Annotated in this window: 46 protein-coding genes (1 of these 46 running past the window's edge); 16 read left to right on the forward strand and 30 right to left on the reverse strand. The window is 44.5% G+C overall.

The features are described 5' to 3' along the window. Positions 1-102 precede the first annotated feature (102 nt). On the reverse strand, positions 103-669 hold the full coding sequence (gmhB, locus tag Q1A40_RS16290; protein ID WP_300001998.1) for a D-glycero-beta-D-manno-heptose 1,7-bisphosphate 7-phosphatase: 567 nt from the start codon (positions 667-669) through the stop codon (positions 103-105). A 189-nt stretch (positions 670-858) separates the two neighbouring features. On the opposite strand from gmhB, the gene metN reads away from it, so the two are divergent. From metN to proS, 6 genes are all read left to right on the forward strand, one after another. Next, on the forward strand, positions 859-1,890 hold the full coding sequence (metN, locus tag Q1A40_RS16295) for a methionine ABC transporter ATP-binding protein MetN (RefSeq protein WP_300002001.1): 1,032 nt from the start codon (positions 859-861) through the stop codon (positions 1,888-1,890). Beyond that, entirely contained in the window at positions 1,883-2,536 is a 654-nt protein-coding gene (locus tag Q1A40_RS16300; protein WP_300002004.1) for a methionine ABC transporter permease MetI, read from the forward strand. The genes metN and Q1A40_RS16300 overlap by 8 nt, the downstream gene beginning before the upstream one ends. A gap of 64 nt (positions 2,537-2,600) precedes the next feature. Beyond that, complete coding sequence (locus Q1A40_RS16305) at positions 2,601-3,416, forward strand: MetQ/NlpA family lipoprotein (RefSeq protein ID WP_300002007.1); 816 nt, start codon at positions 2,601-2,603, stop codon at positions 3,414-3,416. A 113-nt stretch (positions 3,417-3,529) separates the two neighbouring features. Further along, on the forward strand, positions 3,530-3,937 hold the full coding sequence (gene rcsF / locus Q1A40_RS16310) for an Rcs stress response system protein RcsF (protein ID WP_300002010.1): 408 nt from the start codon (positions 3,530-3,532) through the stop codon (positions 3,935-3,937). Beyond that, positions 3,934-4,641: a tRNA (N6-threonylcarbamoyladenosine(37)-N6)-methyltransferase TrmO gene (tsaA, locus tag Q1A40_RS16315; protein WP_300002013.1), complete on the forward strand. Its 708-nt coding sequence runs from the start codon at positions 3,934-3,936 to the stop codon at positions 4,639-4,641. Before rcsF ends, tsaA begins: the two co-directional genes overlap by 4 nt. 291 nt (positions 4,642-4,932) lie before the next feature. Next, on the forward strand, positions 4,933-6,651 hold the full coding sequence (proS, locus tag Q1A40_RS16320) for a proline--tRNA ligase (protein ID WP_300002016.1): 1,719 nt from the start codon (positions 4,933-4,935) through the stop codon (positions 6,649-6,651). A 120-nt stretch (positions 6,652-6,771) separates the two neighbouring features. On the opposite strand, the gene nlpE is transcribed toward proS, so the two are convergent. From nlpE to Q1A40_RS16335, 3 genes are read right to left on the reverse strand one after another with little or no spacing between them, the layout of a single operon-like run. Next, positions 6,772-7,461 carry an envelope stress response activation lipoprotein NlpE gene (nlpE, locus tag Q1A40_RS16325; RefSeq protein WP_300002019.1) on the reverse strand — a complete coding sequence of 230 codons (690 nt, stop codon included), beginning with the start codon at positions 7,459-7,461 and terminating at the stop codon, positions 6,772-6,774. Between the two features lie 34 nt (positions 7,462-7,495). After that, positions 7,496-7,918, reverse strand: coding sequence for an alternative ribosome rescue aminoacyl-tRNA hydrolase ArfB (gene arfB / locus Q1A40_RS16330; RefSeq protein WP_300002021.1), 423 nt, complete (start codon positions 7,916-7,918; stop codon positions 7,496-7,498). Continuing rightward, the gene (locus Q1A40_RS16335; RefSeq protein ID WP_300002220.1) at positions 7,915-8,460 is read right to left on the reverse strand and encodes a YaeQ family protein; all 546 of its coding nucleotides are present in this window, start codon (positions 8,458-8,460) and stop codon (positions 7,915-7,917) included. Before Q1A40_RS16335 ends, arfB begins: the two co-directional genes overlap by 4 nt. A 192-nt stretch (positions 8,461-8,652) precedes the next feature. Here Q1A40_RS16335 and Q1A40_RS16340 point away from each other — a divergent pair, with 192 nt between their 5' ends. Next, complete coding sequence (locus tag Q1A40_RS16340; RefSeq protein WP_300002022.1) at positions 8,653-8,853, forward strand: YaeP family protein; 201 nt, start codon at positions 8,653-8,655, stop codon at positions 8,851-8,853. Continuing rightward, complete coding sequence (gene rof / locus Q1A40_RS16345) at positions 8,840-9,100, forward strand: Rho-binding antiterminator (RefSeq protein ID WP_300002025.1); 261 nt, start codon at positions 8,840-8,842, stop codon at positions 9,098-9,100. The genes Q1A40_RS16340 and rof overlap by 14 nt, the downstream gene beginning before the upstream one ends. Before the next feature lie 87 nt (positions 9,101-9,187). Here rof and tilS read toward each other — a convergent pair whose 3' ends face one another. The 19 genes from tilS to rpsB form a co-directional block, all read right to left on the reverse strand. Continuing rightward, positions 9,188-10,489 carry a tRNA lysidine(34) synthetase TilS gene (gene tilS, locus Q1A40_RS16350; RefSeq protein WP_300002028.1) on the reverse strand — a complete coding sequence of 434 codons (1,302 nt, stop codon included), beginning with the start codon at positions 10,487-10,489 and terminating at the stop codon, positions 9,188-9,190. A gap of 36 nt (positions 10,490-10,525) precedes the next feature. After that, entirely contained in the window at positions 10,526-10,915 is a 390-nt protein-coding gene (locus Q1A40_RS16355; protein WP_300002030.1) for a VOC family protein, read from the reverse strand. A 91-nt stretch (positions 10,916-11,006) separates the two neighbouring features. Beyond that, entirely contained in the window at positions 11,007-11,966 is a 960-nt protein-coding gene (accA, locus tag Q1A40_RS16360; protein WP_300002033.1) for an acetyl-CoA carboxylase carboxyl transferase subunit alpha, read from the reverse strand. Positions 11,967-11,978: 12 nt separating this feature from the next. Further along, entirely contained in the window at positions 11,979-15,461 is a 3,483-nt protein-coding gene (gene dnaE, locus Q1A40_RS16365; RefSeq protein WP_300002036.1) for a DNA polymerase III subunit alpha, read from the reverse strand. A gap of 35 nt (positions 15,462-15,496) precedes the next feature. Continuing rightward, positions 15,497-16,093: a ribonuclease HII gene (gene rnhB, locus Q1A40_RS16370; RefSeq protein WP_300002039.1), complete on the reverse strand. Its 597-nt coding sequence runs from the start codon at positions 16,091-16,093 to the stop codon at positions 15,497-15,499. After that, complete coding sequence (gene lpxB / locus Q1A40_RS16375) at positions 16,090-17,238, reverse strand: lipid-A-disaccharide synthase (protein WP_300002042.1); 1,149 nt, start codon at positions 17,236-17,238, stop codon at positions 16,090-16,092. Before lpxB ends, rnhB begins: the two co-directional genes overlap by 4 nt. Next, positions 17,239-18,027 carry an acyl-ACP--UDP-N-acetylglucosamine O-acyltransferase gene (gene lpxA / locus Q1A40_RS16380; protein WP_300002045.1) on the reverse strand — a complete coding sequence of 263 codons (789 nt, stop codon included), beginning with the start codon at positions 18,025-18,027 and terminating at the stop codon, positions 17,239-17,241. It abuts the gene before it with no gap. Between the two features lie 3 nt (positions 18,028-18,030). After that, positions 18,031-18,486, reverse strand: a complete 456-nt coding sequence (gene fabZ, locus Q1A40_RS16385) for a 3-hydroxyacyl-ACP dehydratase FabZ (protein ID WP_300002048.1) — start codon at positions 18,484-18,486, stop codon at positions 18,031-18,033. Between the two features lie 148 nt (positions 18,487-18,634). Then, positions 18,635-19,660 (reverse strand): UDP-3-O-(3-hydroxymyristoyl)glucosamine N-acyltransferase, encoded by a 1,026-nt coding sequence (gene lpxD / locus Q1A40_RS16390; RefSeq protein ID WP_300002051.1) that lies wholly within the window; start codon positions 19,658-19,660, stop codon positions 18,635-18,637. 3 nt (positions 19,661-19,663) lie between these two features. Further along, a complete protein-coding gene (gene skp, locus Q1A40_RS16395) occupies positions 19,664-20,164 on the reverse strand; it encodes a molecular chaperone Skp (RefSeq protein WP_300002054.1) in 501 nt (166 codons plus the stop codon). A 123-nt stretch (positions 20,165-20,287) separates the two neighbouring features. Continuing rightward, positions 20,288-22,690, reverse strand: a complete 2,403-nt coding sequence (bamA, locus tag Q1A40_RS16400; RefSeq protein WP_300002057.1) for an outer membrane protein assembly factor BamA — start codon at positions 22,688-22,690, stop codon at positions 20,288-20,290. A 30-nt stretch (positions 22,691-22,720) separates the two neighbouring features. After that, complete coding sequence (rseP, locus tag Q1A40_RS16405; protein WP_300002060.1) at positions 22,721-24,073, reverse strand: sigma E protease regulator RseP; 1,353 nt, start codon at positions 24,071-24,073, stop codon at positions 22,721-22,723. Between the two features lie 11 nt (positions 24,074-24,084). Beyond that, complete coding sequence (gene cdsA / locus Q1A40_RS16410) at positions 24,085-24,942, reverse strand: phosphatidate cytidylyltransferase (protein ID WP_300002062.1); 858 nt, start codon at positions 24,940-24,942, stop codon at positions 24,085-24,087. Between the two features lie 18 nt (positions 24,943-24,960). Beyond that, positions 24,961-25,713, reverse strand: coding sequence for a (2E,6E)-farnesyl-diphosphate-specific ditrans,polycis-undecaprenyl-diphosphate synthase (gene ispU / locus Q1A40_RS16415; RefSeq protein WP_300002066.1), 753 nt, complete (start codon positions 25,711-25,713; stop codon positions 24,961-24,963). 185 nt (positions 25,714-25,898) lie between these two features. After that, positions 25,899-27,098: a 1-deoxy-D-xylulose-5-phosphate reductoisomerase gene (gene ispC, locus Q1A40_RS16420; RefSeq protein ID WP_300002069.1), complete on the reverse strand. Its 1,200-nt coding sequence runs from the start codon at positions 27,096-27,098 to the stop codon at positions 25,899-25,901. A 153-nt stretch (positions 27,099-27,251) separates the two neighbouring features. After that, positions 27,252-27,809, reverse strand: a complete 558-nt coding sequence (gene frr, locus Q1A40_RS16425) for a ribosome recycling factor (protein ID WP_300002072.1) — start codon at positions 27,807-27,809, stop codon at positions 27,252-27,254. 133 nt (positions 27,810-27,942) lie between these two features. Further along, a complete protein-coding gene (pyrH, locus tag Q1A40_RS16430; protein WP_300002075.1) occupies positions 27,943-28,668 on the reverse strand; it encodes a UMP kinase in 726 nt (241 codons plus the stop codon). 130 nt (positions 28,669-28,798) lie between these two features. After that, positions 28,799-29,650, reverse strand: a complete 852-nt coding sequence (gene tsf, locus Q1A40_RS16435; RefSeq protein WP_300002078.1) for a translation elongation factor Ts — start codon at positions 29,648-29,650, stop codon at positions 28,799-28,801. Positions 29,651-29,783: 133 nt separating this feature from the next. Next, the gene (gene rpsB, locus Q1A40_RS16440) at positions 29,784-30,509 is read right to left on the reverse strand and encodes a 30S ribosomal protein S2 (protein ID WP_300002080.1); all 726 of its coding nucleotides are present in this window, start codon (positions 30,507-30,509) and stop codon (positions 29,784-29,786) included. Between the two features lie 347 nt (positions 30,510-30,856). On the opposite strand from rpsB, the gene map reads away from it, so the two are divergent. The 6 genes from map (at position 30,857) to Q1A40_RS16470 (ending at position 38,498) form a co-directional block, all read left to right on the forward strand. Beyond that, entirely contained in the window at positions 30,857-31,651 is a 795-nt protein-coding gene (gene map, locus Q1A40_RS16445) for a type I methionyl aminopeptidase (RefSeq protein WP_300002082.1), read from the forward strand. A 183-nt stretch (positions 31,652-31,834) separates the two neighbouring features. Beyond that, on the forward strand, positions 31,835-34,507 hold the full coding sequence (glnD, locus tag Q1A40_RS16450) for a bifunctional uridylyltransferase/uridylyl-removing protein GlnD (protein ID WP_300002084.1): 2,673 nt from the start codon (positions 31,835-31,837) through the stop codon (positions 34,505-34,507). 90 nt (positions 34,508-34,597) lie between these two features. Next, complete coding sequence (gene dapD / locus Q1A40_RS16455; RefSeq protein ID WP_300002087.1) at positions 34,598-35,422, forward strand: 2,3,4,5-tetrahydropyridine-2,6-dicarboxylate N-succinyltransferase; 825 nt, start codon at positions 34,598-34,600, stop codon at positions 35,420-35,422. A gap of 189 nt (positions 35,423-35,611) precedes the next feature. Beyond that, positions 35,612-36,001 (forward strand): DUF3461 family protein, encoded by a 390-nt coding sequence (locus Q1A40_RS16460; RefSeq protein ID WP_300002089.1) that lies wholly within the window; start codon positions 35,612-35,614, stop codon positions 35,999-36,001. 281 nt (positions 36,002-36,282) lie between these two features. Continuing rightward, positions 36,283-37,470, forward strand: coding sequence for a DUF898 family protein (locus Q1A40_RS16465; protein WP_300002091.1), 1,188 nt, complete (start codon positions 36,283-36,285; stop codon positions 37,468-37,470). A gap of 2 nt (positions 37,471-37,472) precedes the next feature. Then, complete coding sequence (locus Q1A40_RS16470) at positions 37,473-38,498, forward strand: M48 family metallopeptidase (protein ID WP_300002223.1); 1,026 nt, start codon at positions 37,473-37,475, stop codon at positions 38,496-38,498. A 222-nt stretch (positions 38,499-38,720) separates the two neighbouring features. On the opposite strand, the gene degP is transcribed toward Q1A40_RS16470, so the two are convergent. Further along, positions 38,721-40,157 (reverse strand): serine endoprotease DegP, encoded by a 1,437-nt coding sequence (gene degP, locus Q1A40_RS16475; protein WP_300002094.1) that lies wholly within the window; start codon positions 40,155-40,157, stop codon positions 38,721-38,723. A gap of 140 nt (positions 40,158-40,297) precedes the next feature. Next, positions 40,298-41,812, reverse strand: a complete 1,515-nt coding sequence (gene dgt / locus Q1A40_RS16480) for a dGTPase (RefSeq protein ID WP_300002096.1) — start codon at positions 41,810-41,812, stop codon at positions 40,298-40,300. A 234-nt stretch (positions 41,813-42,046) separates the two neighbouring features. On the opposite strand from dgt, the gene mtnN reads away from it, so the two are divergent. Beyond that, positions 42,047-42,748, forward strand: coding sequence for a 5'-methylthioadenosine/S-adenosylhomocysteine nucleosidase (gene mtnN / locus Q1A40_RS16485; RefSeq protein ID WP_300002098.1), 702 nt, complete (start codon positions 42,047-42,049; stop codon positions 42,746-42,748). Continuing rightward, positions 42,738-43,541 carry a vitamin B12 ABC transporter substrate-binding protein BtuF gene (gene btuF, locus Q1A40_RS16490; RefSeq protein ID WP_300002100.1) on the forward strand — a complete coding sequence of 268 codons (804 nt, stop codon included), beginning with the start codon at positions 42,738-42,740 and terminating at the stop codon, positions 43,539-43,541. Before mtnN ends, btuF begins: the two co-directional genes overlap by 11 nt. Positions 43,542-43,875: 334 nt before the next feature. Here the strand turns inward: btuF and Q1A40_RS16495 are convergent, their stop codons facing one another. The 5 genes in view from Q1A40_RS16495 to Q1A40_RS16515 are tightly spaced (at most 28 nt apart) and all read right to left on the reverse strand, a layout consistent with a single transcriptional unit that may run on beyond the window. Further along, complete coding sequence (locus Q1A40_RS16495) at positions 43,876-52,005, reverse strand: hemagglutinin repeat-containing protein (RefSeq protein ID WP_300002101.1); 8,130 nt, start codon at positions 52,003-52,005, stop codon at positions 43,876-43,878. A gap of 28 nt (positions 52,006-52,033) precedes the next feature. Continuing rightward, on the reverse strand, positions 52,034-53,776 hold the full coding sequence (locus tag Q1A40_RS16500; RefSeq protein WP_300002103.1) for a ShlB/FhaC/HecB family hemolysin secretion/activation protein: 1,743 nt from the start codon (positions 53,774-53,776) through the stop codon (positions 52,034-52,036). A gap of 1 nt (position 53,777) precedes the next feature. Further along, positions 53,778-54,707: a fimbrial protein gene (locus tag Q1A40_RS16505; RefSeq protein WP_300002106.1), complete on the reverse strand. Its 930-nt coding sequence runs from the start codon at positions 54,705-54,707 to the stop codon at positions 53,778-53,780. Between the two features lie 15 nt (positions 54,708-54,722). Further along, complete coding sequence (locus Q1A40_RS16510; protein WP_300002109.1) at positions 54,723-57,173, reverse strand: fimbria/pilus outer membrane usher protein; 2,451 nt, start codon at positions 57,171-57,173, stop codon at positions 54,723-54,725. Continuing rightward, positions 57,170-57,671, reverse strand: the 3' portion of a protein-coding gene (locus Q1A40_RS16515) for a molecular chaperone (protein ID WP_300002112.1). The gene runs 206 nt beyond the window's last position; only the last 502 of its 708 coding nucleotides appear in the window; the start codon falls outside the window, past its right edge; it ends in the stop codon at positions 57,170-57,172. The genes Q1A40_RS16510 and Q1A40_RS16515 overlap by 4 nt, the downstream gene beginning before the upstream one ends.

Here is a 57,671-nt window from a genome sequence, read left to right on the forward strand (position 1 = left end):
CGTTGTTCCGTCTCAGTGGATGCGCATTATAGGGATTTCCTCGCGGCTGACAACCCCTAATTTCAAATAATTTGCTGTCCGTTTGTTTTTTATTCACTGCGTTTATTTTTGCAGCTGTTTGATACGTTTTGGCAGGTCTGCAAGACTATTAAGTACCCAATCTGCCGCTGCTTCAGCTTCTTCTGTAACAGGTTTACCCGTACGAACTAAAACCTTGGTCCCGACAAGTGCAGCCTGTGCTGCCTGCATATCCTCAATTTTATCACCTACCATATAAGAAGAGGCCATATCTATATGAAGGAAATCGCGCGCTGAGAGTAGCATCCCAGGTTGTGGCTTACGGCAATCACAAATCTGGCGAAACTCCTCAACAGAACCTTCCGGATGATGCGGACAATAATAGATACCATCGAGATCGACACCACGATCGGCTAATGACCAGTCCATCCATTCGGTCAGGTTTTCAAAGTCAGCCTCGGTGAACATACCACGCGCAATCCCGGACTGATTGGTAACCAGCACCAGAGCAAAGCCCATTGCTTTAAGTTCCCGCATCGCATCAATGACACCTTTGATGAACTCAAAACGGTCAACTTCATAAACATAGCCAGTATCAATATTAATAGTGCCGTCGCGGTCAAGAAAGATAGCAGGGACAGACTGTGTCACTTGGAAACTCCTAAAACGATTTAATTCTCCTTAGTATCGCATGATTCATCCATAATGAGAGAGTAGACATTCATTCGTCGATTGATTTAGACGTCTGGATGCCTTAACATCCATATTGATGTCGGTTGCCTCCTATTGTTGGCAGCAGAAAATGCCACGGCTAACACTTATACGATAATAAATAACTCAATGATTAAACTTTCCAATATCAGCAAAGTATTCCTGCAGGGGAATCGTCAAATACAGGCATTGAATGATGTCAGTTTGCACGTCCCTGCCGGACAAATTTATGGCGTCATTGGCGCCTCAGGTGCCGGGAAAAGCACCCTGATACGCTGTGTGAATTTGCTTGAGCGCCCAACTCAGGGCTCCGTTCTGATTGACGGGCAAGAGCTAACGCATCTTTCTGAGGGTAAGTTAACGCAAGTCCGTCGCCAGATAGGAATGATTTTTCAGCATTTTAATTTGCTGTCGTCCCGTACTGTTTTTGGTAACGTCGCGCTCCCCTTAGAACTGGACAATCTGTCTAAAGAAGAAATTAACCATCGTGTTACTGAGTTACTCGAGTTGGTTGGCTTAAGCGAAAAGCATGATGTTTATCCAGCTAATTTATCAGGTGGCCAAAAACAACGTGTCGCTATCGCCCGTGCATTAGCCAGTAATCCAAAAGTGTTACTGTGTGATGAAGCAACCAGCGCACTCGATCCGGCAACTACCCGTTCTATTCTTGAGTTGTTGAAAGATATTAATCGCCGTCTTGGTTTGACCATTCTGCTGATTACCCATGAGATGGATGTAGTAAAGCGTATTTGTGACCGTGTCGCAGTTATCAGCAATGGCGAACTTATTGAGCAAGATACGGTGAGCGAAGTGTTCTCCCATCCGAAAACACCTTTAGCCCAGCAGTTTATCCAGTCAACATTGCATCTGGATATTCCGCAAGATTATGTCGAACGTATCGAAGCGGACAATAAAGATAAAACGATTCCTTTATTGCGTCTGGAATTTACCGGTCAGTCAGTTGATGCTCCCCTACTATCACAAACTGCACGTAACTTTAACGTCAACAGCAACATTATTAGCGCGCAAATGGATTACGCCGGTGGTGTGAAGTTTGGAATTATGTTGTGTGAAATGCAAGGGACGAGCAGTGATACAGAAGCAGCCATTGCTTGGTTACAAGAACAACATGTGAAAGTAGAGGTACTCGGTTATGTCTGAAGCGATGGTATGGTTACTCTTCCGCGGAGTATATGAAACGCTTGCCATGACTTTTGTCTCAGGTTTCTTCGGCTTTGTTCTGGGGCTTCCAGTCGGCGTATTGCTTTATATCAGTCGTCCCGGACAAATCAGTGCCAATGCAAAGCTTTATCGTAGTCTTTCCGCACTGGTCAATATTTTCCGTTCGATTCCTTTTATTATCCTACTGGTCTGGATGATTCCTTTTACTCGTGCAGTTGTTGGCACCTCTATCGGTCTACAAGCAGCAATCGTCCCCTTAACCGTTGGCGCAGCGCCTTTTATTGCCCGTATGGTTGAAAATGCATTGCTTGAAATCCCTTCCGGATTGATTGAAGCCTCAAGGGCGATGGGCGCAACGCCGTTACAGATAATCCGCAAGGTTCTGCTGCCTGAGTCATTACCCGGCTTGGTCAATGCGGCAACCATTACGCTTATCACCTTGGTGGGTTATTCTGCCATGGGTGGAGCCGTTGGCGCTGGCGGTTTAGGCCAAATTGGCTATCAGTACGGCTATATTGGTTATAACGCTACTGTGATGAATACAGTATTAGTTTTACTTGTTATTTTGGTGTACTTAATTCAACTCTCTGGCGACCGTATCGTCAGGATTGTCACTCATAAATAAGCCCCGAATCATTCCAACGTGAAGGCTGATGGGCATAAATCAATCAATAAGGAAGGGGAAACAGATGGCATTTAAACTTAAGACTCTCGCTGCACTGAGCGTTCTGGTCGGTTCTCTGGCGTTAGTCGGATGTGGGCAGGATGAGAAAGATCCAAACCATATTAAAGTGGGTGTTATTGTCGGTACTGAACAGCAAGTTGCTGAAGTTGCCAAACAAGTGGCTAAAGACAAATATGGCCTGGATGTAGAACTGGTCACATTTAATGACTACGTACTGCCAAACGAAGCGCTGAGCAAAGGCGATATTGATGTTAACGCTTTCCAGCACAAACCTTACCTTGACCAGCAGATCAAAGATCGTGGCTATCAACTGGCTTCTGTAGGTAACACCTTCGTTTACCCAATTGCAGGTTATTCTAAGAAAATTAAATCACTGGACGACCTGGAACCGGGCTCTCAGGTTGCATTACCCAATGACCCGACGAACCTTGGCCGTTCACTGCTGCTGTTGCAGAAAGTAGGGTTAATTAAGCTGAAAGATGGCGTTGGTTTACTGCCAACCGTCCTGGATGTAGTAGAGAACCCGAAAAAACTGAAGCTGGTTGAACTTGAAGCGCCGCAGCTACCACGTTCTCTGGACGATGCTCAGATCGCGCTGGCTATCATCAACACCACTTATGCCAGCCAGATTGGTCTGACACCAGCCAAAGATGGTATTTTTGTTGAAGATAAAGAGTCTCCATATGTGAACCTGATTGTCGCACGTGAAGATAATAAAGACGCAGAAAATGTCAAAAAATTCGTCCAGGCTTACCAGTCTGACGAAGTCAATGACGCAGCTAATAAAGCTTTCAACGGCGGAGCAGTTAAAGGCTGGTAATTTTCAGTATTTATTTTACATAAAAATGACAAGACGGGCCTATGCCCGTCTTGTCATTTGGGCAAGAGCTTGCTTCAATGTTGCCAAATATTATTAATTATTGAGGAAGTATTATGCGTGCTTTACCGATCTGTTTATTAGCCGTTATGCTTAGCGGCTGTTCCGTTTTAAGCAGATCCCCTGTCGAACCTGTTCAAAGCACGTCAACGCCTCCTCAAGCGAAGCCGGAAAAAGCCAAAAGCGTCCGAACTTCCGCGCCGGTAAAACTCTATACCAATGCAGAAGATTTATTGGGTAAAACCTTCCGTGACTTAGGTGAAGTCAGCGGCGTTTCTTGTCAGGCAAGTAATCAAGACTCACCAGCCAGTATTCCAACGGCCCGTAAGCGATTACAAATTAATGCCTCAAAAATGAAAGCAAATGCGGCACTGGTACACAGCTGTGAAATTACCAGCGGTGCTCCTGGCTGTTATCGCCAGGCTGTCTGCTTAGGATCGGCGTTACAAGTCTCATCTCAATGACAGATTTTCAGTTTGCACAGATAGGGACTATCCGTTCCCCTTATAAAGAGAAATTTGCCGTTCCACGTCAGCCAGGTTTAGTGGCTGACGGTGGCGGAGAGTTACACTTGGTGCCTCCTTATAATCAACAGGACGCCGTAAGGGGACTGGAAGGATTTAGTCATATCTGGCTACTGTTTGTCTTTCACCAGACGATGGAGGGCGGCTGGCGTCCGATGGTTCGTCCACCACGCCTGGGGGGAAATGCCCGTATCGGTGTCTTTGCCACCCGTTCGACTTTCCGACCCAATCCTGTTGGCATGTCTTTAGTTGAATTAAAAGGCATTCGCTGCCAGAAAGAGTCTGTTATTCTGGATCTCGGTAGTCTGGATTTAGTCGACGGTACACCTGTTATCGATATTAAACCTTACTTACCTTTTGCCGAAGCCCTGCCAGAAGCACGTGCAGGCTATGCACAACATGCTCCTGATGCCGATATGTCGGTATATTTTACCCCAGATATTCAGCGTCAGCTTGATCAGCTGGAAATTCGTTACCCGCATTTAAGTCGCTTTATTCAACAAGTGCTGGCTCAAGACCCTCGTCCCGCTTACCGAAAGGGCGAAGAAACGGGTAAAATCTATGCCGTCTCTTTGCTGGACTTTAATGTTCGCTGGCGCGTTACCAGACAAGGATTTGAGGTGTTCGCTATAGAGGCAAGTTAATTTATCCCCTCTCTCTTTTGACATCTCAGCCACACTGGTAAACTATATCCAAAATAATTCGAGTTGCGGCAAGCGAGAGAATCCTGATGAACTTACTCAAGAAAGTCATTCAGGTGAATGAGCGTAGCCAGCGCAGATGCAGCTTGAAGTATGACGGGTATATATTGAAATAATTCAGGTTGCTTATAGGAAAAGCGTTACACTCAGGCAATTTGAAATATGACGGGTATAAACCATTTTTTAAGCAGACCTCAGGTCTGCTATTCGACGTTAAACTGGAACCGTAATAACATGCGTACTAGCCAATATCTGCTCTCCACCCTGAAGGAGACGCCTGCCGATGCTGAGGTGATCAGTCACCAGCTGATGCTGCGCGCCGGGATGATCCGTAAGCTGGCCTCTGGGTTATATACCTGGATGCCCACTGGATTACGCGTCCTGAAAAAAGTCGAAAACATCGTGCGTGAAGAAATGAATAACGCTGGTGCAATCGAAGTGTCTATGCCTGTCGTTCAACCAGCCGACTTATGGCAGGAAAGTGGACGCTGGGAGCAATATGGCCCGGAATTATTACGTTTTGTTGATCGTGGCGAACGTCCGTTTGTTCTCGGCCCGACACATGAAGAGGTTATCACTGACCTTATTCGTAATGAACTCAGCTCTTATAAACAGCTGCCTCTGAATTTATTCCAGATTCAAACTAAATTCCGTGACGAAGTTCGTCCACGTTTTGGTGTTATGCGTTCCCGTGAATTCCTGATGAAAGATGCTTATTCTTTCCATACTTCACAGGAATCTTTGCAAGAAACCTATGACAAGATGTACGACGCGTACAGTAAAATCTTTTCCCGCATGGGTCTGGATTTCCGTGCTGTGCAAGCAGATACCGGTTCAATCGGCGGCAGTGCTTCTCATGAGTTCCAGGTTCTGGCAAACAGCGGTGAAGATGATGTTATCTTCTCTGACAGTTCAGATTATGCAGCTAATATTGAGTTTGCAGAAGCCGTCGCGCCGGCTACCGCCCGGGCCGCACCAACAGTTGAAATGAGCCAGATTGACACACCCAATGCGAAAACCATTGCCGATTTGGTGGAACAATTCTCACTGCCAATTGAAAAAACCGTCAAGACCTTGCTGGTTAAAGCGAGCGAAGAGAGTGCTGCATCACTGGTCGCTTTACTGGTACGTGGCGATCATGAGTTGAACGAAGTCAAGGCTGATAAACTTCCACAAGTTGCCAGCCCGCTGACATTCGCAACCGAAGAAGAAATTCGCGCCGTTGTCAAAGCAGGGCCAGGTTCGCTCGGACCCGTTAATCTGAATATTCCTGTCATTGTCGACCGTAGCGTAGCAGTAATGAGTGACTTCTCTGCTGGCGCTAATATCGATGGTAAGCACTTTATCGGGATTAACTGGGATCGTGATGTCGCCCTCCCTGAGGTTGCCGATCTTCGTAATGTCGTCGCCGGCGATCCAAGCCCGGATGGCAAAGGTACCTTAATGATCAGAAGGGGGATCGAAGTCGGCCATATCTTCCAGCTGGGAACTAAATATTCCGAAGCGCTGAAAGCAGCTGTTCAGGGTGAAGATGGTCGTAACCAGACTCTGACTATGGGCTGTTATGGTATCGGTGTGACACGCGTAGTTGCCGCAGCTATCGAGCAGAACTTTGACGACCGCGGTATTTTATGGCCAGATGCGATGGCACCATTCCATGTTGCCATCCTGCCGATGAATATGCACAAATCTTTCCGTGTACAACAGCTGGCAGAAGAGCTCTATACTACATTACGTTCTCAAGGCATTGAAGTGCTGCTGGACGACCGTAAAGAGCGCCCAGGCGTGATGTTTGCAGATATGGAACTGATTGGTATTCCACACACTATCGTTATCGGCGATCGTAATCTTGATAACGAAGAGATTGAATACAAAAATCGTCGTGAAGGCGACAAGCAGATGATTAAGACGGGTGAAATCGTTGATTTCCTGGTTAAGCAAATCAAAGGCTAATGTTGTATTACGCTGAAAAGTAATCTCCGACCTGCACCCGTTTTAGCGATTTATTTCGCGCTGGTGCAGGTCCTGTTCTGCTTCCTGCTCTCTTGTTCATTTCCCCGGCAGCAAACTCAATTAACTCTGACAGTTTTTCCCCGGAAAGAATTTTACCTGACCGTCTGACACCAGCACATTCTGAAGCCTGTCGCTATCAGGCTTTGGTTGTTCAATAAAATGTGCATCAAATTGCAATAATACTGGTAGAACATTCTCATCACGCACTGCCAGATAAGCTTCTTGCAGTGCAGCATTACTGTCTACTGGATAAATTTTACCGCTACCACAATCCTTAAAGATAGCGGCGTCTGCCATGTAGGTATATTCCCCTTTCATCGTCATCGGGGTCGTCGGCAATGTAAGGTTATCTGCTTTAAGTGTGAAATTCTGAGGTGACTTAATCGGCTCCCCTTTCGCATCCAGCATAATCAGACTGTCTTCTTTAGGTAAGAAATACTGCTTCTCCCCCTGGCTTGATGTCAGCACCAGTTTATTCGCAGTACGAGCCCAGTCACCATAACTCGCGAACGAAGTATCTTTCCCTAAATAAGTATAATTCATTATCCAAGTACCTGATGCATCAAGATACAGCGACGCATCAATGCCTTCACAATCGGCACAAGGAATAATACCGCGATAGCTTTGCTGCATTGGTTTCAATGGCATGGCATGTTCAGAGGCCACCGCCTGAGTATCATTGCGATTATTACAACCAAACAGTGCAAATAAGCTGAGTACTGCGGCTATGGTCAGAACTTGTTTACTCATTGTCTCTTCCTTATGCAAGTTCCCATCCCTGTGGCTAATGGGAATAATCGCGGAGCTTGCCGCGCCGCGCTTTCGTTTCTGATTTTTGTGCCTTTGACACCAAACGACGCTCTTTCGACGCACGCGTCGGTTTAGTTACTTTACGGCATTTAGGTACGACAGTTAATTCCAGGATAAGTGCCACTAAACGAGCCAGCGCAGCATCACGATTCATATCCTGACTGCGATAGGATTGCGCTTTGATAATCACAACACCTTCAGGTGTAATTAAATGATGGGGTCGCGCCAGTAACCGGGCTTTATCCGCCTCTGGTAAACTGGAAGCAGAGATATCAAACCGCAGATGAATAGCCGTCGATGTTTTATTAACATGCTGCCCGCCAGCTCCTTGCGATCGGATAGCGGTCATCACGACTTCATTTTCTGGAATAGATAATCTTTGCGAGACTCTAATCATGCGGATTGTTGCCAGCAGCTAAAGTGAATTTCCAGATTACGGGTTTCATCAGACAGCCAGATAGCCCCATCCTGGATAGTCGCTTGCAGACTCATCGTTCGGGTAGCAAAGTCACTTAGCTTTGCCAGTTGCTCATCGTCCAGATACCAGACTGATAAATTTTTAAACTGGTTTGCCTTGTTCTGGTTTTGTTGCCACCAAACCTGAGCCGCACGGCTATTGTAGGTAAATAACGCGACCTGAGCAGACTGACTACAGGCTTTTTTCAAACGTCGCTCTTCAGGAAGACCAAGTTCTATCCATAGGTCGATCCCCAGATGGTCGTTTTTCAACCATACTTCTGGTTCATCATCAGCACACAGCCCGCGAGTAAATTGTAACCGTTCGTTAGCGTATTTGATCCAAGCCAGTAAACGTAACATCATGCGTTCTTGCGTTTCAGAAGGATGACGTGCCAGAGTGAGATGGCTATCCAGAAACAAATTCCTGTCAAGATCGGCTACATTCACCACTGCTTTATATATTGTTGCTTTTAACGCCATCATTCCTCCTTTCAATAATTGTCGCTATTGTAGCGAAGATTTCCCTAAAAGACTGTTGCCTTAATCTCTGTCGTAAGCAGACTCATTTATTTCAATTCAATCACTGTGATATAGTCGCCTTGCTAAACTGCATTTATCTTCGTAGAGTAACGGATTACATGCCGCAAAATCAGGCTTCTGAAAGGAGGGTGTGTGGAAAAATATTGTGAGCTGATACGAAAGCGCTATACAGAAATCGCAAGTGGTGACTTAGGGTACATCCCTGATGCGCTAAATTGCGTTTTGATGGCTCTGAACAACGTTGCATCCAGCGAAGCAATATCTGAGTCGGTCAGGGAACAGGCGGCTTATGCTGCCGCTAACTTACTGGTGAGCGATTATGTCAATAAATGATGTCTACCAACCCATCAATTGCGACGACTATGATAATCTTGAGCTTGCCTGCCAGCGGCATTTACTTATCACGCTGGAGCTAAAAGATGCTGAAATTTTCAAAGCAAAAGCTCAGGATCTGGTATCTCGCAAGAACATTGAATATCTGGTAGTAGAGAGCAGCGAGAGTAAACGAGAAATACGTCTCGATAGAATACACAGCTTCAGCCATCCTGATATTGGCACCATTATTGTCAGTGAAGAATGAGCCTTTATTGAAGAAATAATGCCCACCCGGCAGGTCACTCTCTACGACTTGTCAGGTGGGGCTGCTACAGTCTCGCCAATCCGATCATTAATCACCCTTGTTAAAATCTATCCACCAGCTATCACTGACCGAAGACTGCCCCTCTTTAGTAACAAAAATGCCTATCGCCGCGATCAGTTTGTCCCCGTAAAACAGCAAGGGTGTGACTTCACGCTGCCAGGGGGGAATATTAAGTTCCTGCCATATTTTTTTCAGCAAACGTCCCCTGTCTCGCCCGGCAATATATTGCAGGCCGCTGGCTTTAAATCTTACCGTCACGACTTCATCAGCTTTCGGGGTACGCACCGCCATTCCTTTCTGTTGTACCGACAAAATACCGAGTCCGGCAAGCGCTAAAGGTTCAAAAGGCGCAGGCCATGAATAAATTTTATCGGTGTCGTTTTGCATAACGGGCACCCAGTATAACGCCCCCTGAAAGCGTCGGACTTCATGCTGCCCCAGCTGTAAACGCGGGCTCGCATCATCCCTGCTCAAGGCGACTTCCTGCCACACACGTTGCAGAGCCAGCCTCGATGGCATCAGAGCCTGATGAAATTTAAACCAGCGCCTCAGAATCGCATAACGTCGGACATCGCTCATCTCGCAGAGAGGGGCGATATCTAAGCAACCGCTGTCCGACATTAAATCCGTAAGTTGTTCTGCCAACAGTTCATCCAACAGTTGCTCCTGCTCGCCACAGAGTTGTGCGCTACGGGTCACACTGCGGGCAAAATGCGGCCAGCGCTGCTGGATAACGGGCAATACGTGTAAGCGCAAAAAATTGCGATCGTACTTATCATCTTGGTTACTCTCATCTTCAATCCAGCTTAACTGATACTCAGCAGCCCAGCGTTCAAGCTCAATGCGGCTCAGGTTAAGTAAGGGACGTAGCAACTGCGTATGGGCAAAATCGAGTCGCTCAGGCATTGCCGCCAGCCCCGCAGGACCACTCCCCCGCTTTAGTGACAGTAATACTGTTTCGCACTGATCGTCTTGATGTTGCGCCGTCAGGAGAACTTCATCAGGGAGGAGGGCCTGGGTTAATACCTGATAACGGGCCTGGCGGGCTTCGGCTTCAATTCCCTGTCCACTCGTTGGCAACTGAACATAAGCCACTTCTAAGGCAACACCCCACTGACGACAAAGGGACTGGCAGTGGGTGACCCAGCTATCGGCTCGCGCACTTAAACCATGATGAACATGCATAGCCCGGATCTGGAGTTCTGGTGCGACAGAGTCACGTAATAGCGTTAACTGGTGTAACAAGACCGTTGAGTCCAGTCCACCACTAAAGGCCACCAGCAGGCGACGATGTGATTGTAAAAAAATCAGAAGTTGACGGATATCCATAATTTTATCTAAAACAACCAGAGTTAATACAAAAGGTTACTGTTGATAAAGCTCGAGAGGTAAACCATCAGGATCGGTGAAAAAGGTGAACGGTTTTTCAGTAACCTGATCGACTCGAACCGCTTCGCACACCACTCCGTGGTGTTCAAGATGTTGTATTGCCTGGTGAATATCATCGACGCTAAAAGCTAAGTGCCGTAATCCACAAGCTTCAGGATAGCTGGCTCTGGCACGTGGCGAGGGAAAGGAAAAAAGCTCGATAACATACTGACCATTCAGGGCTAAATCGCCTTTCCATGAATCACGTTCCTCCCGGTACACTTCTGCCAGTAACGTGAAACCTAATATGTCGCAATAGAACTGCTTACTGCGGGCATAATCGGTAGCAATAATCGCAATATGATGTACCTGCTTTAAACCTAACATAAAAGCCTCTTAAGCCCATCTACAAAAAAAACCCTGCAAGTTGTAGCAACTTACAGGGTGTGATTTAACTGACGCGAAGACTTAGCGCTGATTACGCGTAACCGTAGTTCATCAAGCGATGATAACGACGGTTTAACAGCTCTTCAGTATCCAGAACATCAAGATCGGCCAGATCGGCCAGCAGCTGGGTACGTAAAGATGCCGCCATCTGCTCAGGAGAGCGATGCGCACCGCCGGAAGGTTCGGTGATAACCGTGTCAATCAGCTTCAGCTCTTTCAAGCGCGGGGCAATAATCCCCATCGCTTCAGCAGCCAGTGGAGCTTTATCGGCACTTTTCCACAAAATGGAAGCACAGCCTTCCGGGGAGATAACAGAATAAGTGCTGTACTGAAGCATATTCACTTTATCACCCACGCCAATTGCCAGCGCGCCACCTGAGCCACCTTCACCAACAACGGTACAGATAATCGGTACTTTCAGGCGTGACATTTCACGCAGGTTACGGGCAATAGCTTCAGACTGCCCACGTTCTTCGGCTCCCACACCAGGATAGGCGCCGGGAGTATCAATGAAGGTAATAATGGGCATTTTAAAACGCTCAGCCATTTCCATCAGGCGCAAAGCCTTACGGTAACCTTCTGGCGCAGGCATACCAAAGTTACGGCGAATTTTCTCTTTAGTTTCACGCCCTTTTTGATGACCTATGATCATCACTGGACGCCCATCAAGACGCGCCGTTCCACCCACGATGGCTTTGTCATCAGCATAGGCACGATCGCCCGCTAACTCATCAAAATCATCAAACGCCAGACGAATATAGTCCAGCGTGTAAGGGCGTTGTGGATGTCGTGCCAGCTGAGCAATTTGCCAGGCACCTAAATCTGCGAAGATTTTACGTGTCAGCTCTGCGCTTTTTTCGCGCAGGCGCTTAACTTCGTCATCCAGATTAATATCCAGTTTTTCATCCTGACGGTTCACAGACATCAGGGAATCAATTTTCGCTTCCAGCTCTGCAATCGGCTGTTCGAAATCAAGGAAATTCAGACTCATAATATTCCTGTTTTAGTCAAACTCCAGTTCCACCTGCTCCGAACCTATCAGGGTCCGCAGATCGTTTAACAAACGATCGTTAGGAGAAACACGCCAGGTTGCGCCAAAACGCAACCGAGTTCGTGCATCCGACCTCTGATAGTAGAGATGTACCGGAATTGTCCCCGAACGATGGGGTTCCAGAGACTGACGGAGACGGTTTAAAAGCTGGTCATCAATTTGCCTGTCCGTCAGCGAGATAGCAAGTCCGCGCGCATATTTTTCACGCGCTTCATCGATATCCATCAGCTCTCGGGCCATCATTTTAAGCCCTCCGCTGAAGTCATCGAAGCTGACCTGTCCGCTAACGATCAGGATACGGTCTTTTTCCAGCAAATGCTGGTACTTTTCTAGCGCATCTGTAAATAACATCACTTCCAGACGACCCGAACGGTCATCCAGAGTACAGATACCGATACGATTGCCTCGCTTAGTGACCATAACCCGCGAAGCAATCACCAATCCGGCAGCCGTAGCCACTTTACCACGATCTGTCGGATGCATCTCTTTTAAGCGCACGCCACCGACGTAGCGCTCAATTTCTTTCAAGTACTGAGTGATAGGATGACCGGTCAGATACAGACCCAGGGTCTCACGTTCACCATCCAATACTCGTTGTTCAGGCCAGCTAACAACACTGGCATAGGATTTTTCAACCTGTTCAGGCTCTTCAGCCAGCACCCCAAACATATCAGCCTGACCAATCGCTTCTGCTTTCGCGTGCTGATCGGCCGCTTTCAGGGCATCGCCCAGCGCATTCATTAATGCGGCACGATGCGGACCTAATCGGTCAAAAGCACCGGACATAACCAGTTTTTCGAGTACTCGCCGGTTCAGTTTTTTAGTATCAGTTCTGGCGCAGAGATCAAATAACTCGCGGAAATATCCACCTTCGTTTCTGGCTTCAATAATCGCTTCGATAGGACCTTCACCCACACCTTTAATCGCACCAATGCCGTAGACGATTTCATCATCATCATTGACATGGAAGTGATACAGCCCGGAGTTAATATCCGGTGGCAGTATCTTCAGCCCCATACGCCAGCATTCATCGACCAACCCGACAATTTTATCAGTATTGTCCATATCAGCCGTCATTACCGCAGCCATAAACTCAGCCGGATAGTGCGCTTTCAGCCACAGGGTCTGATAAGAAACCAGTGCATAGGCTGCTGAGTGCGATTTGTTAAATCCATAGCCAGCAAATTTTTCCACCAGATCAAAGATATGCATGGCCAACTCGCCATCCACACCATTATTTTTGGCCCCATCTTCAAAACTCGAGCGCTGTTTCGCCATTTCCTCGGGTTTCTTTTTACCCATGGCCCGGCGCAGCATATCAGCCCCACCCAGAGTATAACCTGACAGCACCTGGGCTATCTGCATTACCTGTTCTTGATAGAGTATAATGCCATACGTCGGCTCCAGTACCGGCTTCAGGCTTTCATGCTGCCACTGAATATCAGGATAGGAAATCGCTTCACGTCCGTGCTTACGGTCAATAAAGTTATCCACCATACCCGACTGTAATGGACCAGGACGGAACAATGCTACCAAGGCTATCATATCTTCAAAACAGTCTGGCTGTAGACGTTTGATCAAATCTTTCATGCCGCGAGATTCAAGCTGGAAAACAGCTGTCGTCTCTGAACGCTGTAGCATATCGAAGCTTTTTTTGTCGAACAACGGGATCGCCGCAATATCTAATGGCTCTTCACCCTTCTTCTTACGCTTGGCATTGATCATTTCCAATGCCCAGTTGATGATAGTGAGCGTACGCAGACCCAGGAAGTCAAATTTAACTAAGCCCGCGTACTCCACATCATTCTTATCAAATTGAGTAACCGGATGCTGCCCCTGCTCGTCACAATATAAGGGAGCAAAGTCAGTAATTTTAGTCGGTGCTATAACAACCCCACCGGCATGTTTACCGGCATTTCGCGTCACGCCTTCAAGCTTACGCGCCATATCGATCAGCGCTTTGACTTCCTCATCTGCTTCGTAGATCTCGGGCAGTTGTGGTTCGGCTTCAAAGGCCTTCGCCAGCGTCATGCCCGGATCCGGCGGGATCAGTTTTGAGATCCGGTCGACAAACCCGTAGGGGTGCCCTAATACACGCCCAACGTCGCGAATAACCGCCTTGGCAGCCATAGTACCAAAGGTGATTATCTGAGATACCGCTTCGCGCCCGTACATTTCTGCCACGTGGTCGATAACCAAATCGCGTTTTTCCATACAGAAATCGATGTCAAAGTCAGGCATCGATACGCGTTCTGGATTAAGAAAACGTTCAAACAGGAGATCAAATTCAAGCGGGTCGAGATCGGTAATACTTAATGCATAAGCGACCAGTGAACCGGCACCAGAACCACGCCCTGGTCCTACAGGAACCCCGTTATCCTTAGACCACTGAATAAACTCCATGACTATCAGAAAGTAGCCCGGGAAGCCCATCTGGTTAATCACCTTGAGTTCAATATCCAGGCGCTCATCATATTCGCCGCGTTTCTCAGCGCGAACCTCAGGGTCCGGGAATAAGAACTCAAGACGTGCTTCCAGACCTTCCTTAGATTTCAGTACCAAGAAGTCTTCGGTGGTCATCTCTCCGGTCGGGAACTGAGGCAAGAAGTATTCACCAAGCCGGACAGTGGTATTACAACGTTTGGCTATTTCAACGGTATTGTCCAGCGCTTCCGGAATATCTGAGAAAAGCTCACACATTTCCTCTTCACTACGCATATATTGCTGTGAACTATAGTTGCGCGGACGTTTAGGATCATCAAGCGTGAAGCCATCATGAATCGCAACGCGAATTTCATGGGCATCAAAATCTTCGGCATTAATGAAGCGAACATCATTGGTCGCCACAACGGGTAAATCGTGAGTCTGCGCGAAGGCAACCGCTTCATGGATATAGCGCTCTTCGTCCGGTCGACCCGTACGAATTAATTCCAGATAAAAACGATCGGCAAAATAGTGCTGATAGAATTCCAGGCACTGCTCTGCCAAAGTCTGATTACCGCGCAATAGCATTTTACCAATATCGCCCAGTCGACCACCGGAGAGCAGAATCAGACCTTCGTTAAGTTCCGCCAGCCATTCGTTGTCAATATAAGGACCCGCAGCACCGTAGCCACGCTGATAAGCACGGGATATCAACAAAGTCAGGTTGTGATAACCCGTATTATTCGCGGCCAGCACCGTCAAATGGCTAAATTCATCACCCAGCAGAGGATTGGCAACATTAAAATCAGCGCCGATAATCGGCTTCATTCCAGCCCCATGCGCCGAGCCATAAAATTTCACCAAACCACACAGGTTGGTGAAATCCGTAATTGCCAGCGCAGGCAGATTTAATGCCGCATTTTTTTTGACCAATGGCCCGACTTTCGCCAGGCCATCAATCATAGAATAATCACTGTGCACCCGAAGGTGAATGAAACGAGGTTCAGCCATCTTTCATCCATTAATTCTGCTCTGGTTCCCGTCGTTCAGGAGAGCAGCCCAAGTGAGCGTTTGACAGGAGCAAAGCTACGGCGATGATGCTCAGTTGCACCATGTTCAGCCAGCCTCTCCAAGTGAAGAGCGGTTGGATACCCTTTGTGTTGGGCAAAACCATATTGCGGGAAACGCGTATCCAGTTCAACCATCTCGCGATCGCGGGTCACTTTAGCCAGTATTGATGCCGCGCTGATCTCAGCGACCCGGCTATCACCTTTGACCACAGCCATTGAGGGCACAGGCAATGACGGGCAGCGATTTCCGTCAATAAGAACATATTCCGGTACAACACTCAGCCCGGCAACAGCACGTTGCATTGCCAGCATGGTGGCGTGCAGAATATTAAGCTGGTCAATCTCTTGCGGCTCTGCCCTTCCAAGATTCCAGCTTAACGCTTTTTCGACTATTTCGTCGAACAGTGCAAGGCGACGTTTTTCCGAGAGTGCTTTTGAGTCAGCAAGCCCTTTAATCGGTCTTGCTGGGTCAAGAATAACGGCGGCCGTTACCACAGCCCCGACCAGAGGCCCACGGCCGACTTCATCGACGCCAGCAACCAAATGTGAATGCGGATAGATAAACTCAATCATTGCGCCAACTCCAGTACTGCCGCTGCTGCTTGCTCATCGGCATTACAACGAATCAGCTGATGCAAACGAAGAAACTCTTCATGCATTTGATGACTTTCAGCACTCTCTTCAAGCAAAGGCATCAAAGCCGTTGCCAGAGCTATGGGCTCGCATTCGTCTTGCAATAATTCGGTAACCAGTCCCTTTCCTGCCAGTAAATTAGGCAGTGAAACATAGTCCGTTTTAACCAAGCGTTTTGCCAGCCAGAAAGTGAAAGGTTTCATGCGATAGCCCACAACCATCGGACATTTTGCTAACATACATTCCAGAGCCGCAGTACCTGAAGCCAGTAAAGCCGCATCGCTGGCAATCATCACTTCACGTGCCTTGCCATCCAACAGATGAACGTCAAGTTCCGGGGCAATCTCAGCTTTAATTCTTTCGAACTGTTCCCGCCGTTTGGTGTTCACCAGCGGCACCAAAACCTGAAGTGCTGGCCAGCGTTTACGCAATAACTGAGCCGTACGCAGAAAGTCTGCGCTGAGCATCTCAACTTCAGCGTTGCGACTTCCAGGTAACAACGCAAGACATTTTGCCTGTGGATCGATACCCAGTGCATGTCTGGCGGCCTGTTTATCCGGCGACAATGGGATAGCATCTGCCATCGTGTGGCCGATAAACCGGCAAGGAACATTAAATTTATCGTAAAACGCTTTTTCAAAAGGTAAGAAGGCCAGCACCAAATCGGTTGCTTTGCCAATTTTGAAAACCCGTTTTTGTCGCCAAGCCCATACCGAGGGACTCACGTAGTGGATAGTTTTGATACCGCGCGCTTTGAGATTACCTTCAAGCGTGATATTAAAGTCAGGCGCATCGATCCCAACAAAAACATCTGGCTGTAATGCGGTAAACCGTTTGGTCAAATCGGCACGAATATGCAGCAGACGACGCAGGCGAGAAAATACCTCAACAATGCCCATCACCGCCAGCTCTTCCATTTCATACCAGGCTTCGCAGCCTTCGGCCTGCATCAAGGGACCCGCGACGCCAACAAAACGTGCATCCGGAACTTGCGCTTTTATTGCACGAATCAGCCCGGCCCCAAGAATATCGCCGGAGGTTTCTCCGGCGACCAGGGCAATAGTAAGGGGACGCCCAGCCTTCATTTAGCGAATAACGCCACGCGTTGAACGCGCAAAGAATTCAATAAAGGCATTCACCTCTGGGTGTTGCTCTGCAATTTCAGCAATTTCCGGCTTAGCTTCTTCCAGTGTTTTACCGCTACGGTAAAGCGCTTTGTAAGCATGACGGATGGCGTTAATCGCCTCTTTACTGAAACCACGACGCTTCAACCCTTCAATGTTCACTCCAAAGGGCGTAGCATGGTTACCCTGAGCGATAACATAAGGTGGTACGTCCTGGGCCACACCCGAACAGCCACCGACCATGACATGCGCACCAATAATACAGAATTGATGTACTGCGGTCATACCACCAATGATGGCGAAATCATCGACAGAAACATGTCCCGCAAGGGTGGCATTATTCGCAAGGATACAGCGATTCCCAACCGTACAATCATGCGCAACGTGTGCGTTGATCATCAGCAGATTATCGCTACCTACCTTCGTTAATCCCCCCCCCTGAGTCGTACCACGATGAATCGTCACGCTTTCACGAATACGGTTACGGTCACCAATTTCAACACGCGTAGGCTCACCCGCGTATTTCAGATCCTGGTTAACTTCACCGATAGAGGTGAACTGGTAAATCTCATTATCGCGGCCAATTTTAGTATGGCCGTTGATAACCACATGAGATTTCAGTACTGACCCTTCACCAATTTCGACATCAGAACCGACAATGCAAAATGGACCAATGTGAACATTAGCACCAATAATGGCACCTTCTTCAACAATGGCGGATGGATGTATAAAGGCAGATTTATCAATCACGAATTAAGTCTCCCGGCTACGAGCACACATCATAGTTGCTTCACAGACAATTTTACCGTCTACTGTTGCAACACCTTTGAAACGCGTCAAACCACGACGGGTTTTCTCAAAGGTCACTTCCATAATCATTTGGTCACCAGGCACAACCGGACGTTTAAAACGCGCATCATTGATACCCGCGAAGTAGTACAGCTCGCCTGGTTCCAGTTTACCTACGCTTTTAAATGCAAGAATACCGGTGGCCTGCGCCATGGCTTCTAAAATCAGTACGCCCGGGAAAATCGGTTTACCCGGAAAATGCCCCTGGAAAAAGGGTTCATTAACAGAAACATTTTTTACTGCCCGCAGAAAATGGCCTTCTTCAAACTCCAAAACACGATCCACCAGTAGGAACGGGTAACGGTGCGGGAGTAACTCTAAAATCTCTTCAATATGCAGAGTATGAGTGTCAGTTGTCAAAATACTCTTCCTGTCTAAATATGCTAAATGGCAGTAATAACGCGGCCTGCGACTATACAGAGAAAGCCGCAGGCCGCAAATCAATTGACGCTATATCCTGAACGTTAACCTTACGAGCTAACGCCGGTATACACGGCAAAACTGGTGCTCAATCTTGTTGATTGACCTTACGTTCGATGGCTTTTAAGCGTTTGCTTATGTCATCAATATTCATCACCAATGCCGCGGTTTTACGCCACACTTTATTGGGTTGCAATGGAATGCCAGAAGAGTATACACCAGGTTCGGTAATTGGGCGCATAACCATTCCCATACCGGTGATATTCACCTTGTCACAGATTTCCATATGACCATTAATCACACTGGCGCCACCTATCATGCAGTAGCGGCCAATTTTCAGGCTACCGGCCATAATAACACCGCCTGCAACCGCCGTATTGTCACCAATCACAACGTTGTGGGCTATCTGGCACTGGTTATCAATAATAACACCATTACCAATTATCGTGTCATCCAGTGCACCGCGATCGATGGTGGTACAAGCACCGATTTCAACCTTATTGCCGATAATAACCCTACCCAGTTGCGGTATCTTGATCCAATTGCCGCGGTCATTAGCATAGCCAAAACCATCAGCACCGATTACCGTTCCGGACTGAACCAGACAATCTGAACCGATTTCAATCTCATGATAAATTGAGACGTTAGCCCATAAACGACTGCCAGAACCAATTTTCGTCTTTTTACCGATAAAACAACCCGCCCCAATCACGACATTATCACCCAGTTCTACACCTGATTCGATAACGGCATTGGCACCAATTGAGACGTTTTTACCAAGCACTGCACTGGCATCAATCACCGCACTGGGTGCGATATTACTGGCCGGTTGAGGCGTGGTATCAAGAATTTGAGCCATTCGTGCATAAGTAAGATAAGGATTCTTAACAACTAATGCAGCGCTTTTGGCATAAGGCAGGTCTGCTTCGCTCATCACAACAACAGAAGCCTGACAAGTTGCCAGCTGCTCACGGTAACGTGGATTAACAATAAACGTTACCTGGCCGGCTTGGGCCGTTTGCATAGATGCGACGCCGGTGATGACGATATCGCCATCACCGTGCAATTCCGCATCCAACTGCTGAGCTAAATCAGCCAGTCGAATCGAAACCATGGCTTATTTAACCTGTTTCAGTACGTCTGATGTAATATCTGTTACGTTTTTACCAGTATAAGCGACAGTACTGGAGTCCAGTACCACATCATAACGCTTGTCGTCTGCGACTTTCTTCACTGCGGCCTGGATACGCGTGACCAGTTTTCCACGTTCTTCGTTAGAACGACGGTTACGGTCTTGCTCAAACGCCTGGGCTTTGCTGGCGAAAGTTTCACGCTCAGTCATCACCTGTTTTTCCAGTTTAGTACGCTCTGCGGCTTTCATGGTAGAACCATCGCGTTGCAGACGTTGCATCTTAGTTTGCAGATTGGTTTCCAAACTTTGCAGTTCAGATGCACGACCTTTAAACTCATTTTCCAGTGTACTGGAAACACCTGAGTTCTGTGCAACCTGCTGGAATAAACTTCCCATATTAACGACTGCAATGTCAGAAGCTGCCTGAACGCTGGCAGAAGTAACTAAAGCAATTCCAAGACCTGCGGCAACTAACCACTTTTTCAAAATGAACTCCTTACCATACCAATTTGTGTCCGAAAACACGTCTTTTTTGATTCCCCGCCAGCCTTAAGGCTGGTGGGTTCACTCTGTTACTGCATGTCACATTCCAGGTTGCACTAATACAAATTACCAAGTTTTACCAATGTTAAATTGGAACTGTTCAGACTTATCACCTTCATAAGTTTTTACAGGCTTAGCATAAGAGAAGACCAATGGTCCCAGCGGTGACATCCACTGTAAGGCAATACCAGCGGACATACGAATATCACTTGGTTTACCATAATCCGGTAAGCCTGCAATGTTATCCCAATTGGTATCCCAGACTGTACCGGCATCCATAAACAAGGAAGTACGTACAGAGTTGGCATACTGCTCACTCAGGAATGGCGTTGGTGTAATAAGTTCGAGACTTGCCACACCCATAGCATTACCACCTACGGCATCATTGGAACGACAATACTGACTGCCAATATCAGTAGTCTCACAGTTACGCTGATTCGGTCCATAATAAACGGCCTTAGGACCGATGTTATTAGACTGGAAACCACGTACAGTACTGGAACCACCGGCATAGAAGTTTTCATAGAACGGCATCTCTTTGCCGCCTAAACCGTCACCGTAACCCCAACGTGTTCTGCCCAGTACCACCCAGGTTCTGTCCTGGTTAATAGGGAAGTAACTTGCAGTATCCAGCGTGACTTTATAAAACTCATTTTCGGAACCAGGGATGGTCACTTTACCATTCAGATTGACGCGAGAGCCTTCAGTTGGGAAGAATCCGCGGTCAAGATTGTTGTAGGTCCAGCCATAGTTCAGCGTGAAGTCATCCGCAGAGAAGCCATTTGATTTGACATCACGGGAAGGATTTTCACCCATCGAGTCCAGATAACGCCACATAGCAACTTGCGGTTGCATGTTCGACAATGAGTTATGAACATAGCCTAACCCCAGACGCAACGTATTGTATTCGTTGACAGGGAAACCGAGGGTGCTGTCCAGACCATAACTTTTGTTCGTATAGTCAGAGAGGTCAGCATCATTGGCTTTAAAATCATTGTAGAAAAGACGTCCGCCAAGGCTGACACCATCGACAGTGAAATACGGGTCAGTTACGGACAATTCCGCATAGGTCTGATAGTCGTTTTTAGTTCCATTGATGCCAACAGCATAACCTGTACCTAACCAGTTATCCTGCTGAACACCCACCTGGAAGCTGACACCACTTTCCGTACCATAGCCGATACCAAAGTTTAAGCTACCGGTATTTCGCTCTTTCACTTTATAGATAACATCTACTTGGTCGGGGATACCTGAAACACGCTGAGTATCGACATCAACTGTTTCAAAATAACCCAGACGGTTCAGACGCTCTTTACCGGCATCAACTAAGTCGCTACCAAGCCAGGCACCTTCCATCTGACGCATTTCGCGACGCAGAACGACATCTTTACTGGTATCGTTACCTTCAAAGCGGATCTTACGTACGTAGAAACGATTTCCGGCATCAACACTGACGTGCAGTTTTACCGTTTTATCAACGTCATTGATTTCAGGCTGAGTCTGTACTCGCGGATAAGCATACCCATAACGGCCTAGCAGCTTTTTAATGCTGTCTTCCATCTGGGTGACTTTGGCTCCGCTATATAATTCTTCAGGCTTGAATACCGTCAGACCTTCGATTTCAGCCGAATATCCAGCCAGATTGCCTCTCACATCAACACCATTAAGCTTGTATTTCTCGCCTTCAGTGATGTTAATAGTGACATAAATACTTTTTTTGTCTGGCGTCAGGCTAACCTGCGTGGAGTCAATATTGAAACGCGCATAACCGCGATCAAGATAGTAACTGCGCAGCGTTTCAAGGTCTCCGGCCAGTTTTTGTTTCTGATATTTACGATCAGCAACAACGTTCCACCAAGGCACTTCATCCCTTAACTGGAACTGAGAGATAAGCTCTTCAGTGGTAAAGACTTTATTACCGACGATGTTAATCTGCTGAATTTTCGCAGAAACGCCTTCCTGGAATACCAGTTTTAAGTCAACGCGATTTCTTGGCAATGGTGTGACTACCGCTTTCACGCTAGCACTGTATTTACCTACGCTGTAGTAGAAATCTTCAAGTCCCTTTTCGATATCAGCAATCGTAGTACGATCCAGAGACTCACCCACGCGAACCCCTGAAGCTTCAAGGTTTTGCTTGAGCATGTCATCTTTCACCGACTTATTGCCAGAGAAAGTGATGTTCGCAATAGTTGGGCGTTCTTTAACCTGAACCAGAAGTGTATCACCATCGCGTAATACTCTTACGTCTTCGAAGTTGCCAGTGGCAAACAACGAACGAATAGTATTACTGATGTCCTCGTCAGAGATGTTATCCCCAACGCGAACAGGCATGCTAAGGAGGGCCGCACCAACGGCAACTCGTTGCAGGCCTTCGAAATGAATGTCCTTCACTACGAACCCGTCTGCACCGTATACGGTGGCGCTGCTAAACAGCAGCGACGCTATGAGCAACTTTTTCATCGCCATCGTTGTTACGCGTTATTCCTAACCTATTCTCTATAAACGAGAGAAATCATTGAAAAGTGCAAGCCCCATTAATAACACCAGCAAAACAGAGCCAATGCGATAACTAACATCTTGAACTCGCTCAGAAACCGGTGCGCCTTTTAGTTTCTCAATTGCTAAAAACAGCAGATGTCCGCCGTCCAGAACAGGAAGAGGGAACAGGTTAATTATACCCAAGTTAATGCTAATGAGAGCCAAGAACATGAGGTAGTAAATCACACCGTATTCCGCTGACATCCCTGCGCCCTGGGCAATTGAGATTGGCCCACTGAGATTATTCAGCTTTACATCACCGGTTATTAATTTTCCCAGCATGTTGACCGTGAGCTTCATCAGTTGCCAGGTTTTATCCGTAGCTTCTGCGACTGCAACAAACGGTCCGTACTGTTTTACTGTTTTGTACTCTTCAGGTAACGGGATGACTTCTGGTACTACTCCCGCAAATCCTTCTAACTTCGTTTTGCCCTGTTTACTATCGGGGGTAAGCGTTAGCTCACGGGGCTCCCCTTTACGATCGACCTCGACCATTAGTGGCTGACCTGGATTATCACGAACCTGATAAACAAAATCCATCCACTGTGTCACTGGCTGACCATTGACTTTAACGATCCTGTCGCCCGCTTGCAAACCTGCTTTATCAGCAGCTGACTGAGGCTGTACTTCTTGCAATACTGTTTTGACTTCGGCTCCCTTGGGTCTGAAACCTAATGAGGTGATAGCGTCCTCTTTATCAGGTTCAAACTGCCAGTGGCTCAAATCAAGTGTCGTCTCTCGCGTTTGAGCGGTACCGAATGGAGCGTAAGCAACACGCACGCTGTCATCACCGATTTTAGAAAAAAGTGCTAAGCGCACTGAATCCCAATCAGGCGTTTCGATGCCATCTATCGCTTTAAGTTCCATTCCAGATGTAATTTGTGTTTCAGCAACGATAGAATTAGGGATAATTTCTCCCACAACCGGACGTAAACTCGGTACACCGATAATGAATACCAGCCAGTAGGCAAAAATCGCAAAGATGAAGTTGGCAAGCGGTCCGGCAGCAATAATGGCGGCGCGTTGTGATACCGTTTTGTTATTGAATGCGTAATGGCGCATTTCTGGTGAGACCGTTTCAACACGCTCATCGAGCATTTTGACGTATCCACCCAAGGGGATAATTGCGAGGACAAATTCAGTGCCATGGCGATCGGTACGACGCCAGAACGCTTTTCCGAAACCAATGGAAAAGCGTTCAACCCGTACTCCACAGCGCCGGGCAACCCAAAAGTGGCCAAACTCATGCACGGTAATCAAAACACCCAGAGCAATGATAAATGCAGCCAAATTCCAGAGCAAGCTCAGCATAGAATATTCCATTAGATAGTGCTAAAAACCAGCAGCATCAGGCAGCTAAAGACCGGTATTGCAGCCGTTAAACTGTCAATTCGGTCAAGAATACCGCCATGTCCAGGTATAAGATGACTGCTATCTTTGATGCCCGCTTCACGCTTAAACATGCTTTCGGTTAAATCACCCAGTACCGAGGCTAACACAGCCACCACAGAGCAGATAAGCAAAATAGTTGGTGTCACGTCAAAATCAACCCAGCGACTAAACAGCAGCGAGATGATGGCTGATGTCACCAATCCACCGACGACCCCTTCCCAAGTTTTGCCAGGGGAAACTTTAGGCGCAAGTTTATGTTTACCGAACATCTTACCAAACATATAGGCGCCAGAATCGGCACCCCATACCAGGCACATCACATATAACAACCAGATGGCACCCGCATACTGTTCAGTTTCATAGTGCCAGCTACGTAACACCACCATGCCCCAGAAAAACGGCACAATAGTTAACAAGCCAAACACCAGACGCAATAACTTTGAATCACGCCAAAACGAGGCTGATACCGGATAAGATAATACCAGTAGCAACGCTATAATCCACCAGCCTAATGACGCCCATAGCGAAAATTCTATCGCTGGCAAATGTGCAGTCATTAGATTGGCTGACGATAGCAGTAACATCGCTCCCAGCAGAAGCCCACACAGTAGTGCAAGCCCGATACGCTGAAAACGGGTCACAAAACCGGCTAATTGCCCCCACTCCCAGGCTGCCAGAACACAAATAACGAGTGTCGCTATCGCAAATCCCATTGGTGGCAGTAAAAACAGTGCAGCTATCACGGCAGGGATCATGATAAATGCAGAAATCAGGCGATATTTCAGCAAAAGTGCCCCCCCGCTGACCTATTCACTATCCGGCATGGCGCCACCAAAGCGGCGCTCTCGATTTGCAAAAGCATTTAACGCACCTTCAAAGTCTTGTTCATCGAAATCAGGCCAAAGAACATCGGTAAAATAAAGTTCCGCATAGGCAATCTGCCAGATAAGAAAATTACTGATACGATGCTCTCCTCCTGTCCTAATCACTAAATCAACGGCAGGTTGTTCATTCATACAAATATGATTGCCCAGCAGTTGCTCATCAATATGATCCGGACGCAATTTTCCCTCTTGCACTTGTGAGGCAAGATACTTAACACCCTGAATGATATCCCAGCGACCACCGTAGTTTGCAGCAATATTCAGTGTCAGACCGGTATTATCATGAGTCAGCGCTTCCGCTTTTTTGATCCGGTCTTGTAAGCGACTGTTAAATCGGCTGGTATCACCGATAATGCGTAGACGCACATTATGACGATGCAAGCTTTTTACTTCACTGTCTAAAGCCCAGACAAAAAGTTCCATCAACGCAGAAACTTCTTGTGCCGGGCGATTCCAGTTTTCACTGCTAAAGGCATAAAGCGTGAGCGAATCGATACCGTTATTCGCTGCATAACTGACCGCACGACGAACAGACTTCGCTCCTGCTTTATGACCAAATACCCTCATTTTCCCTTGCAACTTTGCCCAGCGCCCGTTGCCATCCATAATAATGGCGACATGTCGGGCCCCGTGCGTCGATAAGGAACCGCTTGATTGTTCGTTGGAAGACAACATAACGCGTATTAATTCCCTGATAAAGACGAAGCGATAGTCAAAACACCAGAGCCAGCCATACAAAAAAGCCGTGTTGTGACACGGCTTTACGCTTAGCTGTCAGCCACATCTGCCAGTTAAGTGACGCAGACTATATCACCGAAGCACAAACTGAACAAATGGCGGCACCAGGCAATCGATAATTATCATCGACATGAGAAACGGATCACCTGTTTTTTTGCGACTTCACGCGCAAGCGCATCAATAGCCAGCACTTCCACGATACTCTCAGGTTCAGCTGAGCTGATAGCAGACAAAACTTCACTGTTCACCGCAGCAATATCAGTAAACCTGAGGCGATTTTCCAGGAAAGCGGCAACCGAAACCTCATTGGCAGCATTCAGCGCCGTCGTAGCGGCCTGACCGACCTCAAATGCATCTATCGCCAATTTCAGGCAGGGATAACGCTGGAAATCGGGTTCGCAGAATGTCAGTGCTCCGGTTTTACAGAAGTCCAGTGGAGGGACACCCGAAATGATACGATGCGGAAATGCCATTGCATGAGCAATAGGCGTTCGCATATCAGGCTCACCTAATTGCGCCACAACACTACCATCCAGATAACGTACCATGGAATGAATAACTGACTGTGGGTGAATCAGAACTTCCATTTGTGCAGCAGAAGCATTAAATAACCAGCGAGCCTCAATATACTCCAGGCCCTTATTCATCATAGTCGCTGAATCTACTGATATTTTTCGCCCCATCGACCAGTTTGGATGATGGCAGGCTTGCTCTGGCGTCATTGCTGACAAGCTTTCAATTGGTGTTTCACGGAAAGGCCCACCGGATCCAGTGAGAATAATCGAAGAAACGCCATGCTCGTGGAGTTCGGCTGCACCAAGTTGATTTTGTATCGTTTCAGGTAAACTCTGAAAAATGGCATTATGCTCACTATCAATAGGAAGCAAGCGTGTTTTACTGCGGGAAACTGCATCCATAAATAAGCGTCCGCAGGTGACCAGCGACTCTTTATTCGCCAGTAAGACCTCTTTTCCTGCATCAATCGCCGCAAGCGTAGGCAGTAACCCGGCAGCGCCAACAATCGCGGCCATCACTTGGTCAACCTCATCCATTGCGGCAACATCACAGGCTGCCTGCTCACCGGACAGAACCTCTGTTTTGCTCCCCTGCTCGGCTAACAAACGACGTACCTCGTTAGCGCTCGACTCACAGGCCATTACAGCGAAACGCGGCGAAAATGCAAGACACTGCTCGACCATTTTCGCTACGTTTTGCCCTGCCACAAGTGCAAACACGGCAAACTTATCAGAGTTATTCTGGATGACACTCAGGGTGCTGACCCCCACAGAGCCAGTAGAACCAAGAACAGTAATCTGTTTCATGAGAATACTCGGAATTGTAAATACACTATTTATGGGGCATAAGTTTGCGGCGACATTGGCGAATTGTCTATGCCTTTCACAAAACAAAACGCCGCCTGGCTTCCCCATAATGCATTCGGGGTCATCAGACGGCGTTATTTTCAGCGTTGCAGATTAGAACTGCATCAGTTCGGTTTCTTTATCAGCTAACGCGGCATCGACTTTCTTGATAGCAACATCAGTCATTTTTTGCACGTCATCCTGAGAACGACGATCGTCATCTTCGCTGATTTCTTTATCTTTCAGTAATACTTTAACTTTATCGTTCGCGTCACGACGCACGTTACGCACGGCAACACGAGCACCTTCAGCTTCACCGCGAACAATTTTGATAAGCTCTTTACGGCGCTCTTCAGTCAAGGCAGGAAGCGGAACACGAATATCGCTTCCTGCTGAACTTGGGTTCAGACCCAGATCAGAAGCCATAATTGCTTTCTCAACTGCCGCGCTCAAAGAACGGTCAAAAACGTTAATTTTGAGGGTACGGGAATCTTCTACAGTGACACTCGCCAGCTGACGCAGTGGCGTTGGCGTGCCGTAATAAGGCACAACAATTCCATCTAACAGACTTGGGGAGGCACGACCAGTACGGATTTTACTGATTTGATTTTTAAACGCTTCGACGCATTTTTCCATACGGACTTCAGCATCTTTTCTGATATCGCTTATCACGTTATGAATCCTTGAAAACTTGTTTAAGGCAGACCATGCTTATGAGCCGTCTTCGACGTGCGAGAAAGTATAGCCCCGTTATTCCATGGTGATGTTAAAGCAAAATGCTACTTTGAGCCTGCTCCAACAAACATTATTCAGTAATTAAAGTTCCTTCATTTTCGCCCATAACCACGCGACGCAACGCTCCCGGTTTGTTCATATTGAACACACGGATAGGCAATTTATGGTCACGAGCCAACGTAAAGGCTGCAAGATCCATGACTTTTAATTCTTTATCAAGAACTTCATTATACGTCAATTGCTCGTATAAAGTAGCGGTCGGATCTTTTACTGGATCGGCAGTAAACACGCCATCGACTTTGGTGGCTTTAAGCACCACATCGGCTTCAATTTCGATGCCGCGTAAACAGGCTGCTGAGTCGGTGGTAAAGAACGGATTACCGGTACCCGCTGAAAGGATAACTACGCGATTATTACGCAGCAAACTAATAGCTTCCGCCCAGCTATAGTTATCACACACGCCATTCAAAGGAATAGCTGACATCAGGCGGGCGTTCACATAGGCGCGATGTAACGAGTCACGCATAGCCAAACCATTCATTACAGTGGCCAGCATCCCCATGTGGTCGCCCACTACGCGATTCATGCCGGCTTTTGCCAGGCCTGCACCACGGAATAAATTTCCACCACCAATCACCACCCCAACCTGAATACCCAACTCTACCAGTTCTTTAATCTCTTGCGCCATACGATCAAGAATACTTGCATCGATCCCGAAGCCTTCTGAACCTTGCAGAGCTTCACCACTCAGTTTGAGTAGAATGCGTTTATAGACGGGTTTTGCATTGGTAGCCATGTTTCTTTCCTGAGAACAGTAAACGAACGGGGATGGTTAATTCAGACACTTTCAGCCAAATGTTACAATCATTGACTGAATTTAACGCTCAGATAAAAAGGAACCGCCAGTTGGCGGTTCTTTTTAAACCTTAAGACTGCTTGGACATTGCAGCAACTTCTGCTGCGAAGTCAGTCTCAACTTTCTCAATACCTTCACCCACTTCAAAGCGGATAAAGTTAGTCACATCAGCGTTGTGCTCTTTCAGCAGCTGGCCCACAGTTTTGCTTGGGTCCATAACGAAAGGCTGACCAGTCAGAGAAACTTCACCGGTGAATTTCTTCATACGGCCTTCAACCATTTTCTCTGCGATTTCTTTCGGCTTACCAGACTGCATCGCGATGTCCAGTTGTACCTGGTACTCTTTCTCAACGACTTCAGCAGACACGTCTTCTGGTTTAACGAATTCAGGCTTGCTTGCAGCAACGTGCATAGCCAGCTGTTTAACCAGCTCTTCGTCAGCACCGGTAGCTGCAATCAGAACACCAATACGTGCACCGTGCAGGTAGCTACCCAGAACATCGCCTTCCAGGGAAGCAACGCGGCGGATATTGATGTTTTCACCAATTTTTGCCACCAGAGCAACACGCTCTTCTTCAAATTGCTCTTTCAGCGCATCAACGTTAGTGATTTTGCCTGCAAGTGCAGTGTCCAGAACTTTGTTAGCGAAAGCCTGGAAACCAGCATCTTTAGCAACGAAGTCAGTCTGGCAGTTTACTTCCAGGATCAGACCATAGTTACCATCGATTTTGGTGATGATCACGCCGTCAGCAGCAACGTTACCTGCTTTTTTAGCGGCTTTGATAGCACCAGACTTACGCATGTTTTCGATTGCCAGCTCAATGTCGCCGTTAGCTTCGGTCAGCGATTTTTTGCAATCCATCATGCCAGCGCCAGTACGCTCACGCAGCTCTTTTACCAGGGATGCGGTAATTTCAGCCATTCTAAAATCCTCGGAGATGTCACTTGCCTGTCATAAAACAGACAAATTTAAAAGTGAAAAAGGGGCCATATAAAGGCCCCTAACCAAACTAGATACTACCTGGTTAAATAAGGGCTCTAACGAGCTGGCCTTATTATTCCGCTTCTGCGAAGCTTTCTTCAGCCTGGATAGCCAGGTCCTGAGAACGGCCTTCACGAACGGTAGTAGCTACAGCGCTCAGGTACAGAGTAACGGCACGGATAGCATCGTCGTTACCTGGGATTACGTAGTCAACGCCGTCTGGATCAGAGTTGGTATCAACGATAGCAAATACTGGGATACCCAGGTTGTTTGCTTCTTTGATAGCAATGTGTTCATGATCAGCGTCAACAACGAACAGTGCGTCTGGCAGACCGCCCATGTCCTTGATACCACCCAGGCTGTTTTCCAGTTTCTCAAGCTCACGAGTACGCATCAGCGCTTCTTTTTTAGTCAGCTTTTCGAAAGTACCGTCTTGAGACTGAGTTTCCAGATCTTTCAGACGCTTGATGGACTGACGAACGGTTTTCCAGTTAGTCAGCATACCGCCCAACCAGCGATGGTTTACAAAGAACTGGTCGCAGCTGTTAGCAGAATCTTTCACCGCTTCGCTTGCCGCGCGCTTAGTACCAACGAAAAGAATCTTGCCTTTACGAGAAGCGATCTTCTGCAACTCAGCCAGAGCTTCGTTGAACATTGGTACAGTTTTCTCAAGGTTGATGATGTGAACTTTGTTACGCGCGCCGAAGATGAAAGGCTTCATTTTCGGGTTCCAGTAACGGGTCTGGTGACCAAAGTGAACACCAGCCTTGAGCATGTCGCGCATGGAAACAGTAGCCATGTTTAAAACCTCTAATATAAATGTATGGGGTTATGCCTCCACGTATCCCATATTACCGACCCCTAAGGGCACCCCGGAATATGTGTCGATACGTGTGTGTTATTTACACATATGAGCGTATTGGCCTGCTCTTCAAAAATAAGAAGGCAAGTCCGGCGCGCTTTATACCATAAATTGCCATCAGACTCCAATAGTTGTTGGCGTATTAAGCATTCAATGATTCTCGATTTGGCAGGACGCAGCCCCGCTGATACCATTAGCCTATTGATTACCAGTAAAGAGTCTGCTCCATCCATTGAAACAGATTCTTAATGATTGTCGAAATTTTCGACCACTGTGGACCCGATATGGCTATCTCAATTAAAACTTCTGAAGAAATCGAAAAAATGCGCGTTGCAGGTCGCCTTGCGGCCGATGTGCTTGAAATGATCGCACCTTATGTAAAACCGGGCGTGAGCACCGGTGAGCTGGACAGGCTTTGCAATGACTATATCGTCAACCATCAACATGCAGTTTCAGCCTGCCTTGGCTATCACGGTTTTCCTAAATCAGTATGTATCTCTTTGAATGAAGTGGTTTGTCACGGCATTCCTGATGACGAAAAGACATTGAAAGATGGCGATATCGTCAATATCGATGTCACCGTTATCAAAGACGAATACCACGGCGATACCTCAAAGATGTTTATTGTTGGTAAACCGACTATTCTCGGTGAGCGCCTGTGCCGTGTCACTCAAGAAAGTTTGTATCTGGCGCTGCGTATGGTTAAGCCGGGTATTCGTTTACGCACGCTGGGTGCCGCGATTCAGAAATTTGCAGAAGCAGAAGGCTTTTCTGTGGTGCGTGAATATTGTGGTCACGGTATCGGCCGTGGCTTCCACGAAGAACCACAAGTATTGCATTACGATGCAGATGACGGCGGTGTAGTATTACAGCCCGGCATGACCTTCACCATCGAGCCTATGGTTAATGCCGGAGATTACCGCATTCGTACCATGAAAGATGGCTGGACGGTGAAAACTAAAGACCGCAGCCTGTCAGCGCAATATGAGCATACTATTGTGGTCACAGAAGATGGCTGTGAAATTCTGACATTACGCAGCGATGACACCCTCCCTCGGGTTATCTCGCATAGCGCGTAAGACGCTGAACATTTTCTCTGAGGCCGGCATTATGCCGGCCTTATTTTTGTCCCTTTATTTACTCATTACCTGCCGCAACAGACATTTTGCAAACCGAGGAATAAGAAAAAATGATTTGTCGGTCTGACTGTTCAAGAGCGACAATCCCTTCAGTGAAATTTTCTGAATTTAGGGTGACGGACCATGAGTTTAACTTTACCCGAGCAGTTTACGAATACGACCGAACCTGAAATTATCGGTCAGCCCGACTACCCTAATAGCTGGACTGATGATGAACTTAACTGTGCCCAGATAAAGTTACACTTAGAAGCATTTCAGCAATGGCTGGGTGAGGCTTTTGATAGTGGGATCGTCGCCGAACAGCTGGTCAGTGCCCGCACCGAGTTTATCGATCAGTTACTGCAGCGGTTGTGGATTTCATATGGTTTTGCCGATGTTCCCCATACAGCCCTGGTGGCCGTTGGTGGCTATGGTCGCGGTGAGTTACATCCTCTGTCTGATATCGACATACTGGTGTTAAGTCGTGCTCCTCTTTCTCTCCAACATTCGCAGAAAATTGCTGAATTACTGACCCTGCTGTGGGATGTCAAACTCGAAATAGGCCAAAGCGTACGCACCCTGGAAGAGTGCCTGCTGGAGGGATTATCCGATCTTACCGTTGCCACCAACCTGATTGAATCCCGGCTGGTAATGGGGGATGTGGCGTTGTTCCTTGAATTACAGAAACATATTTTCAGTGAAGGGTTCTGGCCTTCTGCGCTGTTTTTTGATGCCAAAATTAATGAACAAAATGAGCGCCATAAACGCTATCACGGCACCAGCTATAATCTGGAGCCCGATATAAAAAGTAGTCCCGGGGGATTACGCGATATTCATACCCTGCTGTGGGTAGCACGTCGTCATTTTGGTGCCACCTCAATGAGTGAAATGGTCGATTTTGGCTTTATCACTGACGCAGAACGCAATGAGTTAGACGAGTGTAAACACTTGCTCTGGCGTATTCGTTTCGCCCTGCATCTTGAAGTGACCCGCTACGATAACCGTTTGCTGTTTGACCGCCAGCTAAACGTCGCCAGAAGACTGGGCTATTACGGTGAAGGTAATGCCCCGATTGAGCATATGATGAAGGAGTTCTATCGCGTCACCAGGCGAGTCAGTGAACTCAATCAAATGCTGTTACAGCTATTCGATGAAGCGATTCTGGCGCTCGATACCAGTGAAAAGCCCCGCCCGTTAGATAACGATTTCCAGCTACGTGGTTCGCTAATCGACTTGCAGGATGAGACTCTTTTTATCCGTGAACCAGAAGCTATTTTACGGATGTTTTATCTGATGGTGCGTAACAGTGAGATAACCGGAATATATTCGACAACTTTACGCCTCTTGCGTCATGCCCGTCGGCACTTAAAACAACCGCTCTGCTATATTCCTGAAGCCCGTAGGCTATTCTTAGCCATTCTGCGCCATTCAGGTGGCGTCAGTCGTGCATTGCTACCAATGCACCGCCATAGCGTACTCTGGGCTTATATGCCCCAGTGGTCTCATATTGTCGGGCAAATGCAGTTTGATCTGTTTCATGCCTATACCGTCGATGAACACACCATTAGGGTTATGCAAAAACTGGAAAGTTTCGGTGATGAGAGCACCCGTCCTCAGCATCCACTCTGTATTGAAATCTGGCCGCGGCTGGCACAACCCGAATTGATCCTGATGGCTGCTCTGTTTCATGACATCGCAAAAGGCCGCGGGGGAGATCACTCGGTGCTGGGCGCCCAGGATGTACTGGGTTTTGCCGAACTTCATGGTCTGAACTCTCGCGAAACACAGCTGGTTGCCTGGCTGGTACGTCAGCATCTGTTAATGTCGGTCACGGCCCAGCGTCGTGATATTCAGGATCCTGAAGTGATTATGCAGTTTGCCGAAGAAGTAAAAACAGAACACCGACTACGTTATTTGCTGTGTCTGACTATCGCCGATATTTGTGCCACCAATGAAACCCTGTGGAATAGCTGGAAACAGAGTTTGCTGGGCGAGCTTTACTTTGCAACCGAAAAACAGCTACGTCGGGGAGTACAGAAGAGTCCTGATACCCGTGACAGAGTTCGCCATCACCAGCGGCAGGCGTTGGCTTTACTACGAATGGACAATATTGATGAACCAGCCCTGCATGCGATTTGGTCTCGTTGTCGAGCCAACTATTTTCTGCGTCACACTCCGAGTCAAATAGCCTGGCATGCGCGCCATTTGTTAAATCACGATTTAAGCAAGCCACTGATTTTACTCAGCCCACAGGCAACGCGTGGTGGTACGGAGATCTTTATCTGGAGCCCTGACCGACCTTATCTGTTTGCCGCCGTCTGCGCAGAGTTAGACCGTCGGAATCTCAGTGTCCACGACGCGCAAATTTTTACCACCCGTGATGGTATGGCGATGGATACCTTTATTGTTCTGGAACCAGACGGAACCCCCCTGTCCAGCGACAGACATGCGCTGATAAGCCAGAATCTTGAAGAGGCAATTACAGAGGCCTCCTGGAAACCACCACAGCTCCGTCGACAATCAGCAAAATTCCGCCATTTTACGGTTGATACTAAAGTGAATTTTTTACCAACGCATACCGATAAACGGACGTTCTTAGAGCTGATTGCACTCGACCAGCCCAGCCTGCTGGCAAGGATCGGAAAAGTATTTGCCGATCTGGACCTTTCGCTCCATGGGGCCAGAATTACGACAATTGGTGAACGAGTAGAAGATTTATTTATAATTGCGACGGCAGACGGGCGTGCACTTAATAATGTGCTGCAACAGGAAGTGCGTCAACGGTTGACAGCAGCCCTTAATCCAAACGATAAATAACAGTCTTTTATTTTTACCTTTAATCCTTCAGGTTGCAGGTTAGTTTTTAACCTGAAAGATAAAGCGTAACGTCAATCAGGAAACTTGATAATGCAGCAGTTACAGAACGTCATTGAATCCGCTTTCGAGCGCCGCGCCGAGATCACTCCGGCAAACGTAGACACCGTTACCCGTGAAGCGGTAAATCAAGTTATTGCCCTGCTCGATAGCGGTGCATTGCGCGTAGCAGAAAAAGTAGAAGGCCAGTGGGTCACCCACCAGTGGTTGAAAAAAGCCGTTCTGCTTTCTTTCCGCATTAACGACAATAAAGTTATTGAAGGCGCAGAAAGTCGCTATTTTGACAAAGTCCCAATGAAATTTGCTGACTACGATGAAGCTCGCTTTGTAAAAGAAGGCTTCCGTGTGGTTCCACCAGCCGCGGTTCGTCAGGGTGCATTTATCGCCCGTAACACGGTACTGATGCCATCTTATGTCAATATCGGTGCTTATGTTGACGAAGGCACCATGGTTGACACTTGGGCGACGGTGGGTTCTTGTGCGCAGATTGGTAAAAACGTTCACCTGTCCGGCGGTGTTGGCATCGGTGGAGTACTGGAGCCACTGCAAGCTAACCCGACGATTATTGAAGATAACTGCTTTATTGGCGCGCGTTCTGAAGTGGTTGAAGGCGTGATTGTCGAAGAAGGTTCTGTTATCTCAATGGGTGTCTACATTGGACAAAGCACCCGTATTTATGACCGCGAAACGGGCGAAGTTCACTACGGCCGCGTACCAGCAGGTTCGGTTGTTGTTTCTGGTAACCTGCCCTCTAAAGACGGCTCTTATAGCCTGTATTGTGCTGTGATCGTCAAGAAAGTCGATGCAAAAACCCGTGGTAAAGTAGGAATAAACGAATTATTGCGCACCATTGACTAAGTTTTTTACTCAAAAAAGCGGGGAAACCCGCTTTTTTTGTCTAAGAGACTGGCGGAATAATATCTTTCTGTTAATGATCTATCCTGAATTATTCACGCAGCAGTCGGAAGACTATTCTGATGGGCTGATTCATCAGTTCTTCAGGTAAAGCGTAAAGAGTAACAGGTTAATTTTAAAGGAGTTCCGCTTATGTACGATAATTTAAAAAGTCTGGGTATTACTAATCCTGATGAGATCGATCGTTACAGCCTGCGCCAGGAAGCCAACAACGATATTCTGAAGATCTATTTCCATAAGGATAAAGGCGAGTTTTTTGCCAAGAGCGTAAAATTTAAGTATCCACGTCAGCGCAAAACGGTAGTCGCCGATGGTGTCGGTCAGGGATTCAGAGAGGTTCAGGAGATTAGCCCTAACCTGCGTTATGTTATCGATGAGCTCGACAGGATCTGCCTGCGGGATCGCATTGAAGTCGATCTGAAACATAAGATCCTTGACGACCTGCGCCATCTCGAATCCGTAGTAGCAAATAAAATCGCCGAAATAGAAGCGGATCTGGAAAAACTGACCCGTAATAAATAGGTGAGTCTGTCTGGCGCCCCAACAGCGAAGCCCTATTTCCTGTGCAGGGAAGTTAGTGTTGAAAGTATGCGCAGATTAAGACTAAACTATTATTAGAACAGACAGGGTAACTGCACACCTTAAAGTCAGAAGCCGAAGTTCTAATAATGTGCATCTATGAAAATCTTGGAAAACCGCCCTGAGAGGCGGTTTTTTTACATAAAAATCAATGCACTGTAATTATTATCAAAGGATCTCAAGAAAATCCTGTTGGAATGGGATCTTTTTTATAAGGGAATTTAATGGAAAACCATACCTCGCATTCTCAACGCCATTCGGTGTCGTTTCACGGTCGTGCCGGTGAATACTTTTCAATCTGGTTAGTTAATGTATTACTGACTATCGTCACGTTAGGGATATATTCGGCCTGGGCTACCGTACGCCGCCGTCGCTATTTCTATGGCAATACTGAGATTGCCGGCGATCGCTTTGATTATCATGCTCGTCCGATCAATATTCTTATAGGCCGCATCATTATTTTTATTGGCCTGGTACTATTCTTTGTTATCTCTTCGGTTTCCCCGCACCTTACCTTGCTGTTTATGCTCGCTTTCTTCGCACTGATACCCTGGATAATTATTCGCAGTTGGCGCTACAACGCGTTGATGAGCAGTTTTCGTGGCGTGCGTTTTAATTATCACTGCCGTATCGGGCGGGCATACTGGACAATGTATCTGGCACCGATACTGATGGTTATATTACTCATTATGATTGCGGGAACGATCGGAATGACTGGCATGTCCAGCGGTAATATCAGTATCACGCTGGTCACTGGCGTGATTGCTTTCATTCTGTATCTGGTAGGCCTTGCGGTAATACAGGGTGTCACTGCTGCACTGAATCACAATTTGTATATCAATAATATGGCATTTGGCCAGGTATCGTTTAACACAGAACTGAGCAAAAAGACATTTATTAAAATAGTCCTGATCAGTTTGATGATAATGCTGCCGTTCCTGATTGTGGCTTTCCTGCTGATAGGCTCACTTTTTGCCTCAATCATCTATGCTGCGGCAATGGGGGTAAGCGATCCTGGCATGATGGCTAATATGATAGCCGGACACATGCTGAGTATTCTCCTGGCCTTCCTGATCATTCTTTTCGGAGGGTTAGTTTCTTCCACTTATTTGGTCGTTGCTCAACGTAATTATGTTTTTGGCCAGACCCGACTGGGTGAAAAATTGCGTCTGAAGTCAACGTTGTCAACAGGCGCTTTCCTGGCTCTGACGCTGACCAATACGCTAATCGTTATTTTTACCCTTGGATTCGGCGCCCCTGTTGCTGAGATCCGTCTGGCTCGTTATCTGGCTAACAATACTGAGCTAGAAGGCGATATTTCACTGGATGAGGTTATCGCCCACCATGACTCTGCTCGCTCAGCGATAGCGGAAGAAGCAGTTTCTGCATTCGATCTTAACCCGGGAATCTGATGTTGCAGCTTAGCGGCTATTATCAATCTCCCGGACGGGCAGCTCGTGAGGCTGCCCGCCTCACTTTGCATGAGCGGTATCTGGTGCTGGAGTGTAACGGGCAACGACAGATTGCATCACTGGATTCAATACAGGTCTCCGACGCGCTGGGTACCATCCCGCTCACGCTAACTTTTTCCGACGGCGGCCGCTTTGTACCGAAAGATGATTCAGCGTTTCGTCAATGGCAACAACAGCGCCATCGCCCAAGCTTTATCCACCGTCTTGAGCGACACTGGCGGGGAGTCGGATTAACCCTTCTGGCAACAATTGCTTCCATCGCCGTCTATATCTTGTGGGTTTTGCCAGCGCTCAGCACCACGATAGCTTCAAATATACCCGCGTCTATCGAGCAGAAAGTGGGGCAGCAAACGCTGACGCTGTTACAGAGCAGCGGTTTCAGCGAAACCAAATTAACACAGACGCAGCAGCAGCGGATGGAACGCCTTTTTAGCCGTATTATTCCTGATGAGATTAGGCGGGACGCAGTACCGTTACAGCTGAAGATCATGCATTTAGATGGTGGAGTAAACGCCTTTATGCTGGCAAACGGGACACTCATAATGAGTGATGACCTGATTCAGCTGGCAAAAAGCGACGATGCACTGGCGGCGGTGATGTTGCATGAAATCGGCCATCATTATTATCGCCATCCGATGCGAATGCTCGTACATTCATCCCTGATCTCTCTGAGCTATATGTGGTTAACCGGGGACGTCAGCGGTATTGGTGACACATTGCTACAATCGGCAGCATTTGTGAATCAGATGCAGTTTTCACGCAGTATGGAGCGGGAAGCTGATGAATACGCCATTGCACAAATGAAAGAACAAGGGCTTTCTCTGGCAGCTATGGGTGAAATTTATGCCCAGCTTCAGCAATCAGGCGAAAAAGATAGCCAAGGGATAAGCTTACCTGAATGGATAAGTTCACATCCTGATATGTCAGAGCGTATTAAAACTATTCTGGCCGCGGAACAAGGTAAGTAGACGGTCTTATCGTATATAGCTTTCGGGTGTCTGTAGGTAGGGCTATTTTACTTCCAGACAGACCATCATGATTGTCTTTCCGGACTCAATAATAGTTTTACTGATTTTGTTGCAGAAGCAGATCAGGCGCTACAAGAGGTGAGTTTTGTCGCAGATGTATTAAGAAAGGCGGCGAGATTAGTGGGGACTAATCTTCGATAGTCCCCGCTAGTTCTCATCAGATTACTGCATCAACAAATACAGTGAGCTGTCACCACGCTGGATATTCAGCGCCATGACGGACGGTTTTTCTTCCATAATTTTGCGCAGCTCAGCGATGTTATTAACTGCCTGCTGGTTAATACCCACGATGATATCACCTTTCTTCAGACCAATACGGGCTGCAGGAGAGCCTGGTTTAACTTCGGTCACCTGGATACCTTTCTGATCTTTGCCGCTACGGTTACTCATTTCAGCCCCTTCAATACCGGTAAAGATACTGGCGGAGTCGACCTGAGTCTGGCTGCTCTGTTGCAGCTCCAGATTGACAGTGACAGGTTTACCCTCACGCAACAGGCCAAGGGTAATTTTGCTACCCACAGGCATAGAACCGACTTGCGCACGCAGGGCTGCGAAGCTGCTGATAGCTTTACCGTTGATAGTGGTAATCACATCCCCTGCTTTAATACCGGCTTTAGCCGCAGAAGAGTTTGGCATTACCTGGCTAACAAATGCACCACGCTGAGCATCGACTTTCATCGCTTTTGCCAGTTCAGAGTTCAGCTCAGTACCCATAATACCCAGTTCACCGCGACGAACCTGGCCAAATTCAACAATCTGCGACGTCAGATTTTTCACCATATTACTTGGGATAGCAAAACCGATACCAATGTTTCCACCGTCTGGTGCCAGAATTGCGGTGTTAATACCAATCAATTCACCATTCAGGTTGACCAGTGCACCACCGGAGTTACCGCGGTTAATCGCCGCATCGGTCTGGATAAAGTTTTCGTAGTTTTCAACGTTCAAGCCACTACGACCCAGCGCTGACACAATACCGGAAGTCACGGTTTCACCCAGACCATAAGGGTTACCGATAGCCACGGTATAATCACCGACACGCAGGCCGTCGGAATCTGCCAGTTTAATAGCCGTCAGATTTTTAGGGTCTTGAATCTGTAACAGGGCAATGTCTGAACGAGGATCTTTACCGACCACTTTGGCATCGAAACGACGGCCATCACTTAATTGTGTTTTAATGGTAGTGGCGTTATCAACCACGTGGTTATTGGTCACCACATAGCCTTTAGCAGCATCAATAATCACGCCCGATCCTAATGCTGAGAATTTCCGCTGTGGGCTAGCTTCGCCACCTGGCTGTCCGCCCTGACAGAAAGGTGAACTCTGGAACGGAGAACCTTCCTGGCAGAATGGGGAATTATCGCCAAAGAACTGCTGGAAGTTACGTGAAGAACGTTGTGCACTAGCAGGTGCATTTCCTTCAACAGTAATACTGACTACAGAAGGCATGACGGTTTCCAGCATCGGTGCAAGACTCGGCAGCGGCTGTCCGGCGCTAACAGAAGAAGATGCACTCTCCGCAGCCATAGCAGACATTGGGCTCAGCGCTAAACCCAGACTCATTGCCAGTACACTCATTGCTAATGTAGTTTTTTTCATGGATTCACTCTCAAATTTTTAGCCAATTATTGTTGCTGTTTACATCACTCTAAGAGTCATGTTTGCTAACGAAGTTCAGTTGTTAACTGACTGGAAAAAGTAAAAATTTATTGTCCATCTTTACAAAAGTAGCAAGCTATTTATTCAACAGCCATTAATCTGCGATATTCGTCCCACGCATATAAATCCGTCATTCCACTGATATAATCTTGTATTAGCCGCGATCGATAATAATATTCCCAAATGGGGTGATCTGCAGCAGAGGGATTTAATTCTGCGACAGCATCAATGTAAGCAACTTTATGTTTTATAGATAGTTTATGAAAAAGTCGGGTCTCTATTGGGTGTTTCGATAACCGTTCGTCATGGATAAGTTGTGTAAACTGCCCTTCTGAAAGATCAAGTAAGGGACTGTAAATATCCAGTAAGCCTTTGATGACTCGATAGCCCTGAAGTTCAAGCTGTTCGACTTCTGGATGATTGAAAACATGGTGAACGGCGACCTGTTTATACATTTCCAGTAATTGTGAAAATGAACTGTCATCTTCGAGCAGAGCCTGATTAAATTCTCCAGTATAGATTTCTGGTAAATGATTGATAAAGCGTTGAGCCGCGTAAGGCACCAACTGATTCAAGGTGTTCACACGCAGATACATAAAGAACTGATCGACAGCACTATCAGGGATAGCATAGCTACGAGACTTTTCCCAGGCCCCCTGGACAACCTTTTCAAACAAATCCCCAGCCTGATGGTGCTGCCAGGCACTGTGCAAATGCTGATAGAGTTGCTCAACACTAAAAATACGCTTCTCAACCGCATCTTCAAGGTCGGCAACACAGTAAGAAATATCGTCTGCCGCTTCCATAATCCAGGTCAGCGGAAAGCGGTTGTACTGATCCATATCCAGAGCAGCGCGTAGTTGCTTTATATACTGCTCTTCTGAAAGATAAAATCCTGTTTTTTTCATCAGGTAACTGCGATTTGCAGGGATGGGATCGGAAAACCATGCCGGACGGGTATATTTCAAAATACAGCCAACCTGGGCCCAAGTAAGATTCAGGCGCAGTAAACTGTGTACCATTCTTATCCCCTGGGCATTACCTTCAAAATGGCACAAATCCTGACGTACTTTACAGCGCAGCTCATTTAATTCGGCCTCTCCCTCCTGCAACCGCAGCACTGGCACCTTGCAGCTATCGTTGTGATTGGCGATCTCCGGACTATCAGGCGGAATCAGGCGCTGACAAAACCAGTCTTTAATCGCTGACTCGCCAAAATGCCCAAAGGGTGGGTTACCGATATCGTGCATCAGGCAAGCCATCTCAACAATACTTTCAAACGGCCCGGTAAGCTCATCCAGGCCATACAGTTTAAGCTGATCTTGCTGTTTAAAACGACCCAGGATCTCTTTGGCGATATAGCGCCCCACTTGCTGTACTTCAAGAGAATGCGTCAGTCGAGTCCGTACTGCGGCATTGCGTTCAAGGGGAAAGACTTGCGTTTTCTGCTGCAAACGACGGATCGCCGGTGAGTTCACGATCCTCCCTCGATCACTTTCAAATAAACGCGCAATATCATGTTCGCTTTGCGGTTCTTCAGGGGAGCGAAAACAGCGACGCCAGTTTATTTTTTTCCGAAAATCGATCTCGCTCATGCTCGCTCCGGTCAACGTTAAGAAGATAGGGAGTACTGTTCGGTCAATCGTTTATACCAGCACTCAGCAGAAAACTTATAAAATAAATTAAAATCAATACCTTGAATTCCATTCAGCGGCCAAAGAGTCAGCCGTATCATATTTTTCGCGCGTTATCAGCAATCTGTGGCCAGATGCCATGATAGACTATTCACCAAGTTGACGTCATTTTCTATCATATTATCGGGTATCTCTATGAAAGTAGGCATTATTGGGGCAATGGAAGAAGAAGTTACGCTGCTGCGTGGCAAAATCGAAAATCGTCACACGCTGAACCTGGCCGGGTGTGAAATTTACACCGGTACTTTGGGTGGCGTTGACGTTGCCCTCCTGAAATCCGGTATCGGTAAAGTTTCTGCCGCTATGGGAGCCACCTTACTGCTTGAGCACTGTAAACCTGACGTGATTATCAATACAGGTTCAGCGGGTGGTCTGGCACCGACACTGAAAGTTGGCGATATCGTTGTCTCTGATGAAGTGCGTTACCACGATGCCGACGTAACTGCATTTGGTTATGAAATTGGTCAGATGGCAGGTTGTCCGGCAGGCTTTGCCGCCAGTAGTGAACTGATTGAAGCCGCTGAATCTTGTATTCGCGCGCTCGATTTACATGCGGTACGCGGGCTGATTGTCAGTGGCGATGCCTTTATTAATGGCTCAGAGATACTGGCAAAAATCCGTCATAATTTCCCACAGGCAATAGCGGTAGAAATGGAAGCTACGGCTATCGGTCATGTCTGCCATAACTTCGGTGTTCCTTTTGTGGTGGTTCGGGCTATTTCTGATGTCGCAGACCAAGAGTCACATCTGAGTTTTGACGAGTTTCTTGCTCTGGCAGCCAAACAATCGACCCTTATGGTAGAAAAACTGGTGCAGAATATCGCGCATGGTAAATAGTTTTTTCGGGCGCCTGACAGGTGCCCTGTTTATCCTCGGTTTTCCACTATCCCTGGTGGCCGCCCCAAGGATAATTTCTCTCTCGCCCGCGAATACTGAACTGGCGTTTGCCGCAGGTATCACGCCGATTGCCGTCAGTACTTATTCCGATTATCCTCCTGAAGCAAAAGATATCGAGCAAGTCGCAAACTGGCAAGGGATGAGTTTTGAACGTATTGTCGCGCTAAAGCCCGATGTCATACTGGCATGGCGCGGCGGAAATCCTGAACGTCAGGTCAATCAGTTAGCAGCCTTGGGTAGTAAAATTATCTGGCTGGATCCTCAGAGTGTGAGCGAAGTTGAGGAGACCCTCCGCCAGCTCGCCCCCCTCAGCCCTACTCCAGAAAAAGCCTATCAGGCAGCCGATACGTTAGCCCGTCAGTTTGCTGAATTAAAAGAAAAATATAAAAACAGAACGCCTAAAAAAGTATTTCTCGAATTCAGTGAGCAACCACTTTTTACCGTCAATAAACATTCGATACAAAATGAAATAGTCGAAGTGTGCGGTGGGCAAAATATCTTCGCTAACAGCCGTATTCCCTGGCCGCAGGTCAGTCGTGAGCAGGTATTAGTTCGTAAACCCCAGGCCATTATTATCGCCGGTGACAATAGCAAAGCGCAGATGGTAGAAAAAAGCTGGAAAGAGCAATTATCTGTTCCGATTATTGCCGTTGATGATGATGAATTTACCCGTAACGGGCCGAGAATTATTCTGGCAGCAAAACAGCTGTGCGAGGCGTTGGACAAGCTCTGACAACTCAAAATCACTGAAGACATTATTCGGGTTCTTCCAGGCATAAAGCTTAGACAGATAATGGGGATATATCCAAAACAGTTCGAGTTCCCTGTCGGCGCCCAGCTCAGCCCATCGACAGACACGTGATTCGGCGGACTGGGGGCAGGCAGCTTGAAGAATGACGGGTATTTGCCATTGATATGTATTCAAAATAATTCGAGTTGCTTGTAGGCGCGAAGTGAGGCGCGTCGATGAGCATAGATAGACTCTGTGATTCGGCGCGCCTCAGGCACGTAGCACCCAGGCAACTTGAAGTATGACGGGGATAACAGACAAATAACCCCGACTGTATTTAGCTTATAATCGTCTCATCAAGAAGCTGTAACCATTTTTTATTCTCTATCGATGCTGTTTTATCACCTTTTGGTAGAACAAATCCCGACAGACTGTTTGAACTACCCGGCGAAGTCACCACGGGTTTTACCGGCTGCACTTCTGGCCATTTTTTTGCGCCCTGAGTTCCATTGCTACCTGTCGACGGAGTACTTGCTTCATTGCTCCCTTTGTTGGCTCCCTTTGGTGGAACAAATCCCGACAAACTGTTTGAACCACCCGGTGAGGTCACCACGGGTTTTGCCGGCTTCACTTCTGGCCATTTCTTTGCGCCCTGAGTTCCATTGCTACCTGTCGACGGAATACTTGCTTCATTGCTCCCTTTGTTGCCTCCCTTTGGTGGCACAAATCCCGGCAGACTGCTTGAACCACCCGGTGAGGTCACCACGGGTTTTGCCGGCTGCACTTCTGGCCATTTTTTTGCGCCCTGAGTTCCATTGCTACCTGTCGACGGAGCGCCGGCTCCATTACTCCCCTGACTATTGCCTCTTGGTGGCACAAATCCAGGCAGACTGCTTGAACCACCCGGTGAGGTCACCACAGGTTTTGTCGGCTTCACTTCTGGCCATTTCGTTACAGGTTTCTCCTGTGCTGGCTGTTTTTCCTGAGTTGGCTTTTTCTCTGGCGTCGGCTGTTTTTCCGGCGTCGGTTTTTTCTCTGGCGTCGGCTGTTTTTCCGGCGTCGGTTTTTTCTCCGGCGTCGGCTGTTTTTCCGGCGTCGGTTTTTTCTCCGGGGTCGGCTGTTTTTCCGGCGTCGGTTTTTTCTCCGGCGTCGGCTGTTTTTCCGGCGTCGGTTTTTTCTCCGGCGTCGGCTGTTTTTCCGGCGTCGGTTTTTTCTCCGGGGTTGGCTGTTTTTCCGGCGTCGGTTTTTTCTCTGGCGTCGGCTGTTTTTCCGAGGCCGAACCTGATGTTTTTTTATCCGAACCTATTTTTCCGAGAGTAAATGAAATATCATTTCCGGCAACGACAACATCTTTTTTGACTTCGCTCAGATTATCTTTATCTGTATTTAAATCCCCATTTACATTTTGGCTAACAGTATTACCAACGGAAATTGTCGCTTTCTGATCTTCTTGATAATCAATTTTGTCACTTGTATTAACGTAACCATTGACCGTCGGACTACCTTTCAATGTTAAGCCACCACCTCCTCCGGCAGAAAGCCCCTCCTGATTCACAGTGTCCTTCAAAGAGTTCGCATTGATATCACCAGCAACGTCAACCGTACCCTCCCCTGATTGAGAGATAACATGTCCCCCGGTAATATTAAGGTCATTACCCGTTTTAATATTTAACTCGCCAGTCGTATTGATACCAGACTGCTCTGTTGTTGTTTTAGACTCATAATTCTCATAACCTTGTCCATAGCTACCAGAGAATGTAGGAATAACACCTGAGGAGGAAACAGCCGCACCAACCGATGCTCCCCACTGCTCATTATTATCACCTCGATTAACCGTATCCTGAACACTGGTAATATTTAAATCACCGCCCACATCAATATTCGCAGAATCGCTCTTAATATTGGCACCAGTGAGAGACATATCACCGCCGGTTTTGATATTCACATTATCACCAGTAATCTGACTATTTGTATGTGAAGTACCAGATCCAACCGAAGATTGCTGCGAGCCACTGTAATCAACAGAAACCCCAGCGCCCGCCCCCGTCATACCCGCAGAAGCACCAAGGCTAACCCCTGCTGAATGTGATTGGGATGATGACGATTCGGTATATTCATTCTTAGCGGAATTAACGGATAAATCACCACCAATATCCATATCAATATTATTACCTTGAATATCAACACCATTCAGCTCAGCGTTGTTCTTGGTATTGATTTCGATATTATTACCTTTAATAGTACTAATATTTTCACTTGATGCCGTAGACTGAGTCGTTTCAGAAGTATGATCCCAACCAACACTTACCGAGCCTCCTGCTGCGTCACCAAAATACATATTAGAACCGGCACCTGCGAGCTCAAGACCATTTAATAATCCATCCGTTTGTTTATCACTACTCGTTTGCTCTATTTTATTAGCAGCTTTATCAACGCCATCAGCCCAATCGGAATGTGCTTCGCCCTTAATACCAATAAATGTTTCTTCATGGGTAACGGTTTTACTGGTAACGTCCTCATATTTAGTTGATTTGAGTTCATCAGCATCAATCTTAATCGTGTCGCCCGAAAGATCAGCGCCTCCGATATCAACAGTTTTATCAGCTTGAATAGTAAGATCATTACCAAAATTCAGCGAGGCATTATTATTTTTAACACTGTTCTCAGTCGTTGTTGTTGTCTCAGTCTTAACCCCTACTTTAAAACCGCCGGTTTCTGTTGTCGGGGCCACACCAGGGCGAACGCTACCCGCATTAGAGACTTCAGACTCTTTGTTATCATGGGTACCTTTTTGGGAAACCGTTTCTTTATCACCCGCGCTGTATGATTCACTGTTAACTGATTGACCAAAACCGTTAGCACTGCCTGATATTACAAAACCAGATGATGATTCAACCACTTCTGAATGCGTATAATCTTGAGTCGCTTGAATATCAACGTCTCCACCGGCAGTAATAGAGCCGGACGCACCGCTATACTCTCCACCTTTCATCACAACATCATTAGATGAGTTAATATTTAAACTGCCCCCCGCTTTGACTGAAGACTCAACGCTTGTCGCTGATGACGTTGTTGTTTCTTTACCATTAGTGGTAAACAAACCGGAGGTCGAATACTCGCTATCATAAGTAGAATCTGTTTCATATATATTATTAAAAATCACATCCCCATCTTTAGCAGTAATGGAAATATCTTTATCTGATTCAATATCTACAGCATTAACAGTGACATTATTACCACTGATATCAATATTACCGCCAGCCGATACACCATCATCATAACGATGGACAACCTTCTTACCTGTATCATCGTAACCCGTACTGGCCGTTAATGACACATCCCCTTCTTTTGCATCCAGTTTTATATCATTACCCGCATTCAATGCAGCGCCGGAATTATGAATATCCCCTTTTTCAGAAACAAGAGATAAATCCCCCCCAGACTGAATACCGCCATTTTGACCTGTAGATGAGTTCACAATATTCGATTCGGCTTGTATATCAATGTTTCCACCGCTTTTAATCGTTCCATTAACATTATTAACTTCAGTAGCATTGATATCGATATTACCTCCAGCAGAAACAGAGGCGGAAGCATTGTTGGACTCATTATTTATTTGTTCGATGGTCGATGGCGCTAAATAAATCCGAGGAACAAGCACTTGAACACCGTCAACTTCCTCAGTCACAAACCAAATAATATCTTTATCCAGATTTTGTACTTGTTCCTCTGTTAAAGGCTGCCCGACAACAAAATCTTCAGATCCGTTGACATCTCCCGCATTTTCCATTAACTGCTTTGTTAAATCAGCACCTTCAAGTCCATCGCGCGTTAAGAAAAATGTTCCAACGGAATCATCAATTTCACGACGAATAACCTCACTAATGAAATAGTTATCACCCAAAACAATAACAGGGTCATTGGGTTCATAACCCACTTGTTGGAAGAAGTAATCTGAACCATAAAACGCATCCTGATCAATAAATTCAGGACGTGTTTCATAAAGTACATAAATATTATCCTTAGGATCTGGGTTCGGTTGCAAATTACCTGCACCACCTAAAACATTATGATTAGGTGCAAATAATCCCGGCATATTAATCATATCTTCATAAGTGCCAGAAGTTGTAATACCTGATGGACTTTCCAGCCATGCAAGATCATTTTTACTGTTTGTCACTTCATAAGAGGAATTATTACTTTGAATTTCTTTATCATCTACTTTTTCAGTAACAACATGCTCATTATCTTTTTTATCCAGAGCTAATTCTTTATCCAGACCATTATTAAAACTACCGTCTTTATGAGTTAAATTACCACCCGCAGCGATAGAGCTATTTTGCTCAGAAACAGCATAAAACTTAAGATTATGGAATTTTTTCTCACCCGTATCGGAATCAATTTTATTTAACTCTGCCCAATCCTTCTGTAAATCCTGTTTACCTTTAGCTTTCCATGTGTTACCAAACAATTGAGTCATGTGCGTATCAAGAACATTAACCTGACCATTACTGACGTCAACATTTTTAGTAACTTTTAAATATCCTTCATCAGTCTTTGGATCTAAAATAAAATCAATGAAATCATATAATGTATCAAACTCCATTTTCCTGTGGCCGCCACTGGCCCCAAAGCCATTTTTCCAATGGTATTCAAGTGTGAGCGGTGGATTAAGTTTCTTATTTAAAATATGTTCATAACCGATATCAATGCTAATCGCTTTATTCGTTAAATCACCACGAATAAACATATCACCACCAGATTGAATCTGCCCCCCATGATTCAATACTTGCTGGCCTCCTTGATATTTATTTTCTTTATTAATGTTAACATCATTTTTTGCGGAAATGCTCGCCTTATCTTTTATTTCAATATGGCCAATAGGTAACGGAATAGCACCAGAGAGTTTGAAATAATCACTCGCGGTGAAACCACTTCCTTTTTGAGTATGCTGACTCTCGATGATCTGAGAGTTTGTATAATCCCAGCCTGAATTTCCCTCATCAATAGTTGTAATATTCTCTAAGTTTTTCGCTTCAATATTAATGTCATTTTCTGAACGAATCTGACCACCAACATTCTTAATATTATAAGCAGTGATATTAATATCATTCATGGCCATAACATTCGCTTTTTCTCTATTAGAGAATGTACCATTATCAGTTATAACGTTAATATTCTTACTGGAGAAAATCAAAGCACCGGATGAGTTAGTAATATCACCATCAGACTGCAATAGAATATTATTACCACTCAAAATACCCTTATTATTAGTTATGCTTCCCGTGGCAATCAGTTGAATAGCAGCCGGTGACTCTAAAACCTCATCAATCGTAATTGAGCGCTCGCTTTCTAATGTCAACAAACCATCTTTCTTATTTCTAACTTCAAAACTACCAGAACTGGCGTTGTAAACATAATCGTTGCTAATTTTAAAATAGATTTCATTAGTCGCTACAATTGTACCACCATTATTATCAATGCTTTTATATACATTAATATCCACTTTGTTATTTGAGTCTATTTTAGAATTATCATTAGAAATACTATCTGCTTTTATATAAATATTTTCATCAGACTCGATTCTACCGTCATTATTATTAATTAATTTATCAGAAGCTGTTAAATTAATATTTCCCGCAGCATACAAAACCGAGTTATCATTTTTTATTACATTTGCGTAGATCTCTAAATTTCCATCCGCAAGTACTAAAGAGCGATCATATGTAGACACATTATCAAATCGATTAACATTAAGATAAATATTACCTTCTGCATCGATGAAAGAGTCTTCATTTTTCAGATATATAACATCATCAGCCTTGATGTTATTTGAGGCTCTGATACTCCCTCCCAACTCATTCAAGATCTCATTTACTTTCTTAAAGAATATATTATCACCAGCGAATATAACACCGCCTTGATTTAATAACTCACTAATATTATTGAAGAATATATTGCTCTTTGAAGATACCTCTCCCTTATTATTAAGTTTTTTAATTTCATCAAAAACCATGTCATCATTTGATGAAATCAAGCTTCCCGTATCATTCTCTAAGGAATTGATATTTTTGAAAGAAACTTTGCCGTTTTCTGATTTAATTTGTGTTTTAGAATGATTTTTTACTTCATTAACATCTTTAATCGTTAAATCACCATCAGAATAAATACCACTCGCTTTCTTATTATCTCCTGTATTATTCAAACTATTAACATTATCAATACTTAAATTACCGGATGAGATAATAAAACCATTGTTATTAGTAACATCATTTACATTAGAGATAACGAGATTATTGTTGGAATGAATACTTCCCGAATTTATTAACACATCGGAGTTAGTCACTGATAACTTATCTTTTGATATAATTTTAGCATCGTTAGAATTATCAATAGATTGAATGTTGTTAAAATCAACATTCCCTCCTTGAATAACTGCATGCTCACCATCATTTTTTAATTTCTTGGTGTCTTTTATTTTCAGATCTTTATCAGCTAAAATAGAACCTTTATTGTTGACAGATTCCAACCCCTCCAGCTGTACACTTCCACCTTGCAATAAACCATTATTATTAATTTGAGTCTGCCCGTTTCCAGATAATAAGAATTCATTTCCAGCAATCACTTCACCATCGTTATTCAGTGAGTTTACAGAAGATAAAACAACCTTATCCTTTGCAGCAATTGTTTTTTTATTATCAATGAATTGGGAGTCAATAGAAATATCATTTTCAGATAGTAATTCACCACGGTTAGTTAACCGACCGCTATCTTGATTAATATGGATATGATTACCTTGTATTAGCCCGGAGTTATCGACATCTCCTTTTGCTTTAATTGTCACCCCACCATTCTTGGATGCTATTACCCCATCATTTTTTACAGTATCAGTATCTAAACTCAGACTATTTCCCGTAACAGAGCCTGAATTGATGAAACTGGATAAATTGATATTTATATTTTTCTGAGAGTCAACAACCCCAGTATTATTTAACTCATTAGATGTTATATGAATATCACCAACTGCTGAAATAGCACCATCATTACTGAAAAGCTCTTTGATATCAAAGACAATACTATTTTCTTTTGAAATCAAAACTCCATTTTCATTATTGAGTGTACCGGAATTAATTTTAACATTGCCAGAGTTAGCCATCACAGTTGCAGATGAAGCTACAACAGCATCACTGATGATATTTCCATTACGGTCATAGACAATATAATTACCATCATGCAGAACAATTTTGGCGTCTGGAATAACTTCTCCACGACTGTTTGTTGCATACAAAGATCCTTTTATATTGTAGTCACCTTTAATATTGATGATTATAGAATCTACTTGTGCTGAATTTTTAGACTCATTAACAAAAATCCCTGCTGCTTGCTGTAAAAAAGAATCAGCAAATATAGCAACAGTTCCATTTTCTGATATTAGGTCAGAAGATAACAAAAGATGATTGTTGGCTTCAATGTTTATATCTTTTTTTGCTAAAACTGCAGCCACTCCATTCTTATTTCCACCAAGGCTAATATTATCTCCTTTTAATGAAACTGAATCATTTTTAGACTGTAATGATGTCAATGTAAGATCACCGTTAGCTGAAATATCTAAAGATGATTGAGATACAATACTGCCAAGATGATGTACACCAACACCGCTATCAGTACTGATTAACTCGACTCGATTACCATAAATTGAACCTAACTCACTTCCACTGATAGAAACAAGAGGGCGAGAATCATCTAAGCCATCGCTCGTCTGATATTGGCGAGTTGAAGTATTATATTTATTTGCTCCTGCTAATAATTTAACATCAGCAGACCCTGCAATCTGGCCATCCAGTTGAATAGCTCGGCTGACTATATCAAAATGAGATAATCCATCAGTCGAAATACCATTGCCAGATATTTGTACCTGGCCCTTTGTCACATTAAGTAAAAATTGTCCATTTTCTTGTTCAATACGCCCAGTACTCAATGTAAGATTATTGGCGTTCAGGGTTTTAACACCATTGACCTGAATGCCATTTTCATTAGCAATGATCAGGTCAGCACTTTTACCAAATACTTCCATCGTACCATTTAGCTGAGTTCCTTTGACTCCACCGACTTCATTAATAATAACATCAGCTTCATTATTCAGGTTGTTATTTTTAATAACATGGCCGCCAATCTGACTTACACCATCATCTTTACTGTTATTAAAAATAACGCCATTTTGGTCAACATTAAATTCTTGATATTTATTATGGGAAACACCATTCGCATTTGGATCAACAATATTAATCGTTGTTGTGCCATTAGCAGATTGATTTATATTAAGATTTCCAGAATTGTTATCTGGTATAATAGCCGAAAGCGCATCAAAAGGTAGTATTGATGAGGCAATCGCTAAATAAACAGGCGAAAATTTAAAAATCTTCTTCCCTGAATAATATGCTCGATTATTTGAATGAGAGCTTTTCACGTTATATATCCTTATATTTAATTAACTATTAAAAATTCAAACCTAGACGATAATAAATTGTGAGATTATCAATATCTCTATTCCGTAGACTTTTAGGTTTTGTCATTGGCCATCCTGCCGATAATGAGGATGATACATATTGTTGGTTCAGTCTTAATCCTACAGAACCTCCTGAAATAAATTCTCCTGAACAATTAATCACATAGTTTCTACAATTATTTTTGACATAACCTACATCATATCCAACAAAAGGAAGCATGCTCATTCCGCTAAATTTATTTATATAAACTGGAAACTTCACTGTATTTGAGATATAACCACCTTTATTACCTGAAACTGAATCTTCTTTAAAGCCTCTAACCGAGTATTCATCCCCAATGGAAATATTTTGTGCACTTACTAAAATATCTTTAGAAAATTGAAAAGATGTTGTCAGATCATAATTAACACTAACGAGATCAAACTGATGTATTTTTTTAGACCAACTGAGCAATCCGTTTATTTTATTAAAATCTATATCAAACCCTTTTAAATCCGGATCATTAACCCAGGCACTACCAAACCAAGGTGTCCCCTTAGTGAAAGAAAGATCCCAATAAGTTGTACCATTCCAAATGGTGGTTACGTCAGTGATACCAAAAGTAACATTACTATAATTTTTACTGCTGACATCAATGACAATATCTTTAATTCTGTTTAAATTATTTTTGACATCTATCGATGTATAGGCGGATAATTTATGGTTATTATTTCTGAATAAAACACGATTTATTCTATTAGAATAGCGCTCAGAATTCCCATCGCTGTTGTATCCGCCAAAATTACCACCGATAACTTTTTCATATTCAGATCGATAATAAGATGTATCAAATGACCAATAGCCTACAGGAATAGAGTATGATAAAGACCATGAATTTTGTGAATCAGATTTTTGTTTTAAATAATTATAGCCATAATAGAAGCTCAAAATATCATTAAAGCCACTAAGATTATTGAACGTCATGGTCCCACTATATTGATTCCATCCTGACTCTTTTCGTCCCGAATTGTTAAGTTTCAAACCTAAATTAAAAAAATCATATCCCATATCTGAGAAGTTCAAATTAGAATACCCCTCACTTTCATCAGGAATAACTTTTATTTTGGTACGATAAGATATTCTCAGTAGGTTATCTAATGCCTGATCAATATCTGAAACATTCAGAATTTCATTTTTATAGGATGGTAATGCACTGTAGATCCTCGTTTTTTGTGATAATGTAGGTTTTTTATCCTCCACAAGAACATTATTAATTTTCCCCCAAAGAACTTTTAATGTAATTGTCTGTGAGTTTAAGTTCCCCTCCTTAATGGTTAATAACGTAGTCGAATATCCTTTGCCTATGTAAAAGTCAGTAAGCTTTTTAACTAACTCTAAAATTTCAACTTTTCCCAGATCTTTATTTTCGAACGACTTTATTATTGAGTTCCTTTGTTCAGAGCTTGCATATTTGTCATCATTTTCAATTAAAATTTCCTTAATGAAAAATTTCCTCTGACTTTCGGCTACCGAATCAGAGGATGAATCTTCATCAACAATATTTTTATTATTGTTCATGATTTTATTATTGATCCATTTTTCTTTATTCACACTTTCAAGTGTCTGTTCTCTGATAATTCTATCCAGTTCACGAGTTGAGGCCGACATATTATCTGGTTCAACAGAAAATGACACACCTGAGTAAAAGTAAAATAAACTCAATATTACTGATGATTTTATTTTATTTTTCATATTATTTTATCTCTAACATAATAAACAGATTACCTTCTATAGTGCCGGATTTAACATTACGACGGTCATCTACGTTCACTGCTGTTTTTAACTTTATAGGTTTATTTTCATTGGCTAACACACTGACATAATTACTCACTATTGGTGTTGATGAGATTTTTATTGGTTCATTCCGCTCATCATTTAGCAATATTGAAACCCCCTCGGATGTCCCGCTATTTTTTAATCTTTGATTTTCAGTCGTTCCAATGTAAGAGATACCAACGGAAGAATTCTGTTCGCACTGTAATGTAAGATCAAAATCTATATATTTTGGTGAATATCTTATATTTGCCAGTTCATCCGTAGTAAAAGAACCAAGATCAATATATTTATCGGTATCTGACAAAATACAAGATTTGGATTTTAGAATAATATCTTCATTAAGAACTATTCTCATATACTCAGGATATGTGACATTCTGACTCAAATTGACTGTTGCTAATTCAGTACCTCTTCTCATGGTACCTGTTTTAATTATTCCTATTTTGATGAACTCAACAACGACTTCATCCTGTAACTGACATGGCGATACGCATGTTCTGTTAAATGGAAAGTATCTAAGAATATCGTTGTTTGACTGGCTATCCATGACCCAACTGATCCTTAATCCCAGACCAGGTATTGGTGTTCTTATGATAGTATTCTCTTTCCCCGTCATTACGGAATCAGAAAACTTACCATTAATATTAATTTGTTGTTCGTTATTGATTGTTTGTATTCTTAAATTTTCACTTTTCAACCGATAACTATTAACTGAGAAAACGTACCCCTCAGGTTTATCATGATAGTCTTTTATATTGACATCGCTGACATAAAAATTTTCACGATAGTTAGCATTGCTAACAACAGGAATTAAAATTAATATTAGTGTTAGTAAAATATTTCGCATAATCAACTCGTTATATTAAATGCAATCAGCATTGATAATTGAATTTGAAATGTCAGAATCCTTTCTAAATATGATCTTACATTTATAATCTTTGCTGTCCTTACTCCAAATCGCAGCTAACTCTTCATATTCCTCTGGTAATAAAACAAAGCCGCTTTGATCTGTTATACCTACAACATTATTTTTAACATCCACAACCTCAGCACCAAAGGGGATTTCATAATTGACACTGTGTATTTTTAGAATATTTTTCCCTATTTTTTTTATTTTAAATTCGACCAAGGGAGATGAACCGTTATCTGGAATAACTAACAATCTATTCTCTTCAATCTCAGACATATTATTGCTTTTCTTCGAGTCTAATGTAATATAATTCTTTTTATAGGGTGACAAATATGGTGCAACACCATAACCATTGGCATTTATCTTTATATTACTATTTAATGAAATACTCATGCCCTCGGCACCAATAGCTTTGACAATAGCAAATGTTTTTCCTAACTCACTCGACTTTGTAATTCCCCCTTCATGTAATATCATTGCTCCATTTATATTTCCGTAAATCATCTCACTATTTTCATTTTTAGAATAACCGGCTTGCTTTGTATTGGCCCCATTGTTATAGCTCAATGAACCGCCATTCCCAAAACTATTTTGAGTTCCTCTATCCATCCAAAAATTATAGTTAACTTTATCGAAAGATTTATCATTTGCCGCTAATGACATACGAGTATTATAACTATCTGAATAATTAACATATGACGAATTAAAGTTTAAATTTTTGTTTTTAGTCTCGAATGGAATGCTGGAACTTATAAAAAATGTATTATCTAAGCTATTGTTTTTGTTTTTAAATGAAAATAGCGATATGTTGTAATTTATTTTTTTAAAGTTATTATCGTAACTTAATGAATAGCCATAAGTATCTGTCCCATTCCCTTTCCAAGGCTTAGCATAATATCCAGAGCCAGAAATGCTACCATAGTTATCAGGCAGTGATTTTCTTAATACTAAATTGCTAGTCTGCTTATTTTGAAAACTATCAAGCCCTCTATTGGCTTCATAGTTATATTTATTAGCAATAAAATCATTCAACTCCCAATAGTTTTTATCTAAATAACGAGTTACAGACATGGATAAGCTGGTATCGATCAACGATAGATTCTCTTCGTAATTCAATACGAGCTTATCGTTACAAAAAAGAGAACAAGAAGAACGCTCAGGTCTCTTTTCATCAGAAAAAGATCGGTAATAATCTAAAGAAATACCTCCAATCCTCGTATTAAATGTTCCGCCAATCATAGTCTGAGCGTAATCATAAGGATGAATGGATTGTAAACCACTATACATAGTTAAATTATTGTTAATACCATACTTAACGTTAGCCTGTGTAAGCCAATAGTCCCCAGGATACATAGAATCCAATGAACCAATATTGACGCTATACTCATAGCTTCCGGGCCTGATCAAACTGGATATCGTTGAAACAGGGATCTCTTGTACAGTTCTGACGCCATCGGCCCCCGTTAAAATAACATTCAGAACGCCATTGCCATAGGTTCTGGGAAGATCTTGAATATGGTACTCACCAGCAGGAATATTTTTTTCGTATATGACTCTGCCATTATATTCGATACTCAATAATGACGGAGAATTCGCTATTCCTCTGATTGAGGGTGCAAAACCAGACAGCGATGTAGCATTCATTCTATTATCGCTAGCCAGTTTGACTCCTTTATATTTTACCCAGTTAAAATAATCGCCATTCGTATTTATTTCGCCGATTGTCAAACTGGACTTCAAACTGGCAATGGAACGCTCAGCATATAAATCATAAAATTTGTTATTTATTGAACTATTATTCCTTGCTGATAAAACATTATTGGTATATATACGCCATGAGTATAAGTTTAAATGCTGTTCGAAATGACCATGATAGGAGTATATGTCACTGTATCTTTTATCTCTTATATTGGTTATATTCATATCATATTTTAATGCATGGCTATTCACACCTCTGTTCCATTGAGATGGATAAATATAATCATCTACCTCAGATGATAAATATATTTGTGGAATATTGACATCCAACCTCTCGTCATCAAAATCCACTATTGCATATGCACCCTCAAGTATATTTTCAATAAAAAAACATGCAGATGACGTTTTGTTTATCAAATTTAATTTATTGTAGTTAAGATTAAATTTAGATAAATTATGCTGGCTAAAGCAGGGTAAAAGGTCATTTTCATGTTGTTTAAAATCAATATTCTCAGTGCTTATTTTTTCACCATTAACATAAACTAAAACATAATGTTTTCCTGGCTTGATTTTTTCATCAAGATCTATTTTTTCGTTATGTCCCAGATATGTCAAAAACTCGGTTTTAAAACCTTTATACTCATCAGTAAACCCCGTTATGGGCAAAAAAAATAATATAAATATGATATGCTTACGTGGCTTCATGGTAGATTCATCTCTTTTGATATGTATGCACCAAGATCATCTATATATGAATATTCAACTATTACATTTTTTTCATTAGATATCTCACCTGTAATTTTATATTTGGTTTCACCAAAGGGTGCTACAGTACTCACATCTAACTTAACCGCCATGTTATTTTTTAATGCTAACTTACCCAAATTCACATAAATCGGACTGTTATTTCTAGCTATTAAATAACTATCTTTTCCCGATTTCTCCATTCTCCAGGTTAATTTTTCAGCAGCTTCTGATCTTGTAATGTTAATTCTCTCTGGAATATAGAAAAATTTCATTTTGGTATGCACTGCAATATTCAAAGTGTTAGCTCCATTTTCATTTTCTGGAGGAATATCTAAAAAATTTATCCAGAGCATAGTTTCTCTGTCTTCAGGATATAAATTTTTTATTTCATCAGTTCCTATAACTCTAACAACCTTAGACTTTTCGGGTTTTACTTTAAACATAGGTTGCGTAATG

The sequence above is a fragment of the uncultured Cedecea sp. genome, assembly GCF_947498825.1.
In the GTDB taxonomy this organism is placed as follows: Bacteria; Pseudomonadota; Gammaproteobacteria; order Enterobacterales; family Enterobacteriaceae; genus JGM124.

What these genes read in the sequence shown, in the direction of transcription:
- metN (WP_300002001.1), top strand. Translation starts at nt 859, where the DNA reads ATGATTAAACTTTCCAATATCAGCAAAGTATTCCTGCAGGGGAATCGT.
- Q1A40_RS16300 (WP_300002004.1), top strand. Translation starts at nt 1,883, where the DNA reads ATGTCTGAAGCGATGGTATGGTTACTCTTCCGCGGAGTATATGAAACG.
- Q1A40_RS16305 (WP_300002007.1), top strand. Translation starts at nt 2,601, where the DNA reads ATGGCATTTAAACTTAAGACTCTCGCTGCACTGAGCGTTCTGGTCGGT.
- rcsF (WP_300002010.1), top strand. Translation starts at nt 3,530, where the DNA reads ATGCGTGCTTTACCGATCTGTTTATTAGCCGTTATGCTTAGCGGCTGT.
- tsaA (WP_300002013.1), top strand. Translation starts at nt 3,934, where the DNA reads ATGACAGATTTTCAGTTTGCACAGATAGGGACTATCCGTTCCCCTTAT.
- proS (WP_300002016.1), top strand. Translation starts at nt 4,933, where the DNA reads ATGCGTACTAGCCAATATCTGCTCTCCACCCTGAAGGAGACGCCTGCC.
- nlpE (WP_300002019.1), bottom strand. Translation starts at nt 7,461, where the DNA reads ATGAGTAAACAAGTTCTGACCATAGCCGCAGTACTCAGCTTATTTGCA.
- arfB (WP_300002021.1), bottom strand. Translation starts at nt 7,918, where the DNA reads ATGATTAGAGTCTCGCAAAGATTATCTATTCCAGAAAATGAAGTCGTG.
- Q1A40_RS16335 (WP_300002220.1), bottom strand. Translation starts at nt 8,460, where the DNA reads ATGGCGTTAAAAGCAACAATATATAAAGCAGTGGTGAATGTAGCCGAT.
- rof (WP_300002025.1), top strand. Translation starts at nt 8,840, where the DNA reads ATGTCAATAAATGATGTCTACCAACCCATCAATTGCGACGACTATGAT.
- tilS (WP_300002028.1), bottom strand. Translation starts at nt 10,489, where the DNA reads ATGGATATCCGTCAACTTCTGATTTTTTTACAATCACATCGTCGCCTG.
- Q1A40_RS16355 (WP_300002030.1), bottom strand. Translation starts at nt 10,915, where the DNA reads ATGTTAGGTTTAAAGCAGGTACATCATATTGCGATTATTGCTACCGAT.
- accA (WP_300002033.1), bottom strand. Translation starts at nt 11,966, where the DNA reads ATGAGTCTGAATTTCCTTGATTTCGAACAGCCGATTGCAGAGCTGGAA.
- dnaE (WP_300002036.1), bottom strand. Translation starts at nt 15,461, where the DNA reads ATGGCTGAACCTCGTTTCATTCACCTTCGGGTGCACAGTGATTATTCT.
- rnhB (WP_300002039.1), bottom strand. Translation starts at nt 16,093, where the DNA reads ATGATTGAGTTTATCTATCCGCATTCACATTTGGTTGCTGGCGTCGAT.
- lpxB (WP_300002042.1), bottom strand. Translation starts at nt 17,238, where the DNA reads ATGAAGGCTGGGCGTCCCCTTACTATTGCCCTGGTCGCCGGAGAAACC.
- lpxD (WP_300002051.1), bottom strand. Translation starts at nt 19,660, where the DNA reads ATGGTTTCGATTCGACTGGCTGATTTAGCTCAGCAGTTGGATGCGGAA.
- bamA (WP_300002057.1), bottom strand. Translation starts at nt 22,690, where the DNA reads ATGGCGATGAAAAAGTTGCTCATAGCGTCGCTGCTGTTTAGCAGCGCC.
- rseP (WP_300002060.1), bottom strand. Translation starts at nt 24,073, where the DNA reads ATGCTGAGCTTGCTCTGGAATTTGGCTGCATTTATCATTGCTCTGGGT.
- ispU (WP_300002066.1), bottom strand. Translation starts at nt 25,713, where the DNA reads ATGTTGTCTTCCAACGAACAATCAAGCGGTTCCTTATCGACGCACGGG.
- ispC (WP_300002069.1), bottom strand. Translation starts at nt 27,098, where the DNA reads ATGAAACAGATTACTGTTCTTGGTTCTACTGGCTCTGTGGGGGTCAGC.
- pyrH (WP_300002075.1), bottom strand. Translation starts at nt 28,668, where the DNA reads ATGGCTACCAATGCAAAACCCGTCTATAAACGCATTCTACTCAAACTG.
- tsf (WP_300002078.1), bottom strand. Translation starts at nt 29,650, where the DNA reads ATGGCTGAAATTACCGCATCCCTGGTAAAAGAGCTGCGTGAGCGTACT.
- rpsB (WP_300002080.1), bottom strand. Translation starts at nt 30,509, where the DNA reads ATGGCTACTGTTTCCATGCGCGACATGCTCAAGGCTGGTGTTCACTTT.
- map (WP_300002082.1), top strand. Translation starts at nt 30,857, where the DNA reads ATGGCTATCTCAATTAAAACTTCTGAAGAAATCGAAAAAATGCGCGTT.
- glnD (WP_300002084.1), top strand. Translation starts at nt 31,835, where the DNA reads ATGAGTTTAACTTTACCCGAGCAGTTTACGAATACGACCGAACCTGAA.
- dapD (WP_300002087.1), top strand. Translation starts at nt 34,598, where the DNA reads ATGCAGCAGTTACAGAACGTCATTGAATCCGCTTTCGAGCGCCGCGCC.
- Q1A40_RS16460 (WP_300002089.1), top strand. Translation starts at nt 35,612, where the DNA reads ATGTACGATAATTTAAAAAGTCTGGGTATTACTAATCCTGATGAGATC.
- Q1A40_RS16465 (WP_300002091.1), top strand. Translation starts at nt 36,283, where the DNA reads ATGGAAAACCATACCTCGCATTCTCAACGCCATTCGGTGTCGTTTCAC.
- degP (WP_300002094.1), bottom strand. Translation starts at nt 40,157, where the DNA reads ATGAAAAAAACTACATTAGCAATGAGTGTACTGGCAATGAGTCTGGGT.
- dgt (WP_300002096.1), bottom strand. Translation starts at nt 41,812, where the DNA reads ATGAGCGAGATCGATTTTCGGAAAAAAATAAACTGGCGTCGCTGTTTT.
- mtnN (WP_300002098.1), top strand. Translation starts at nt 42,047, where the DNA reads ATGAAAGTAGGCATTATTGGGGCAATGGAAGAAGAAGTTACGCTGCTG.
- btuF (WP_300002100.1), top strand. Translation starts at nt 42,738, where the DNA reads ATGGTAAATAGTTTTTTCGGGCGCCTGACAGGTGCCCTGTTTATCCTC.
- Q1A40_RS16500 (WP_300002103.1), bottom strand. Translation starts at nt 53,776, where the DNA reads ATGAAAAATAAAATAAAATCATCAGTAATATTGAGTTTATTTTACTTT.
- Q1A40_RS16505 (WP_300002106.1), bottom strand. Translation starts at nt 54,707, where the DNA reads ATGCGAAATATTTTACTAACACTAATATTAATTTTAATTCCTGTTGTT.
- Q1A40_RS16510 (WP_300002109.1), bottom strand. Translation starts at nt 57,173, where the DNA reads ATGAAGCCACGTAAGCATATCATATTTATATTATTTTTTTTGCCCATA.